The organism is Nocardia sp. NPDC058480, assembly GCF_042720495.1.
Lineage (GTDB): Bacteria > Actinomycetota > Actinomycetes > Mycobacteriales > Mycobacteriaceae > Nocardia.
Genome location: NZ_JBHXMN010000001.1, coordinates 711,286 through 768,956 on the forward strand (window position 1 = coordinate 711,286; position 57,671 = coordinate 768,956).

The following is a 57,671-nucleotide window of genomic DNA, read 5'->3' on the forward strand; positions in this document are numbered from 1 at the left end:
TGCCATCTACACCGGACGCTTCCCGGTCAGATCGCACCCTGGGTGCGGGCCGTCGCGACGGCGGAGGTTCGGGATTTCACGCCCAGTTTGGCGTAGATGTGGACGAGGTGGGACTTGACTGTTGTCTCGCTGAGGAACAGTTGTTTGGCGATGTCGCGGTTGGATAGGCCTGCGGCGACCAGGCGGAGGACTTCTACTTCGCGGGGGCTCAGGGTGGTGTCGGCTCGGCGGACTCGGGTCATCAGGCGGGAGGCGACAGTTGGGGAGAGGACGCTTTCGCCTGCGGCGGCGGCGCGGACGGCGGCGAGGAGTTCGGTGGGTGGGGTGTCCTTGAGGAGGTAGCCGACGGCGCCCGCTTCGATGGCGCCGAGGATGTCGGCGTCGGTGTCGTAGTTGGTGACGACGAGGACGTTCGGTGGGGTGGGGAGGGCGCGTAGGCCCGCGGTGGCGGAGGCGCCGGAGCGGCCGTCGCCGAAGCGCAGGTCCATCAGGACCAGGTCGACGGGGGTGGCGGCGCAAAAGGCTACTGCCGCATCGGCATCCGCTACGTCGCCGACCACTGTGATGTCGTCGGCCGCGTCGAGGAGCGCACGGAGGCCGGCGCGGACGATGGCGTGGTCGTCGGCGAGAAGTAGGCGGATCATGAGGCTGTTCCTTGCGGGAAAGCTGTGCCGAGTGGGAAGGACACTGTCACGGCTGTGTGGCCGGGTTCGGATTCGACGGTCATCACGCCACCCTGTTGTTCGACGCGGCTGCGCATGGCGGCAAGCCCGAACGCGCCGGAACGTGGGTGGCGCAATACATCTGGGTCGATGCCGATGCCGTCGTCGACGATATCGAGGTGCGCGTCGGTGTCGTCGTAGGTGAGGGTGACTCGCATGCGCGCGGCCCGCGCGTGCTGAACCACATTGGCCACCGCGCTCTGCGCGATCCGCACCAGCGCCGCCTCGACCGGCATCGGCAGCCGCTCCGGTTCACCCTCGACGAGCAGCTGCGTGGTCAGTGCCGGCGACTGCGCGCGAAGGCAAATACGTTCCAGCGCTTCGGCGAGCGACTGCCCGTCCAGCGCGGCGGGCGACAACTCGTCTATGAGCCTTCGGGTTTCGGCCAGATCCTCGGCGGCGGTCTCGCGAGCGAGCCGAATACGGTCCAGCGCAGGGTGATCCGGTGCCGCCTGCTCGGCGGCATGCAGGAGTAACTGGATACTGCTCAATCCCTGGGCGACGGTGTCGTGGATTTCCTTGGCCAGGCGTTCACGCTCGGCGAGCTTGCCCGCTGTGCGTTCCTGTTCCGCGAGAGTCGCTCTGGTGCCGATCAATTCGTCGATCAGCCGCTCCCGTTCGACCGCCTCGCGACGCAGCGCCTGATATCCGAGCCCGATCCCGATCGCTACCAACGCACCGAGCACCGGCCCGACCACCGCACCGGCCGACCAGCCGCGATGCGCCGCGAAACCCAGCACCCCGACCCCGGTCGCGAGCACCACCGCGATCAGATTCCACGGTCGAGGCAGCAGATGCAGATAGACGAAGAACAATCCGAACGCGAGATAGACGGCATCGGGCGTGAGCACGAGCAAGGCCAGCCACAGCACGGTGAGCGCAGCCATCCAGACCCACATCGCACCCGACCATCGAGGGGCACTGGGCTCGGCACGATCAACCGACGCCGCTCCGATACCGCGAGCCACTGCACGATCACCCGGCACGACTGAAGCGCCACCAGCGGCCGCGTCATCACCCGGCTTCGCCGACACACCACCGCCAACCGCGCCATCGCCCCGCCCTACTCCGGCACCACCGGATTCCGCACGCTCGGCCCGGCGGCGAGGGAGCTCGGCCCCAGCGAAGTAGACGAGCAACCACACCACCGTCAGCACGACCACCGCGGCACCGTGGCCGCCACCGCCGGGCAGCAACCCACGCACGACGACCACTGCCGCCAGTGCCGTCACCAGCACATGCAGGCCTAGCCGCAGCGTGGTGACCACCGGGGTCAACGGGGACGAGTGCACGCCGACCAGCTTATGTGCGGCAACCAGCCGGGCATCCATCGAAAGGTGTAAACGCCGACAGACCTTGGATGGACGGCGTTTCGTGCGCCGGTGCGATGGCGTCGACGGCCGGTGCGGACAGAGTGGAGTCATGTTCGTCGCACTCCGAGATCTGCGAGCCGCTCGCGGCCGCTTCCTGCTCATCACCACCGTCGTACTACTGGTCGCGGTGCTGGTGAGTTTCCTCAGCGGTCTCACCGCCGGGCTGGCGCACCAGAACATCTCCGCGGTCCAGAGTATCGACGCCGACCAGGTGGTTTTCGCCGAGACCGGTACCGATCCGTCCTTCGATTCCTCGGTGCTCACCGAGCAGCAGGTCGCGCAGTGGCAGTCGGCGGGCGGGATCGATGCCACGCCGATCGGCATCTCGCGGACTCGGGCCGAGCACGCGGGTGCGAGCCCGACGCAGGTCGCGTTGTTCGGCGGCGACCCGTCGGCGTTCAGCAATCGCCCTGCTACCGCGCCCGGCGCGGTGGTGCTGAGTGCGGCCGCGGCGCGTGAACTGTCCGCGGGCACCGGCGATATCGTGCTGCTGGCAGGACATGAGTTCACCGTCGCCGACGTCGCCGGTGACGAGTGGTACAGCCACACGCCCGTGATCTGGACGAGCATGCAGGACTGGCAAGCCGCCAGCCCTCGCGCGGGAGCAGCGACAGTGCTCGCGGTCACCGGCAGCGCCGACAACGGCAGTCTCGACGCCGAGGCGGGAACGCGACAGCTACCGGCGAAGGACGCCGTGCAAGCGATCGGTTCCTACCAGGCCGAGAACAGCTCACTCACCCTGATGACCCTGTTGCTGTTCGCCATCTCCGCCCTGGTGATCGGCGCCTTCTTCACCGTCTGGACCGTGCAGCGCCAACCCGACATCGCCACCTTGAAGGCCCTCGGCGCGACCACCGGATCACTGGTCCGCGATGCCCTCGCCCAGGCCGCGATCGTCCTCATCGCAGGCGTCACCGCAGGTCTGTCGATCACGGCCGTTACCTCGCTGTTCCTCGGCGACGCAATGCCTTTCGTGCTCAGCATCTCGACCACGCTGGTGCCCGCACTGGCTCTGATCGTGCTCGGCCTTGCCGGCGCCGCTGTCGCCCTGCGCTTCCTGTTCACCACCGACCCGCTGACCGCGCTCGGCGCGACTCGCTGAAGGACTTCCCCATGGCCCTCACCCTCACCGATGTGACCCTCACCTACCCCGACGGCGCGGGCCGTCTCACCGCCCTCGACCAGGTGAATCTGCACGTCCCCGGCGGCACCATCGCCGCTGTTACCGGCCCGTCCGGCTCGGGCAAATCGAGTCTGCTCGCCGTCGCCGCGACCCTGATCCGACCCGATTCGGGCACGGTCGTGCTCGAAACCGATTCGGGCACCACAGATCTCGCCACCCTGAGCCGACGGGCGGCCGCGACTGCTCGCCGGACCTCGATGGGCATCGTCTTCCAACAGGCGAATCTCATCCCCTCCCTCACCGCCATCGAGCAACTGGAAGTCACCGCCCACCTCGGCGGCCCGAAACGGGCATCACGGAGCGAAACCAGCACTCGCGCACAGGAACTCATCGAAGCTGTGGGCCTGACCGAACACGCCAACAAACGCCCGGCCCAACTCTCCGGTGGCCAGCGGCAACGCGTCAACATCGCCCGAGCCCTGATGAACAACCCAGCCCTACTCGTCGTCGACGAACCGACCAGCGCCCTCGACTCCGAACGCGGCGCCGCCATCATCGACCTCATCACCACCATCGCCCGCACCCACCAGGCGGCCACCATCCTCGTCACCCACGACCCCACCCACCTCCACCGCATGGACGCCGTCTACCGCATGACCGACGGCCACCTCACCAGCATCGGCGTCCCCACGCCTGCCTGACGTCCCACCCCGGTGAGTCGAATTGTCTCGGGCAACGTCGACCGCCGGGCGACGAGACCAGCGCCTGTTCGGCTCGGGATGCCGGGCAGACTGGACAGATGAGCGATCTGAGGCATCTCATCGTGGTGGATGCGGCCAATGTGATCGGCTCGCGCGCCAACGGATGGTGGAAGGACCGGGCGGGCGCTGCTCGCAGACTCCTCTCCGACGTGGCGAATCTGACCACCCACCTGCCCGAATCCACCGAGATCACCGTCGTCCTCGAAGGCGCGGCCAAAGCTGCCGTCGACGGCGCCGAACCTTCCGCACCGCGCATGCAGGTTGCCCTCGCCGAACGATCGGGTGACGACAAGATCGTCGATGTGGTCGCCGAGACCGACCGCGAACAAATCACCGTCGTCACCGCCGACCGCGAACTCCGCGCCCGCGTCGAAGCCCACGGCGCCGAAACTGTCGGACCGAACTGGCTCTGGCGCCAGATCGATTAGGAACTACCCGCCAACAGGGCGGCCAAGGCCATCTGCCTCAGCACGGGCCGCGCCCTCGAAGCGCTCGCCGCCGACGCGCTGTGGGGGGTGGAGTTGATCAGGCCGAAGGCGCCGTGAGCCTGGATGCGGGCGGCCTCCTCGGGGAGGGCGGGGTTCAGTTCGCGAAGGACGCCTACCCAGATTTCGACGTATTGACGCTGCGTGCGGCGCAGGATGCGGCGGTCGTTGGCGGGGACGTTGTCGAGGTCGCGGTCCTGGATGCGGATGAGTTCGGGGTTGCCGAAGGCGAAGTCGAGGTGGAAGTCGACCAGGGCGGGCAGTGCCGTCGCGGCCGACGGCGATTCGTCGACGACGGCGCGACCGCCCGAGAGCAGGCGCTCGCTGATGCCGACCAGGAGTTCGACCAGCAGCGCCTCTTTGTTCGCGAAGTGGCGGTAGACGGCGGGGCCACTGATGCCGACCGCCGCGCCGAGGTCGTCGAGGCGCACGCCGAAGAAGCCGCGATCGGCGATCAGGCGGGCGCCAGCGGCCAGCAATTGCTCGCGACGCTGGGCTTTGAGCTGCTCGCGGCGGGTCACCTGAACAGGCTCGGTAGTCGACATCTGGGGCCCCTCTGGACAACTTGGTTAGTCAAGATTAACCTGAATTTCAGTTATTGGCGATTAACCGAGTGAGAGAATGGCGCGATGACGGTTACGCACGAGACCGAAGACGGCACCCTGGCCGCGACGAGCAACCGGGACGCACACAGTGCCCTGGTCGCTGATCTGCGGCAGCGGCTGGCCACGGCCGCCCTCGGTGGTCCGCAGAAGTCCCGCGAACGGCACGTCGCCAGGGGCAAGCTGCTCCCCCGCGAGCGGGTCGAGCAGTTGCTCGACCCGGGCAGCCCGTTCCTCGAGCTGGCGCCGCTGGCGGGCAACGGCATGTACGACGACGAGTGCCCCGGCGCGGGCATGATCGCGGGCATCGGCCGCATCTCGGGCCGCGAGTGCCTGGTCCTGGCCAACGACGCGACGGTCAAGGGCGGCACGTACTACCCGATCTCGGTGAAGAAGCACCTGCGCGCGCAAGAAGTGGCCGCGCAGAACAACCTGCCGTGCGTGTATCTGGTGGACTCCGGCGGCGCCTTCCTACCGCGTCAGGACGAGGTGTTCCCCGACCGCGAGCACTTCGGCCGCATCTTCTACAACCAGGCGAACATGAGCGCCAAGGGCATCGCCCAGATCGCGGCGGTGATGGGCTCGTGCACCGCGGGCGGCGCGTATGTGCCCGCCATGGCCGACGAGGCCGTCATCGTGCGCGATCAGGGCACCATTTTCCTCGGCGGCCCGCCGCTGGTGAAGGCCGCGACCGGCGAGGTCGTCACCGCCGAGGAGCTCGGCGGCGGCCTGCTGCATTCGCGGACCTCCGGCGTCACCGACCACCTGGCCGACGACGATCGCGACGCGCTGCGCATCGTCCGCAAGATCGTCGGCACGCTCGGCCCGAAGCCCGAGGCGCCGTGGGAGGTGCTGGCGAGCACCCCGCCCGCCAAGAACGAGGGCGAGCTCTACGACGTGGTCCCGGTGGACCCGCGCACGCCGTATGACGTGCGCGAGGTGATCGACCGGATCGTCGACGGCGAGGCCGGATTCCACGAGTTCAAGGCCGAATACGGCAAGACCCTGGTCACCGGATTCGCCCGCGTCCACGGCCATCCGGTCGGCATCGTCGCCAACAATGGCGTGCTGTTCGCCGAGTCCGCCATGAAGGGCGCGCATTTCATCGAACTGTGCGACAAGCGCAAGATTCCGCTGCTGTTCCTGCAGAACATCACCGGCTTCATGGTCGGGCGCGACTATGAAGCGGGCGGCATCGCCAAGCACGGCGCGAAGATGGTCACCGCGGTGGCGTGCGCGCGGGTGCCGAAGCTGACCGTGGTGATCGGCGGCTCCTACGGCGCGGGCAACTATTCCATGTGCGGGCGCGCGTATTCGCCGCGCTTCCTGTGGATGTGGCCGAACGCGCGCATCTCGGTGATGGGTGGCGAGCAGGCCGCCTCGGTGCTGTCGACGGTGCGCGGCGAACAGCTCGACAGCGCGGGCAAGCCGTGGTCGGAGGCGGACCAGGAGGCCTTCAAGGCGCCGATCCGGGACCAGTACGAGACCCAGGGCAACCCCTACTATTCGACGGCGCGGATCTGGGACGACGGCGTCATCGCGCCGTCCGACACCAGAACCGCGCTCGGCCTTGCCCTTTCGGTGTGCGCGCAAGCGCCGCTCGAACCCGTTTCCTACGGCGTCTTCCGGATGTGAGAGACATGCTGAACAAGAACCACCCCGTCGAATTCGACACCGTCCTGGTCGCCAACCGCGGCGAGATCGCGGTGCGTGTGATCAAGACCTTGCGCGCCATGGGTATTCGCTCGGTCGCGGTATACAGCGACGCTGACGCCGGCGCACGCCATGTGCGTGAGGCCGATATCGCGGTACGGCTCGGGCCCGCGCCCGCGCGCGAGAGCTACCTGTCGATCGAGAAGGTCGTCGACGCCGCTGTGCGTTCCGGCGCACAGGCGGTGCATCCGGGTTATGGCTTCCTGTCGGAGAATTCGGCCTTCGCGGCGGCACTCGCCGATGCGGGCATCGTGTTCCTCGGGCCGCCGGCGAAGGCCATCGAGGTGATGGGCGACAAGATCACCGCGAAGAAGACGGTGACGGCGTTCGGGGTGCCGGTGGTGCCCGGCATCGCCGAACCGGGCCTGACCGATGACCAATTGATCGCCGCCGCAGCAGAAGTCGGCTACCCGGTACTCGTGAAGCCCTCCGCCGGTGGTGGCGGCAAGGGCATGCGCCGGGTCGCCGACCCCGCCGATCTGCCTGCCGCGCTGGTGAGCGCCCGGCGCGAAGCCGGTGCGTCGTTCGGCGACGACACGCTGTTCCTGGAACGGTTCGTCAACCGGCCCCGCCACATCGAGGTGCAGATCCTGGCCGACAAATTCGGCAATGTGGTGCATCTGGGCGAGCGCGAATGCAGCTTGCAGCGCAGGCACCAGAAGGTGATCGAGGAGGCTCCCTCACCGCTGCTCGACCCGCAGACTCGGGCCCGGATCGGCACCGCCGCCTGTAATACCGCCCGCAGCGTGGACTACGTCGGCGCGGGCACCGTGGAGTTCATCGTCTCGGCCGACCAGCCGGACGAATTCTTCTTCATGGAGATGAACACCCGCCTGCAGGTGGAGCATCCGGTGACCGAGATGGTCACCGGTGTCGACCTGGTGGAATGTCAGGTGCGTGTTGCCGCTGGTCAGAAACTGGCACGCACCCAGGACGAGATCCACCTCGTCGGGCACGCCATCGAGGCGCGCGTCTACGCGGAAGACCCGAGCCGCGGGTTCCTGCCGACCGGCGGCACGGTGCTCGCCCTGGCGGAGCCGGAAGGCGCAGGCGTGCGCGTGGATTCGGGGATCTCGGTTGGCACCGTGGTCGGTAGCGACTACGACCCGATGCTGTCGAAGGTGATCGCGCGGGGCACGACCCGTGCCGAGGCACTCGCCGCGCTGGATCGCGCACTGGAACAGACGGTGCTGCTCGGCGTGACGAGCAATATCGAATTCCTGCGGTTCCTGCTCGCCGACGACGACGTGCAGGCGGGCCGCCTCGACACCGCACTGCTGGATCGGCGCGTCACCGACTTCGTGTCCGCCGAGGTCACCGACACCGAATTCATCGCCGCCGCAACACATCACTGGTTGCGACGCTGGCCTGCCACCGGTGGCGACCCGTGGTCGACCCCGTCCGGATGGCGCCTCGGCGCACCGGCCGCGACCCCGATCAGGCTGTCCGCGGGCGACCAGGTGCGCCACGTTTTCATCACTGGCACACCGGATTCGGCGACGGTATGGCTCGACGAGCCTGCCGCCGATGTTTCGGCATCGAGCGAGCTCGAGCCACACACGCTCACCGCCACCATCACGCCCGACGGTCTCGCATCGACACTCGACGGACTGCGCCGCACCTACCGCATCGCCGAGGCCGACGGTCAGTTGTGGGTGAGCCACGGCGGCGCCCTCGCCGTGCTGCGCGAGGTCGCCGAGGCGAGCGTGCGTGGCGATGTCGCCCACGTCGGTGACGCCGAGATCCGCAGCCCCATGCCCGGTTCGGTGATCGCGACCCCGGTCGCGAACGGCACGACCGTTGCCGTCGGCGATCCGGTGATCGTCATCGAGGCCATGAAGATGGAGCACGCGCTCACCGCGCCGGTGGCAGGCACGGTGGAGGTGCTCGTCGTCCCGGGCGCCCAGGTGAAGCTGGACCAAGTGCTGGCCCGCGTCGTCGCCCACCCCGCAGAACCCGCCGCAGCAGAAGCAGCCCCCGCCGTCGCCGCTACCGCCGCGGCAAAACCCGAGCGCGAAGGAACCCTCGCATGACCGACTACCTGTCCACCGGTTCGCTGCCCGACGAGTATCGCCAGCTAGCGCTGACCGTCCGCGACTTCGCACAACAGGTCGTTGCCCCGGTATCGGCGAAACACGATGCCGAACACAGCTTTCCGTACGAAGTCGTGGCAGGCATGGGCGAGATGGGACTGTTCGGCCTGCCGTTCCCCGAGGAGTTCGGCGGCATGGGCGGCGACTACTTCGCCCTGTGCCTGGCGCTCGAGGAGCTCGGCAAGGTCGACCAGAGCGTGGCGATCACCCTCGAGGCGGGTGTGTCGCTCGGCGCCATGCCGATCTACCGCTTCGGCAACGACAAGCAGCGCGACGAATGGCTGCCGCAGCTCACCAGCGGACAGACACTGGCGGGCTTCGGGCTCACCGAGCCCGACGCGGGCAGCGACGCGGGCGGTACCAGGACCACCGCCGTGCAGGACGGCGAGAGCTGGGTGATCAACGGCAGCAAGCAGTTCATCACCAACTCCGGCACCGACATCACCCGGCTGGTCACCGTCACCGCGGTCACCGGGCAGGCCGGTGGCAAGAAGGAGATCTCCACCATCCTGGTGCCGACCTCCACGCCGGGTTTCGTGGCCGAGCCCGCCTACAACAAGGTCGGCTGGAACGCCTCCGACACCCACCCGCTGAGCTTCACCGATGTGCGGGTGCCGCAGGAGAACCTGCTCGGCGAGCGCGGTCGCGGCTACGCCAACTTCCTGCGCATCCTCGACGAGGGCCGCATCGCCATCGCCGCGCTGGCCGTCGGCGCCGCGCAGGGCTGTGTCGACGAGAGCGTGCGGTACGCGGGCGAGCGCCAGGCATTCGGGCAGGCCATCGGCCGTAATCAGGCGATCGCGTTCAAGATCGCCCGAATGGAGGCGCGGGCCCATGTCGCGCGCACCGCCTACTACGACGCCGCCGCGTTGATGCTGGCGGGCAAGCCGTTCAAGAAGGCCGCGTCGATCGCGAAGATGGTCGCCAGCGAGGCCGCGATGGACAATGCCCGTGACGCCACCCAGATCTTCGGCGGCAACGGCTTCATGAACGAATACCCGGTGTCCAGGCACTACCGTGATAGCAAGATCCTGGAAATCGGCGAGGGCACCACGGAGGTACAGCTGATGCTGATCGCAAGGGAGCTCGGTCTGTGAGCGATACCCGCCGGATCGTGCAGCGTGGGCTGTGGTTCGAGGAGTTCGAGATCGGCACGATCTACGAGCACCGGCCCGGCCGCACCATCACCGAGGCCGACAATGTCCTGTTCACCACGCTGACCATGAACACCCAGGCCCTACACCTGGACGCGGCCTTCGCCGACGCGCAGCCGCCGTTCAACCAGCGCCTGGTGAACTCGATGTTCACGCTGTCGACGCTGGTCGGGCTCTCGGTCGCCCAGCTCACCCAGGGGACGCTGGTGGCCAACCTCGGCTTCTCCGAGATGACCGTGCCCGCGCCGTTGTTCCACGGTGACACCATGTACGCGGAAACCCTGGTCACCGACAAGCGGGAATCCAAGAGCCGTCCGGGTGAGGGCATCGTCAGCTTGGCCCACACCGCACGGAACCAGCATGGAGTGGTGGTGGCGACCGCCGTTCGTCAGACGCTCGTCCGAAAGGCACCCGCCGCGTGAGCGACCGGCGCCCCACCGAGGCTGCGGACGGCGTGAGCGGCCACGTCCGGCAGCACGGGGACGAGGCCACCAGCGCAACCCGCCGAATGGAGTCAGCATGAATACCTGGCAGCCGAGTGGTCCCGCGTGGCTGTTCTGCCCGGCGGATCGCCCCGAGCGTTTCGCCAAGGCCGCCGCGGTGGCCGATGTCGTGATTCTCGATCTCGAGGACGGGGTGGCGGCGGCCGATAAGGCGGCGGCCCGGCAGGCATTGATCGACACACCGCTCGACCCGCAGCACACCGTAATTCGGGTCAACGCGGCAGATACCGCCGACTACCCGGCCGACCTCGCGACGTTGGCGCGGACTTCCTATCGCCGGGTCATGCTGCCCAAATGCGAGTCGGCCGAACAGGTTCGGAGCCTCGCGGGCTATGAGGTGATCGTGCTGGTCGAATCGCCGCTCGGCGCGGTGCGGGTCACCGAGTCGGTGCAGGCCGACAATGCCATCGGCGTGATGTGGGGTGCCGAGGATCTGGTCGCCGGGCTCGGCGGCAACTCGAGCAGGCATGCCGACGGCGGCTACCGTGAGGTCGCCCGGCACGTGCGCTCGTCGAGCTTGCTGGCGGCCAAGGCATTCGGGCGCTTCGCCCTTGACTCGGTGTACTTGGACATCAAGGATCTCGATGGCCTCGCCGCGGAGACCAGCGATGCGGTCGCCGTCGGCTTCGACGTCAAGGTCGCCATCCACCCGAGCCAGGTCGCGGTGATCCGCGCCGGCTACGCGCCCGACCCCGCCGAGCTCGACTGGGCGCACCGGGTGCTGGCGGAGGTGCCCAACCATCGCGGCGTCTTCGCATTCGAGGGCCGGATGGTCGACGCTCCGGTGCTCCGGCACGCCGAACAAATCGTCCGGCGCGCGGGCGTGCCCGGCTGAACATCGGGTAACCATCTCCCGATATCCGAAGTAGTCCAGTTCGAGGAGGACATCGAAGTGCAACCGCAATGGGTGCCGACCGCACACGACATCGCGTCGGCCCGAATCACCGACTTCGCTGCCTTCGTCACCGCGCGAACCGGCGATGTATACCCCGACTACCAGGCACTGTGGCAATGGTCGGTGGATGACATCGCCGGCTTCTGGCAGGCCGTGTGGGACTACTTCGAACTCGGCGAGACCGCCGGTGCGGTCCTCGGCTCGCGCGAGATGCCGGGCGCGCAGTGGTTTGCCGGTACCCGGCTGAACTATGTCGACCAGATCATCCGGATGGCTCAGTTCGGCCGCCCGGCGGTCATCGCCCTGCACGAGGACGCCGAGCCCCAGGAGGTTTCCTGGGCCGAATTGATCGAGCAGGTCACGGTTTTCGCGCGCACCTTGCGTGAGCAGGGTGTCGAAGCGGGCGACCGGGTGATCGGCTACCTGCCCAATATCCCGGAGGCGATCGTCGCGTTCCTCGCCACCGCCAGTATCGGCGCGGTGTGGAGTGCCTGCGGTCAGGACTACTCCGCCAAGGCCGCGCTGGACCGGCTCGGCCAGCTCGACCCGACGGTGCTGGTCACCGCCGACGGCTACCGATTCGGCGGCAAGGAACACGACAAGCGAGCCGACATCGCGGCATTGCGGGATGGGCTGCCCGGCTTGCGCGCCACCGTCGTTGTCTCGCAGCTCGGACTCGAGGTGGCCGACGCGCTGCCGTGGACGGACGCGGTCGCCGATGCCGGACTCGGTGTGATCGACACTGCCCCTGTCGATTTCGATCACCCGTTGTGGATCGTGTTCTCCTCCGGCACTACCGGACTGCCCAAGGGCATCGTCCACGGCCACGGGGGTGTGCTGCTCGAGCATCTGAAAGCCGTAGCGCTGCAATCGAACATGGGCCCCGACGATACGTTCTTCTGGTACACCAGCCCGAGCTGGATGATGTGGAACTTCCAGGTGGCGGGGCTGCTGACCGGCGCCACCATCGTCACCTACGACGGCAGCCCGACCGCGGGCGGACCGGATGCCCTGTGGCGCATCGCCGCTCAGGTACGTGCCAGCGTTTTCGGGACCAGCCCCGGCTACGTTCTCGGCTGCATCAAAGCCGGTTCCGTGCCACGCGCCGATCACGACCTGTCAGCCCTGCGCTCGGTCGGCATCACCGGTTCGTCGCTGCCGGTGTCGAGCGCACAGTGGTTGAACGAGAATGCGGGCGAGCATGTTCAGGTGAATTCGATCAGCGGCGGTACCGACGTGGTGTCGGCGTTCGTCGGTGGCGTACCGACCGTGCCGGTATGGCCGGGTGAGCTGTCGGCGCCGTATCTCGGCGTCGCCCTCGCCGCCTTCGACGAGCAGGGCGAGCCCGTGCGTGGCGAGGTCGGTGAGCTGGTGGTCACCGCACCCATGCCGTCGATGCCGGTCAGCTTCTGGCGCGATGACGACGGAAAGCGCTACCACGCGGCCTATTTCGACACCTACCCCGGCGTGTGGCGCCACGGCGACTGGATCACCCTGACCGAACACGGCAGCATCGTCGTGCACGGCCGCTCTGATTCCACCCTCAACCGCCACGGCATCCGCATGGGCAGCGCCGACATCTACCAGGTCGTCGAACAGTTTCCCGAGATCGCCGAGGCGCTGGTGATCGGCGCCGAACAACCCGACGGCGGCTACTGGATGCCACTGTTCGTCGTGCTCGCCCCCGGCGCGGAACTCACCGAAGACCTGAAAACCCGCCTCGCCACGGCGATCCGCACCGAGGTCTCCCCCCGCCACGTCCCCGACGAGATCCGCGTAGCCCCCGGCATCCCGCACACCCGCACCGGCAAGAAGCTGGAAGTCCCCATCAAGAAGCTCTTCCAGGGCGCCGATCCCGCCCGAGTGGTCGAACGCAGCGCCGTCGACGACCCCGCACTGCTCGACTGGTATGCCCAGATCACCCCGCCCGACAAGGGATAATACACTTCCGGCATGAATGTCGGCGAGACTCGTGGGGCGCGTGGGGTAGCTGGGACTGAAATCCGGCGTAGGCCGAAGAATCGTCGGGCGCAGATCGCGGCGTCGTCGGCGGTGGCGTTCGGGGCGGCCGGGTATCACGGCGTGAGCATGGAGGACATCGCGTCCGGGCTGGGAATCAGCTCGGCCGCGCTGTATCGGCACTACCCCAGCAAGTACGCGTTATTCCGGGAGGAGTTACTTCGAGTCGGGCAGTCGTTCACCGCGTCGATCGTGGTGTCGGCCGAAGACGCGCTGCCCGCGGCACAACGGTTGCGGCACATGCTGACCGGGCTGATCGGCGCGACCGTGGAGAATCGCGCGACGGTGCGGCTGGTGCGCTGGGAGGGCCGCTACCTCGAACCGGCGGATCGGGTGGTGCTCGACGAGCAGCAGAGTTCGGTGCTGGTCGCACTCGACGAGCAGTTGGCCATCTTGCGCCCCGAATTGACCACGGCTGAGCTGCGAATGGTCTCCACAGCGATTCTCGGGGTGGTCACCAGCATCGCCGATCACCACGCCGCACTGCCCGTTCGCACGCTGAACAAGTTGCTCGGTTCGTCGTGTATGGCGCTGACCGACACCGAATTGCCTCCTGCCGCGACTGTTTCGGAGCAGGGCGCCCGTGCCGAGATCCCAGAATCGTTCAAACATGAACTACTGCTGCGCAAAGCGGTGGAGCTGTTCCACAAACGCGGCTATCCGAATGTGAGCGTGGAGGACATCGCCTCGGCTGCGGGGTTGTCGGCGGCGTCGGCGGTGTACCGGTTCTATCGCGGCAAGAGCGATATCCTCGCCGCCGCGTTCCGGCGGGCGGCGGATCGGGTGTCCGGGGCGATCGGACCCGCGGTCGCGAGCACGCCCGACAGTGCCGCGGCGCTGGGGGTGCTGGTCGAGCAGTTCGTCGCCGACACGTTCGACGAGCGGGCGCTGGCCGTCGTCTACTACGCCGAGTTCGGGCATGTGGCCGCCGAGGAACGCGCCGTGCTGCGCAATATCCAGCGGTTGAGCGTGCAGGAATGGGCGCGGCTGGTGCGCGATATGCGGCCGGAGCTCTCCGCGGCCGAGGCCCGGTTCCTGGTGCACGCGGCGTTCGCGATGGTCATCGACCTCGGCCAGCGGTTCGGCGACAACCCGATCGCGAGCCGGGCCAGGGTGGGATTCCTGATGCGCCGGGTGCTGCTCGGCTGATCACTTCACCCGTTGTGGATGAGGCGGGCCGCTCTCGGCGCGGCCTACGCTCGGCGGTCAGGCCATCGAACGGAGCGTGCATGGATCCTCGCGCGAGTGCGCTGACCAGGCGTTCATTGCTCGGTCTCGGGGCCGCGGTCGCGGTGGGGGCGGTGTTGCCCGGGTGCGGTGACGAACCGACGTTCGGGCCGATACACACCACCACCGGGCCCCCGGACGTGCTGGCCTTGGCGACTGACGCCTACATCTTCGGCTATCCGATGATCATGCTGGACATAATGCGCGCGGCCAGCGCGCCGACCAACACCCTCGACCACAGCGTCCTGCCCGATCCGACTGACCGTGGAGTGGCGCGGCTCAGCCACGACATGGTGTATTCGCAAGCCTGGCTCGACCTCGACGACGACCCGCTGGTGCTGCAGATTCCGGGGATGGAACCCGACCGGTTCTGGCTGTTCCAGCTGGTCGACGCGTGGGCCGATACCGTGCACGACCTCACCAGCAAAGATCCACGAACTACCGTGGACGCCGGTGGTCCGCCGTACACCTACGTCATCACCGGACCCAAGTGGACGGGTCAGCTGCCCGCGCAGATGACCCGCCTCCACATGCCGTCCGCCCTGAGCTCGATCGTCGCGCGAATCCAGATCAACGGCGCCGCGGACGCACCGAATGTCAACCGTTGGCAGCACGAACTGAAGCTCATCCCCTTGAGCGCCTGGAACCGCGGTGAGTACGACAGCACGATCAGCCGGGTCCACGCGATCGACCGTGGACCGGAACCGCCGGTGAAACGGATCGCCGCCATGGACGGCCGCACCTACTTGAATCGCCTGTGCCGACTGATGCTCAGCGGTCCGCCCGCCGCCGCCGACGCGCCGCTGATGGACCAACTGGCCGCGATCGGCATACAGCCCGGTGGGGTGGTCGACGACCAACCCACCGACGTTCTCGACGAAGCGGTCCGCCAGGCCCAGCGCCGCATCGCCGACTGGACCGACCCGACCGCCCGCCACCCCAACGGCTGGGAGATCCCCATCGACCTGGGCACCTTCGGCACCGACTACCTCCGCCGCGCGGCCACCACCAAGCGCTCCCCCGCCCTCGCCCCCATCCGCGACGTCATCTACGCGAACCGCGACGCCCCCACCACCGACGACGGAGGCAACCCCCTCCGCTACCGAATCCGCTTCGAACCAGGCCAATGGCCCCCCGTCAAAGCCTTCGCCTCGCTCACCGCCTACGACACCCAAGGCTTCCTGGTCCCCAACCCCGACGAGATCTACTCGGTGGGCCACTTCCCCGCGGTGGTCCCCGCCCCCGACGGCTCCGTGGAACTAGCCATCCAACAACAAGACCCACGCCCATCGACCCCCGCAGGCAACTGGCTCCCGATCCCTTCGACCGGAGATTTCTCCCTCACAATGCGCCTCTACGCGCCACGCGGGGACGCCCTCGACGGGAAATGGGAGCCGCCACCGATGACCAGACTCGACTGAGCGGTCCACGTCAGGCTGTTCGACATGCTGCAACGACACACCGCCACCATTTTCTCGCGTAGCAACTCGCGCGCAATCATCTGCCTATGTCACCGGACAAGCGTTCGCGAAGGAGCAACTCTTCCCCGAAATCACCTCAGCCAGTCCAAGTCCGGCCTTCTCCAGACGACGCCCACGACATCGTGTTCTTCCGGCGCCCTAACGGCGAGATGCCCGGCCGTACGTTCATCCGGTCTCTACCAACGGCGCTGCGGGCGAAGGTCACTAACGTGCTGATAGCAGTCGCCAAGGCCCCTCCGAAGCGGTTTGCGGGTGGTGGCTATTGGGAGGCCATGCACGGCGACATGGTCGGTTGGTTCGAAGTTCGGTGCGATCGCGGCGGGGTTCACTATCGGGTCTTTTGTCGTCTCGACTACGACGCGGAGGCATGTGGTCGCCCACTGCTCGTCGTCATTACGGGGCTGAGCAAACCACTGCGAACCGTGCTGTCCAAGCAGGACTACGCGCAGGTGCGAGAGCTCGGCGAGGAGTACCTTGCCACGAACCCGCGATCAGTCGGTTAGCCGGCAACTTTGTCGAACTGATCAACGCCGGCTTCCAACTCGGCCAGGTCGACGGCAGACCCATTGATCAGGGCTCCGGATATCGCTTCACGCCCTGGCCCCGCCAACGGCTCGAGCGTCAGCCGGTATCCGAGACTGGCCGCAAGCTCGGAAACAGTGTGCAGCGTCGGGTTTTTCGGGTTGGAGAACAGGCGGCGTACAGAAGCAGGCTCAGCCGATACGGCACGGGCGAGGGTTGCCTTGGTCAAGTCCGACTGCCGCCGGGCCTGGTCCAGAGCATTCACAATGGAGTCCACGGTCTTGATGCGCACCGCTTCGAGGATGAACTCACGGAGGAACTCGGGATCCCGCAGGTCCTCCGCAAGGTCTTCCCAGAAAACACTCTGCTCAGTCATCGACTCTCAGACCCTTCCAATATGGCGTACCATATATGTTACGCCGAAAGTCGGGGCGCGTCCAGATTCTGAGGCATTTCGGCCGGTCGTAGGGCAGCCCGACGTCAGCCTCAGCATGGCGACGGGGTCGGGCGTCGGCAAGCGCGACGACTGTCTGACCGTCGACTCGTCGTAGGTCTCCGTTAACCTCATCCCCACGATCACAGGGGACCTGCGGAGCAAGATCGACCGGCTCTGGGACGCGTTCTGGTCGGGCGGCATCTCGAATCCACTCGAGGTGATCGAGCAGATCACCTACCTGATGTTCCTCAAGCGTCTCGACGAACTACAGACCGGCAAAGAGAACAAGGCCAACCGCACCGGCAAGCCGATCGAGAACCCGATCTACGAGCCCGCCACCGAGACTCTGCGCTGGAAGGAATTCAGCGACCTCGGCCCCGACCAGATGCTGCGCACCGTCCGCGACGACGTGTTCCCCTGGTTGCGCCTGCTCGGTGGCGAGGAGTCCACCTACGGCGAGCACATGAAGGACGCCCGGTTCACCATCCCACCGCGAGCCTGCTCACCAAGGCTGTCGACATGCTCGGCGAACTCCCGCTCGGCGACGGCGACGTCAAGGGCGACCTGTACGAGTACATGCTGTCCAAGATCGCCTCCGCCGGCCAAAACGGCCAGTTCCGCACTCCCCGCCACATCATCGACCTGATGGTGGCGATGATGGCGCCCGGCCCCAACGACGAAATCTGCGACCCCGCCTGCGGCACAGCGGGTTTCCTCGTCGGCGCTGCCGAATACATCCAACGCACCCACCGCGAAGCCCTCCTCGGCTCCACCCAGCAAAACCACTTCCACAACAGCATGTTCCACGGATTCGACTTCGACTCCACCATGCTCCGCATCGCCAGCATGAACATGCTCATGCACCAGATCGAACACCCCGACATCCGCTACCGCGATTCCCTCGCCGAATCGGTGTCGGGTGAAGAGGGCAAATACTCGATGATCCTGGCCAACCCGCCGTTCGCGGGCAGCCTCGACTACGAGACCACCGCCAAAGACCTTCTCCAAGTAGTGAAGACGAAGAAGACCGAACTGCTGTTCCTCGCCCTGTTCCTCCGCCTGCTGAAAACCGGCGGCCGGGCCGCGGTGATCGTTCCCGACGGCGTGATGTTCGGATCCACCAAGGCTCACAAGGAACTTCGCAAGATCCTGGTCGAAGAGCATGGTCTCGACGCGGTCGTGAAGCTGCCGTCCGGCGTGTTCAAGCCTTACGCCGGGGTATCAACAGCCATCCTGTTCTTCACCAAGGACAACGAGACCGACCACGTGTGGTTCTACGACGTGACCGCCGACGGTTTCAGCCTTGATGACAAGCGCACGCCTCTGCTCGAACATGAAAAGCTGGGGGTCCGTGCAACTCTCGGTGTAGACGAGCTCACCAAGAACAACCTTCCCGACGTTCTCGCCCGCTGGTCACGACGCGACAGCAGCGAACGAGAACGGGCCCGCACCGAATTCAGCTTCTGCGTTTCCAAGACGGACATCGCCGCACAGGACTACGACCTCAGCCTCAATCGGTACAAGGAGATCGTTCACGAGGATGTCGAGCATCGGCCACCGCTCGAGATCATCGAAGAACTCGAGCTAATCGAAGCGAAAATCCAACAGGGTATGTCAGCATTGAAGGAGATGCTGGTATGAGCGTGACCAACGCCAGACTTGGTGATATAGCTTCGTTCGTACGGGGCATAACCTTCAAGCCCGATGACGTCGTGCCAGAATCACCAGAAACCGTCTGGTGCATGAGAACCAAGAATGTTCAATCGGATTTGGAGTTGTCCGACACATGGTCAATTGACGCGAACCATGTCAAACGTCCTGACCAGTACTTGCAAACTGGCGACATACTCGTATCGAGCGCGAACAGCTGGAATCTAATTGGCAAATGCTGCTGGGTGCCAGAACTCACACGAAAAGCGACACTCGGTGGATTCATTGTCGCTCTCCGCACGGAGGATACCGCCATCGACCGGCGATACCTATACCACTGGTTCAATTCACCGAGAGTTCAAGCGATTGTCCGCAGCTTCGGGCGCCAGACAACCAATATATCCAATCTCGATATCAAGCGATGCCTGGATCTCCGAGTCCCACTGCCGTCAAACATGGAGCAGCGGCGGATTGCAGACCTCTTGGACTGGGTGGACGCACTGCGCGAGAAGCGCCGAAAGTCCATCAGCCTCCTCGACGACCTAACCCAATCCATCTTCCTGGACATGTTCGGGGATGCCGAGTCTAATCCAAATAGCCTGCCGATCCTGCCATTCTGCGAACTACTAATCGAGTCACCTCGCAATGGCCTCTCCCCGTCAAAGAGCGGAAAGGTGAACGCCTCGGTATTGACCTTGTCAGCGGTGACTGGGACAAGGTTCAACCCACACGCTGCGAAAATTTCTACGTTCGCCACCATTCGCCCGCCCGTCAGGCCGTCTGCACTGACGACTTCCTGGTTTGCCGCGGAAACGGGAACGTCAACCTCGTGGGTCGAGGATATTTCCCCACCGAATCAATGAGCGACGCAACATTTCCAGATACCATAATTGCAGCAAAACCTGATCCACGGGTTCTTGACCGAAACTACCTCGAACATGTCTGGAAACAGCCTGCCATCCGCCAACAAATTGAGTCGATGGCCAGGACAACAAACGGCACCTACAAGATAAACCAAACGGCGCTGGAGTCGATCCGAATCCCGGTCCCGTCACCCAAGAAACAGGCGATGTTCGGTAGCACTGTAGGCAACCTGAAGACAGCAGCTACCAGCTGTTCATATCACCTCGCGAAGCTCGATGAGTTATTCGCTTCAATCCAGTCCCGAGCATTCCGCGGCGAACTCTGGCAAGACGACGTCGAGTCGTTGGAGCCATGCCTCTGAGCTTGCGGTTCACGGGGTGTACCTGCGGGAACCCGTGAACTCAGTCGAGCTTGTTGGCCTGCTGCTTGATGGCGATCTGCGTGGCTTCGTCGCAGTTCTTGTATGCGGCACCAGCTTTGCGGTACATGTCAGCCATCTGGGTGAGGATCTCGATGTGCTGTCGAGCCGCATCGATGTACGAACCGGTGCCCGGGCCGCCCTCAGCAAGGTCGGCGAACTTCTTCCCGAGCGCCTTGGCCGAGTCCAGGTTTCCGAACGAATCGATCGTGACCATTCGCTGTGTTCGGCGAGCAAGGTTATTGAGGTCGTCGATATAATCTTCGCACCATTTAGCGCAGCGTTCGGCCGAATCGAATTCAATGATGAGGCATCCCGCAGCAGCTTCGCCAGCAAGCGTCTGGAAACGCTGCGCGATTTCGTTTGTATCCGCCATCGAAATAGTCCTTTGAAAAGAGTGGTGCCGCTATTTCGGGAGGAAGTCCACAAAATGTGGCGCGGCAGCGTTTGCCCACTGGCAAGGGTCGGTCGTCGACTTGCTGCTCAAGAACCTCATGGCCGATACCGAAACCCGCCCCTTCGAGGTATCGAAGGTGATCTGACATTCGTTCGGTGGTGACTGTGAACCAACGTAGTGCTGTACCGCGCTTCGGCCACCGACCGTGACGTCACGGAAGTCACTGAATCGATCGTTCGCACGAAACTCATCGAGGGTGTGAGTGGTGGAGATAATCCCAATAAAGTAGTCGTCCGCATCCCAATCGCACCCATTCCAATCCTCGCGCCCCACCGAGAACGGGTTGTCGTCCCTCGACGCAGGATCAGCCCCCGCCGCGACCAGTGCACTCTCCGGCACCGTGCACGGATCGAACAACTGCTCCTTGGTCAACGGAGCCACACTAGCCTCCGCCTGCCCATCCACCCCCTTCGAGCACCCAGCGAGCGCCAACACAGCGCACCCCCCAACCACAATGGCGGCCAGTCGCATCATCTCTCTCCTCTTCCGCAAACATCACTCGATGTCTTAGACGCACGGCCACCGGGTTAGGTTCCATCGAGATGCCCTCCCGAGCTGACCTGTGCCTCCGTACTCTAATTGAGCAGTGAAAGACCGACCGTCCCTGTCCCGAAATCCTGACACCGCCAACAACGCCGTACGTACAAGTGGGCTCGAAAGCCACGCTACCCGTCACCGCAGGTATAACTGAAGCGGTAGGCCTCCAACGTACCGCTGCCTACTTCCAGAACCTGGCGGTCGGTTGCCCAGCTACGGATCTGAGCCCCGTCAAGTACCTTCCGGACCGATATATGACAATTTCCAGGAAGTTCGCCATAAGCTACCGGCTTGAGCGGACCGATTGACTTTCCTTCTTCAGCAGCATGATCCACTAATTTCGAAGGTACCCAAGTCAAGCCGTCTATATGTACAGACTCGCGGATATCGGCGACAGGAGGTCCGATAAAGAATGCAACCGTCGCAGGTCCTGCGCCTCCTGATTCATCCCCATCATGCAGTAGAGAATACCCATCAACGATGGTATTCGACATTAGTCGACCGGTTTCGGAGGGCCTAAGAAGTGCCCACCAGAATAACGATCCGAGTGCCGTGAGAACGATGACCGTGAATGCAATAGAACGTCGATTCAGCTGCACGAGTAGGTACCGCCAAGCAACTGCTGTGCTACCGGATAGCGTTCGTCTGTCATGCCGATGTACTTACGCCCAGCGTCCCCGACCTTGCCAGCTTGGACGTAATCGTCGAGATACGATTCAGCGTTGTATCCGAGTGCCATGAACTGACTGTGCGTCATCTGCCCCCTCAGTTCATCCGTCATACCCGAGGCATAGTTCGCATCAACACGTTTCAAACTATAGGCAGCGGCCTTGATCGCAAGCTCGTTGTCACCAGCGAGCTCGCCCCAGTTTCTATTTCCGAACTCCGCCGGGTACTCGCTCTTCAATTTCTCAAATGTTTCCTTCTTCATGTTAGTCAGGCCGATCGAATTGCTTCGCAGATCATTGGTCCCGGCTCGTGCCGCATCATACCGATCACTTGCCCACTTCTCAATAGGCGTATCGGACCGATAGCCGCCTTCATTCAGAACAATTGTCATGACGAGCTGTGGATCGATTCCCGCCTCGTTGCCGTACTTCACCGATGCGTCGACCCACTGTTGAACAAGAGGATCTAGCGCCTTTTGATTCTGATCCTTCCGTACACAACGCTTCGGCTCCTCTTTCCAGCTCGCAACCTTAATAGCCGAGTCATCACTGAGTGCAGCAATCGATTCAAGCCGCGACTTTATCGACATACCTTCCATGCCATCAAATTTTGCAGCAGCGAGCAAAGACATGAGCGAGTGGCTAGTGATAATACCAACGAATGCAGTCGATGCGGCCTCTTGCTGTTGAGCATCTGGAGCCGTCGTAGGCATTACCGAAACTCCGCAGTTCCCAGACTTAGCAGTGGCACCTCCGGCATCAGCAAATACCGTCGGCGCCGTCTCGACTATTAATGTCCGAAGACTAATCAATTCATCATGGTGACCCCGGGTCGCGTTTCCCATGCCCGCGCTTGCCGCTATTACAGCCGAAGCACCGGCCTTCATCACGTTGATGAGATCCACAATGTATGCCACATCACCGGCATCGATATCGGAAAAATTGTCTGCAATCGTTTGCAACTTCGTAGGGCCATCAGCAACGGCGCCGTACTCGGAGAATTTCACCCACCCCGAGGCTGCCTTGTTCAAGGTCGAAGTATCGCCGTAGGGTGGCGTGGCTCCAGATGCGACTAGCAATTCTCGTATTTTATCTCCCGCAGTACTGGGCCACACAGAGAGGCCGGATGAACTCGCTGCGGTGCTCGATGGCCTTGGCGCCTCGGCTATACCATTGGGTCCGAACGGCGATCCAGCAGTCAATTTCGGCTTCTCCGGCTGAGTGCCCTTCTTCGGTCCTGGATTGGCGTTATAGTTCGCCACTTCCCAGTTATAACCGGCCATATTTACCATGTCGCCCAATTGCTGCACAGCACCGACGTACGCGACAGCTGTTGCCGCCAGCTCATCCGCATGCGTTGCATACTTCGCATTCCACCCGGAAACTGCCGGATAACCTCCACCCATTCCGAACGTGCCCGAGATTCCCGGTACCAGCACTTGATTTACCGCGAAACTCATATCGGTGACGATACCGAACAGCGCCGATGCCGCTCCATAGTATTTTTCAGGATCAACGCGAACCATGGCTCAAGCCCCTCGGAACATGTCAATATTCACCGTAGCTGCATCTTCGTACTGTTGTCGAGCATATTTGACCCGGTCGGCCAAGCCTGAGATGCTCGTCGAAAATTCGCGCGCCGACTTACCAAGGTCACGCTGCGCGTCCGCATAGGCGCCGGCGGCTACTCCGACCCAGCTGCCGGCGGATACTTTGGCCAGACCAGCATCCAAAGCATTCACCTGATCGCTTAAGAATCCAGAGAGCGCGCTCAGTCTCGTGACAATCTGATCCAACTCATCGAGGTCGACGGAAAACTCTTCGCTCACGGAAGGTCCAGCGAAGATATAGTTGCCGCGCGTTGCACATCTTGAGTTTCAAGGCTGTCTATTGATATTCCTAATTTTGCAGCTAGCTGGGCTATCGATGTTGCTATGGACTGCCCTTGATCGCTCAGCCCTTCCCATACTTCGAAAAAGCCCTGGGCCGCCGTGCCACTCCATCCACCGCTTGTCAACGTTTCGACATCACCAGTAGCCGTCTGCAATGCGGCACGAACAGCCGCCGCGACACTGACAGCATTTTCAGCAAAAACACGCACTTCGTCGGCCACGAGCACGAATTCGCCCGACGAATTGGCGCTATCCCCCTGCGAGCTCATGTCTTGCACTATAGCCTACGTCCGCAGCCTTGTTGCGACGTAAAGGATGGACCACGATCGGCCTGACAGGCCCCAGAATGATGGGACAAGGTGCGGATTTGTGTCGATCTGTAGCAGTGAGTCGCGACACGCGAACGTGATTGCGGCAAGGTGTTCGCCGGTTGGGTACGTCATGCAGAAGTGACTGGCCAGAGCGAGAACTCGCTAGTTGCTAGCGCCTCGAGTCGCAAGATCAGCGATACTTTGGAGCAATTCGAAGCCAACGCCCTGGCGACGGGCTACCCGTGTCGTGTCCTGGGCTGGCCGCTCCTGTCGGTCGTTACCGGAGAGCCCGACCGAGGGACAGACAACCCTGTCAACCCAGCCTCCTGCGAGCACCTTCGTCGTACGTGCACTCCCGAACCGACCAGGTGCGTACGTGCGACCTTCGACTGGGTCCAAGATCGCCACACGCATCCTCGGTGGGCTGATCCCTCAGGGTTTGTTGGACATGGCCGCGATGAGGGAGTTGGGGCGCATGTCGAGCCAGTGGGATTCGACGTAGTGCAGGCAGGAGGTTCGGGGGGCGGCGCCGAAGGCCACTGTCCAGCCGCCGGGGACGGCGGCGAAGGTGGGCCAGAGGGAGTGTTCGCCTTCGGTGTTGACCAGGACGTAGAACTGGGCGTTGTCGTCGTCGAACGGGTTGGTCATGGGGTGGCCTTTCTGATGAGAGTGCCGAGGTGGGTGAATGCTGCTGGGGTGCCTTCGATTTCGTGGAGGGCCAGCTCGCTGGTGCGGAACAGGCGGTCGCCGTGGGTGCGGCGGGCTGGCGTGAAGTGGGGGGTGAAGTCGGTGGTGGTGATGCCGTAGGCGGTGATGAGGGCGGCTAGCCGGGCCGGGTCGGGTGGTTCGGCGAGAACCACGGTCGCGCCGACGCGCAGGGGTAGCAGGTAGCCGTGCCAGGCGGTGGCGTCGCCGGTGTGGGCTTGGTACAGGTAGACGTCGCGGGTGGTGAGGTTGTGGCGCGCCTGCATGGCGGTTACCCGGTGGACGACGGCGGCGTGGCTGATGGTGACGCTGTGCGTTTTCCCGGGGGGAAACAGCACGAAGGCGGGGTGCTGCGGCAGGATCGGGGCGCGATGTTCGCTGCGGGCGATCGGTTCGCTGGAGTAGCCCGACAGGGCGACCCGGTCGATCGTGACCGTCGGGATGTCGTATGTCCCGAGATGTTCGCGGGCGGCGATGGTCAGGGTCAGTGCCGGATTGACAACCGGTGGGAGCAGCGGGTTCGCGGTGTCTATCGGCACCACCGCGCCACCGGCTTTGAGGACCGCGTAGGCAGCGACCACGAACTCGATGGAACGTGGCACATCCACGAGCACCACCGATTCCGGTCCGATTCCGAGTGCGATCAGGTACCTGGCCAGTTGGTTGGTGCGCCGGTCGAGGTCACCGTAGGTGATGATCGAGGTCGGGCCGTCGCTGGGCGCGTGGACGACGGCCGGGTCGAAAGGGGTTGTGGTGGCTTGCGCTTCGAACTCGTCGAGCAGGAGCTCACCGGGGAGGCCGACCGAACGGGAATAGGGCCCGTCGTCGATGCGGCCGACGAATTCGATTTCGGCGGTCCAGGCGTCGCCCGGCGGCCTGCGGCGCACCAGGTCGCCGGTGGCGAACATCCGGTCGTCCACCGGGCCGATGGGGTTGGCGAGGAACGTCGCGGCGGTGGCCTGCCTGCCGACGTAGCCGCGCGCCAATTGCACACCGGAGACATAGAGTTCGCCGATCTCGCCGTCGGCGACAGGGCACAGGTGCTCGTCGAGGACAAGGAGTTCGACATCGTCGGCCGCTGATCCGAACGGGACCACCTCGAGGTCGGCGCCGGTCACCTCGTGCGCGACGAACTCGCCCGCGGTTTCGGGCCTGCCGTAGACGTGCCACAGGGTCGCTCCGCTCACCTCGCGCAGGGCGGCGGCGGTTTTCGCGAGCAGTGACCCGCCCGAGCCGAGCACCACACGCAGCGAGTCGAGACGTTCCTCGGCATCGGGCAGCGCCGCCAGTTCGGCAAGCTCGAAATGATCGAAACATGCTGTGGTGACGCCGGTTCGGACAATCGCGTCGGCGAGCACTTCCGAAGGCGAGACCACCAGCGTGGCGCCGGTCTGCAGCGCGAGCAGCATCTCCCCCACTGCGGCCTGTCCGGTCAGCGGTGCGTGCCAGAGCACGGAGTCGCCCGCACCGATACCGCAGAGCCGTTGGCGCCAATTCGAATTCGCCTGTGCCGCACGATGTCCGACGACTACGGCGGTCGACGCGACAACATCGACCACCAGGTAGGCCGGGTTGTCCGCACTCGGCCCCGGTAGCTCATCGGGGGTGATATCGACGGTGGCATCGGTGTACAGAACCGGGAACCCGGTGGGGTGCGGTGTTCCGGCGCTGGTGAGGATCAAGGCGGGCGCGGCCAGTGCGACGGCGCGTCGCTGCAGGTCGCCGGAGGTAGCCGGGTCGAGCAGGACGAAGGCACCACCCGCGGCGAGCACCGCGTGCACGGCGACGACGAGTTCGGCCGAGCGTGGCAGCGAGACCGCGACGGTGGTCTCGGGTTCGATGCCGTGCTCGACGAGAGCCGCGGCCAGCGCATCGACTCGCACGGCCAATTCGCCGTAGGTGAGCGCTATTTCGCCGTCGCGCACCGCGAGGGTATCGGGCTCGCGGTCGGCATAGGTGGAGAAGGCGGCGAGCAGGGTCGCCGGGTCACGTGGCCGGTCGCCGTCCAGGTCACGCAGGAGCGCGGCGAGGGTGGCGGCGGTCGTGACCGAATCCGTGTGCGACATCAGAGTTGTCCTTCCGAGTCGTCAACCGACCCTGCCCCGGCGATTACCGCGGCAGCATCGGTCACCAGTGTTTGCAGAGTGGAAGACAGACCTGCGGCGCCGAGTGCGGCGAGCACGCCGGGCACCAGCCCGGCCAGCGCGACGTTCACCAGCGCTTCAGGTTTCATCTTCGCTCCCATCGCCCTGCTCACCGCGGCGAGTTTGGCGTCGAGTGCTCCGTAGGAGATGGCGTGCTCGCCGTGGACGAATGCCACGGTCGCCGGCGCGAGCCGAGCTGCCGAGCCGACGAGGCCCGGCAGATCGGCGATGGTGTGGGTGCTCGGTAGTGGGGTCTTCTCGGTGTCGGTGCGCATGTCGATGGCGCGCACCGCGACAGTGGGATCGGCGGCGACGGCGGTGAGGACCTTGCGGAATCGTTCGGCCAGCGCTTCGACCGTCGACGCGTCGAAAAGGTCGGTGGCGTAACCGAAGTGGACGTCGAGTCCGTCCAGGGTGCCGTTGTCCGCATAACGCTGCAGGGCAGTGAGGTGCAGGTCGAACTTGGCTTCCGTCAGGCCGGGGTCAAGGGTTCGAACGTGTAGGCCCGGTAGGTCGACACCGCCCGGCGGCATGTTCTGGAAGGTCAACATCACCTGGAACAGCGGGGTGTAGGCACCGGTGCGGGTGCGGCCCATGGCATCGACTACCTGCTCGAACGGGACGTCGGCGTGCGAGAGGGCGGCCAGGTCACGGCGCTTGGCCTGGGCCAGAAGGTCGGTGAACGGTGCGCGTGAGTCGATCTCGGTGCGCAGGGCCACGGTGTTGACGAACATGCCGACGAGGTCGTCGAGCTCGCGGGCGCCACGACCGGATACCGGGGCACCGATGATGATGTCCGCACTGCCGGATTGCTTGGCCAGCAGCACCGCCATGGCGCTGTGGACCAGCGTGAACAGGGTGGTTCCGTTGGTGCGGGCTACCTGATCGAGACTGTGAGTGAGCGTGGCATCGATCTCGAATTCGACGGTCGCACCCTGCATTTCACGCCGGGATGAGCGTGGACGGTCGGTCGGCAGGGTGAGCAGTTCGGGCGCGCCGGCGAGTTCGCGGGTCCAGTAGGTGAGCTGCTGGGTGAGCACGCTGTCCGGGTCGGCGTCGGAGCCGAGCAGGTCGCGTTGCCAGGTACTGAAGTCGCCGTACTGGATTTCCAGCGGGTTCCAGCCGGGCTCACGCCCTTCGCTGCGATCCACATAGGCGCGCACCAGGTCTCGGGTGAGCGGGTCGATCGAGTAGCCGTCGGCGCTGATGTGATGCACCACGACGACGAGGACGTGATCGTCGCCTCCCAGCCGGTAGAGCGCGACCCGGACCGGGGGTGCGGCGGTGATGTCGAACGGCTGCGCGACGAGGGCCGCGATCCGGGTGTCGACATCCGCGGCCGCGACCGGGATCGGGGTGAGATCGACGGCGGCGGACCAGGCGGGCATCACCTGCTGCACCGGGCCCGCAGCGGTATCCGGGTAGCGGGTGCGGAGGGTGTCGTGCCGAGCCAGGAGGTCGGCGATCGCCGCTTGCAGGGCGGGTAGGTCGAGGTCGCCGGTGAGGCGGATCGCGGCCGGGATGTGATAGGCCGAGGACTGGGGCGACAGCTGGTGCAGGACCCACATGCGTTGCTGCGCGGGTGAGAGGACCGCGGGGCCTTCGCTGGTGCGTGTGGTCAGTGGGGGGCGGGCGGTTGTGTGGTCGGCGGTGGCGAGGTGTTCGGCCAGTGCGGCGACCGTGGGGGCGTCGAATACCGCCGCTACCGGGACTTGGGCGCCGAGTGCGGCGCCGAGGCGGGCGGCCAGACGAGTTGCCATGAGCGAGTTGCCGCCGAGGGCGAAGAAGTCGTCGTCCAGGCCGACGGCCGGGGCGCCGATCACGTCGATAAAGGTCTGGGCGACAAGCATTTCGACCGCGCTGACCGGAGCACGGAAGGCTGCCTCGGCGAACTCGGGTGCCGGCAGGTTGGCGCGATCGACCTTGCCGTTGGCGTTGAGGGGCAACGCATCGAGCACCACCAGGGCGGCGGGCACCATGTAAGCGGGCAGGTCGGCGGCGAGCTCGCCACGCAGTCGGGCCGCGATGGCTTGTTCGTCGCCCGGAGTCAGGTCGGCGACCGCCGCGTAGGCGATCAGGCGGGCGCCCGCACGCTCGTCGGTCTTGGCCACGGCGACCGCGGCGCGCACCTCGGCACAGCGCAGCAGGGCTGTTTCGACCTCGCCGAGTTCGATGCGGAAGCCACCGATCTTGACTTGGAAGTCGGCGCGTTCGAGGTATTCGAGGGTGCCGTCGGCTCGCCATCGCACGATGTCACCGGTGCGGTACATCCGCGATCCGACGCCGCGGTGTCCTGCCCCGGCGGAAAGGGTCGTGAAGGGGTTGGCGACGAAGTGGTCGGCGGTCAACGACCGGCGACCCCGGTAGCCGCGGGCCAGCTGGTCACCGGACAGGTAGAGCTCGCCTGCTACGCCGATCGGGACCGGGCGAAGTCGAGCGTCGAGGACGTACACGGCGCTGTTCCAGGCGGGTGTGCCGATCGGGACCACGTGCGTCGGGTCGTGGGCCACTTCGTATTCGGTGATCGAGACCGCGGCCTCGGTCGGGCCGTACAGGTTGTGCAAGACAGCTTCCGTACCGCCCGCACGGAACTGGGCGGCCGTGGCAGCGGGCAGTGCTTCGCCGATGGCGAGAACGGCGCGTAGCGAATCAGGCAGTGCCGGTGCGGTTTCGGTCGCCAGCAGCATGCCGACGAGTGACGGCACCGCGTGCAGGACTGTGACGCCGTGTCGGGTCATGGTGGCGCGCAGACGATCTGGATCGCGTTCGTCGCCGGGACGAGTAACGATCAGAGCGCCGCCGGAGGTGAGCGGGGACCAGAACTCCCAGACCGAGAGGTCGAAGGTGGCGGGGGTTTTCAGGAGAACGCGGTCGGCGGTGGTCATGGTGAAGCGGTCGTGCAGCCAGGCGATCTGGTTGACGATCGCGGCGTGCGGGACGGTGACACCCTTGGGACGACCGGTGGAACCGGACGTGAAGATGATGTAGGCGGGGTGCTCGGGGCGCAGTGGGGCGATGCGCTCGGCATCGGTCACCGGGGCCGTCGAGAGATCTCGCAGAGCCCGGTGATCCAGTTCGAAGACAGGTACGTCCACGGAGACCGGCAGGCCGTCGGCGGCGGTGGTGAGTACGCACAGCGGTGCCGCGGTGGTGACGATGTAGGCGATGCGGTCGACAGGGTGGTCGGGGTCGATCGGCACGTACGCGCCACCCGCCCGGACGACGGCGTGCATGGCGATCACGAGGTCGATGCCGCGCCGCATGGCCAGCACGACCGTGCGCTCCGGGCCGACACCCTCGGCGATCAGGAGCCGAGCGACACGGTTGACCTGGGCATCGAAGGTGGCGTAGTCCAGGGATTCGCCGGTCTCGTCGTCTACCAGCGCGAGCGCGTCCGGGGTGCGGTTCGCCTGGCGGGCGACCAGATCAGCGAGGGTGGCCTGCTCGACCGGATGAGCGGTGTTGTTCCACGTCCCGAGGAGCAGGGTGCGGTCGTCGCCGAGCAGGTCGAGGTCGCCGACGACGACATCCGGTGTGGCGGTGACGGATTCGAGAATGCGGCGCAGCTGATCGGCGAATCGTTCGGCAGTTCCGGCGTCGAACAGATCGGTGGCGTAGCCGAGAGCCATCTCGATGCCCGCTGGGGCGCCCTCGGCGGTGTAGTTGTCGAGGGCGAACAGGTGCAGGTCGAACTGCGCTACGCCGGAGTCGAATTCGATGCTGGAGACGGTGAGGCCGGGGAGTTCCAGGTGGCCGCGCTCGTGGTTCTGGAACGAATAGCCGACCTGGAACAGTGGGTGCCGCGCGGTGGAACGGGCCGGGTTGAGCACCTCGACCAACCGCTCGAACGGCACATCGGCGTGTGAGAACGCGGCGATGTCGGCGGTGCGGGCCGCGGCGAGCAGGTCGGTGAACGGGGCGTCACCCGTGACCGGGGTGCGCAGCACGATGGTGTTGACGAACATGCCGATGACCTCGTCGAGTTCGGCTTCGCCACGGCCCGCGTTCGGGGTGCCGACAGCGATATCGGCGGTGCCGGAGACCCGGGCCAGCAGGGCCGCGAAGGCCGCGTGGACCACCATGAACAGCGTGGCGCCGTTGCCACGGCCGAGTGCGATCAGCGCGGCGTGCAGCTCGGCGTCGACGGTGAAGCTCACCTTGTCGCCGCGCAGGCTTTGCCGGGCCGGTCGCGGCCGGTCGGTCGGCAGGGCCAGCTGATCGGGCAGTCCGGCGAGCTGGGTGTGCCAGTAGCCGACCTGCTGGGCGGCAAGGGATTCCGGGTCGGCTTCATCGCCGAGCAGGTCGCGCTGCCACAGCGCGTAGTCGGCGAACTGCACGGCCGGCGGTGCCCAGCCGGGGGCGGTATCGGCGAGCCGGGCGGTGTATGCCCGCATCAGGTCGGCGACGAAGGGTGCGATGGAGGAACCGTCGGCCGCGATGTGGTGTATCACGGCGGCCAGCACGAATTCGGTATCGGCCACCTGGAACAGGCGCATGCGCACCGGAATCTCGGCGGTGACGTCGAAGGTGGTCTCGGCCAGTTCGCGAATCGCCGCGGGGAGATCTGCGTCGGTCATCGCGATCGGTTCCAGCGACGCGACGGCATCGGCGGCTGCCACGATCGACTGCATCGGGGTGCCGTCGACGTCGGTTCCCGCGGCTCGCGATACCGGGTACATCGTGCGCAGTGACTCGTGCCGGGCGACCACATCGGCCATCGCGGCCCGCAAGGCACCGGTATCGAGCGCACCACTCAGGCGCAGCGCGAACGGGATGTTGTAGGCCACCGACGCGCGGTCGAAGCGGTTGAGGAACCACATCCGCTGCTGGGCCGGGGACAGCGGAAGGACCTCGGGGCGGGCCCGGCCGACGAGCGCGGGCCGATCGACGGTGGACTGGGCAGCGACCGCGGCGGCCAACTCGACGACCCGCGGCGCCTCGAACAGGGTCCGCACACCGACGCGCCGTTCCAGGGCGGCACCGACACGGGCCACAGCCTTGGCCGCCAGCAGCGAGCTGCCGCCGAGGGCGAAGAAGTCGTCGTCGGCGCCGACCGGCTGGTCGCCGGCACGGCCGAGGACCTCGGCGTAGACGTCGGCGATGATCTGCTCGGTGATCGTGGCGGGCTTGCGGTAGGCGGTGGCCTCGAAGACGGGCGCGGGGAGTGCGGCACGGTCGAGCTTGCCGTTGACCGTGAGCGGAATGCGGTCGACCGGCACGACGGCTGCCGGGAGCATGTGCTCGGGCAGGGTCCGGGCCAGCTCCTTGCGCAGCGCGGCGATGTCGAGGTGGTCGGATGCCGCGACCAGGTAGGCCACGATTCGTGGCTCGTCGACGAGGTCGGTACGGACCAGCACCGCGACTTCGCGCGGGGCTACCGAACTGTCCAGCAGCGCCGCCTCGATCTCGCCGAGTTCGACGCGGAACCCACGCAGGTTCACCTGCTGGTCCGCGCGGCCGAGGTATTCGAGGTCGATCCGCGTGGGGCGTGACGACGCGAGCACTTCGATGGCGTCGTCGGGCACGATCGTCCAGCGGGCCAGGTCACCGGAACGGTAGGCGACGGATCCAGGAGGACCGTAGGGGTCGGCGACGAAGCGGCTCGCGGTCAGATCAGGGCGGCCGAGGTAACCACGGGCCAGTTGTGGGCCAGAGACATAGATCTCGCCGGGAACGCCGAGCGGGACAGGACGCAAACGCGAATCCAGCACGCGCACTGCCAGTCCCGCGATGGCGCCGCCGATCACGCTGGCGGAGCCGGTGTTCGCGGTGATCTCGCGGTAGGAGGCGTGGACGGTTGTTTCGGTGATGCCGTACATGTTCACCATGCGGGGCGAGTCCGGGTGGCGGGCGAACCAGCCGGCCAGGCGTTGGGGATCGAGTGCCTCGCCGCCGAAGATCACTGTGCGCAAGGCGTATTCGGTGGGTGTCGGCGTGGCCAGGTCCGCGGCGATGAGCTGGTAGAACGCTGACGGCGTCTGATTGAGGACGGTGACACGTTCAGTGCGGAGCAGCTCGCGGAACTGCTCGGGCGAGCGGGAGGTGAAGTAGTCGACCAGCACGATCGAGCCGCCGTGGAGCAAGGCGCCCCACAGCTCCCACACCGAGAAGTCGAAGGCATAGGAGTGGAACATCGTCCACACATCCGAGGGGCCGAACTCGAAGCGCTGCGCGGTGTTATCCAGCAGTGCGACAACATTCGAGTGCGGCACAACGACGCCCTTGGGGCGGCCGGTCGAGCCGGAGGTGTAGATGACGTAGGCGGCGTTGGCGGCGGCAAGTGGCATCCGCCGGTCCGCGTCGGTCAGGGGTTCGGCGGCGAAGTCGGACAGGTCGGCCGCGGTGAGGTCGATGACCGGGCCACCGAACCAGTCGCGTGCCAGGCCGGTGTCGTCGTTGGTGATGGCGCAGTGCGGGCGGGCGTCGTCGAGGACGTATTCGATGCGATCGGCGGGGTAGTTGGGGTCGATCGGCAGGTAACCGCCGCCGGCCTTCAGTACGGCGAGCAGGGCGACGGGCAGCTCCACCGAGCGCGGAAGTGCCACCGCTACCAGCGATTCCGGGCCGACGCCCGCGGCGACGAGACGCCGGGCCAGCCGGTTGGACCAGGCGTCGAGCTCGCCGTAGGTCAGGGCGAGCTCGCCCGTCTTGACGGCGATGGCGTTCGGATCGAGGGTGGCGACGCGGGCGAACCGGTCCACCATGGTGTCGGTGGCGGCCACCGAAGCGCCGGTGGCCGACCACTCGTGCAGGGTGCGCTGTTGTTCTTCGGCGCTGAGCAGTTGGATGTCACCGACAACGACAGTCGGGTCGGCGACGACGGCGGCCAGCACCTGGGTGAAGCGGCGGGCCAGCACGGCAACGCTGCCTTCATCGAAAAGGTCGGTCGCGTAGGCAATTTCGATCGACATGCCGTTCGCGCGGCCGTCGATGTCGTCGGATTCTCCGATAGTGAACTGCAGGTCGAACTTCGCCACGGCGGCATCGAAATCGACCGGCTCGACGCGCAGTCCCGCGGCTTCCAGCGCGGGGACGGTGAAGTTCTGCAGGGCCAGCGCCACCTGGAACAGCGGGTGGCGGTTGCGGGCTCGCGCCGGATCGACGGCATCCACGACCTGCTCGAACGGGATGTCGGCGTGCGAGAGGGCGTCGAGGTCGCCGGCCCGGACGGCGTCGAGGGCGGTTTCGAATTCGGCGCGCGGGTCGATCTGGGTGCGCAGGACCAGGGTGTTGACGAACATGCCGATCAGGCCGTCGAGGGCGGCCTCGCCACGGCCCGCGACCGGAGTACCGATGGCGATGTCGCTGCCGCCGGACAGGCGGGCCAGCAGAACGGCGAGTGCCGCGTGCACGGTGCTGAACAGGGTGGCCTCGTGCTTGCGGGCCAGTTCGCGCAGTTCGCTGTGCAGATCGGAGTCGATCTGGAAGCGGTGCACGGCGCCACGGTAGGTGGATTCGACGGGGCGGGGACGGTCGGTCGGCAGCTCGAGCTGTTCGGGAACACCGGCGAGGCCGCGACGCCAGAAGGCCAGTTGCGTGTGCGCGAGTGAGCCGGGATCTGTGGGGTCACCCAGGTTTTCGTGCTGCCAGAGCGCGTAGTCGGCGTACTGGATCGGCAGCGGCGCCCAGGTGGGGGTGACGCCGTCGCGGCGGGCGGCGTAGGCGGCCATCAGGTCGGCGGCCAGTGGGCCGAGCGAGAAGCCGTCCGCGGCGATGTGGTGGACCACCAGGACGAGCACGTGGTCACCGTTCACCGCGAACAAGGCCGCGCGCAGCGGGATTTCGGTGGTGAGGTCGAATCGAACGGCGGCACAGGCCAGCAGGCGTTCGGGTAGTTCCGCCTCGGTGATCGTCTCGGGCCGCAGGGCGAGTTCGGTGGTGTCCGAGATCAGCTGTTCGGCGCCCGCAGGCCCGTCGGGGTAGCTGGTTCGCAGGGATTCGTGCCGGGCGACCAGGTCGGCGAGGGCGGCTTCGATGGCAGCGATATCGAGGTCGCCGGTGAGCCGGAGCGCGACGGGGATGTTGTCGACAGCGTCGCCGATGCCGTCGACGTCGGCGAGGTAGCGGTTGAGGAACCACATCCGGCGCTGCGCCGCCGACAGCGGAATCCGCTGGGGTCGTTCGCGAGCGGTGAGTTCGAGGCGGCCGCCGGTCCCGCGCAGGGCGGTGCACCGGTGGGCCAGGTCGACCACGGTCGGTGCGTCGAACAGCAGCCGGACCGGGATCTGGGTGTCGAGGGCGGCGCCGAGGCGGGCCGCGACCTGGGTGGCATTGAGGGAGTTGCCGCCGAGGGCGAAGAAGTCGTCGTCGAGGCCGACTTCGCGATCGGCAGGGAAGCCGAGCACCGTGGCGAAGGTGGCTGCGACGATGCGCGCGACTTCGGTGGACGGCGCCCGGAAGACCGTGGTCTCGAAACTCGGTGCGGGCAGCGACTTCCGGTCGAGCTTGCCGGAGGTGTTGAGCGGAAATTCGTCGAGGACGACGAATGCCGCGGGAACCATGTAGGCGGGCAGGGTGCGGATCAGCGTGGACTTCACCGCGTCCACGTCGGCGTGTTGTGCCGCGACGAGATACCCGACCAGGGTCTCGTCGCGGACGACAACCGCTGCCTGGGTGACTTCGGGAAGTCCGGACAGTACGGCTTCGATCTCGCCGAGCTCGATCCGCAGACCACGCAGCTTCACCTGGAAGTCGGTGCGGCCCAGGTACTCCAGTTCACCGTCCTTCGTCCATGTGACGAGGTCGCCGGTGCGGTACATGCGTTCGCCAGGGGTGAAGGGGTTGGCGACGAAACGGTCCGCTGTCAGATCGACGCGACCCGCATAGCCTCGTGCGAGTTGCGTGCCTGCCAGATACAGCTCGCCGGGAACACCGACGGGGACCGGGTGTAGTCGACCGTCGAGGACGAACACCTGGGTGTTGTGCACAGGTGCGCCGATCGGGACGGAGACGGTGTCGGCGTCGATCACCTCATGGAAGGTGACGTCGACGGCGGCCTCGGTGGGGCCGTACAAGTTGTGCACAGCCGCACCGGTGCGCTGACGCAGTAGTTGGGCAGGCGCGGGCGGCAGTGCCTCGCCCGAGGCGAATACCAGGCGCAGCGATGCGCAGGTCCCGGCGGACGTTTCGGTGGTCACGGCCCGCACGATCGCATCGCTCGCCGCGTCGCCGCGGGCATCGGCTCGGTCGAGCGCGGCGACGAAGACCGCGAGCATCGACGGGACGAAGTGGGCGACGGTGATCTGTTCGATGTCGATCAACTGGGCCAGGTAGGCCGGGTCGCGGTGACCGTCGGAGCGGGCCAGGACGAGGCGGGCCCCGATCTGCAAGGGCCAGAGGAACTCCCACACCGACACATCGAAGGTAGCGGGGGTCTTCTGCAATACGGCGTCGTCGGGGGTGAGGCGGTAGGCGTCCTGCATCCACACCAGGCGGTTGACGATGGCGGCGTGGGAAACGACGACGCCCTTGGGCTGACCGGTGGAGCCGGAGGTGAAGATCAGGTAGGCGGCGTTCGCTGGGGTCAGGGTGGCGAGGCGGTCGGCGTCGGTGATCGGTTCGGACGGGTAGTCGGTGGTGTCGAGTTGCTCGAGATCGAGAATCGCGGGCCGAACGGCGGACGCGGCTTCGGAGTTCACCGCGGAGAGATCGATGTCGTCGATCGCGCGGGTCAGGACACAGATCGGGTCGGCGGCGGCGATCACCTGGGCGATGCGCTCGGCCGGATGGTCGGGGTCGAGCGGCACATAGGCGCCACCCGCGGCGAGGACCGCGTACATCGCGACGACCAGGTCGGTCGAGCGGCGCATGCCGAGAGCCACGGTGCGATCGGGGCGGACGCCGATCGAGATCAACAGACGAGCAAGCCGATTCACCTCAGCGGCGAACTCGGCGTAGCCGAGCGATTCGCCCTCGAAGGTCACCGCGATCGCATCCGGGGTGCGCTGGGCCTGCGCGGTGAACAGCGAGGCCAGTGTCATCCGCTCGTCGACCGGGTACGCGGTGGCGTTCCAGGTGTCGAGCAGCTGGGTGCGCTGCGCGGTGTCGAGCAGGTCGATGTCGCCGATCACGACGTTGGGATCGGCGGTCACCGTATCCAGCATCCGCAGCAAGCGGGTGCCGAAATCTGTGATGGTCTGCGCGTCGAAGAGATCGGTGGCGTACTCGAAGCGGCCGTGCAGGCGGTCGGTGGTCTCGCGCAGGGTCAGTTGCAGATCGAATTTGGCGGTGTGGGTGTCGATCTCGATTTCCGAGGCGGTCAGGCCCGCGAGTTCGAGTTCGGTTCGGGAGTTGTTCTGGAAGTCGAGCATCACCTGGAACAGCGGGTGCCTGGCGGTCGAACGCTCGGGGTTGAGCACCTCGACGAGTCGGTCGAAGGTGACGTCGGTGTTGGCGAGGGCCCGCAGGTCGCCGTCGCGGACCGTGCCGAGGAGTTCGGCGAAGGTGGCTTCGGGCCGGAGCTGGGTGCGCAGCACGAGCGTGTTGACGAACATGCCGACCAGGTCGTCGAGCGCCTGATCGCCGCGACCGGCGACCGGAGTGCCGATCGAGATGTCCTGCTGGCCGGAAAGTTTGGCGAGTGTGACGGCGAATGCGGTGTGCAACACCATGAACAGCGAGGCGTTGGCTCGCGCGCCGATGCCGCGCAGTCGTTCGGTGATCGCGGCGGGGACCGTGAAGGTCTGGCGCGCACCGCGACCCGAGGCCACGGCCGGGCGGGGGCGGTCGCTCGGCAGGGAAAGCAGGTCTGGGAGGTCGGCCAGTTCCGTTGTCCAGAAATCGATCTGCCGCGACATGACGGAATCGGCGTCGTCCTCGTCGCCGAGCGCATCGCGCTGCCAGCACGCGAAGTCGGCGTACTGCACCGGCAGTGGTGTCCACTGGGGTGCGGCGCCTGCCCGGTGGGCGGCGTAGGCGACCATCACGTCGCGAGTCAGCGGCGCGACGGACCAGCCGTCGGCGGCGATGTGGTGCAGCACGAGCACGAGGACGTGCTCATCGGTGGCGGTGTGCAGCAGGTGCAGGCGGACCGGGGGTTCCTGGTCGACCGAGAACGGGATGGCGGCCAGTGCGCGGATCCGGTTGTCGAGGTCGACCGGGGCGATCGAGTGCGGTTCGAGGGTGATGGTCAGCCGGCCTGCGTCGAGCACCTGCTGGAACGGGACGCCGTCGACGGCGGGGTAGCGGGTCCGCAGGGCCTCGTGCCTGGCGAAGACCGCGGCAACGGCCGCATTCATCGCGACGTAGTCGATGGCGCCGGTCAGACGGATCGCGGCGGCGATATTGTCGGCGACCGATTCGGCGTCGAACTGATTGAGGAACCACATGCGCTGCTGGGCGTAGGACAGCGGAATCCGGTGCGGCCGTTCACCTGCCACCAGCGCGAGCCTGGGCGCGACCACATCCGCGGAGCCGAGCAGGGCGGCGAGAGCAGTGACGGTCGGCGCCTCGAACAGCACCTTCAGCGACACCGCGCGGCCGAGCGCGGTGCCGAGGCGGGACACCACCTGGGTAGCGACGAGGGAGTTACCACCGAGCGCGAAGAAGTCATCGTCGGCACCGACCCGCTCGACCCCGAGCACCTCGCCGAACACCTGAGCCACCACGGACTCGGTACCCACAGCGGGTGCACGGAAGGCATGCGCGGTGAACACCGGCTCCGGCAGCGCCCTGCGGTCGAGCTTGCCGTTGGGGGTGAGCGGCAGCGCGTCGATCACGACGAACGCGGACGGCACCATGTGCGGGGCGAGGGTGCCACGCAGGGCAGCGGTGATCGCGTCGACATCGGTACCGACTGTCTCCGCCGCAGGCGCTGCTCCGCCCGCAGCGGGCACGAGGTAGGCGATGAGCTGGTCGCCTCGGTGCGCGTCGGCGCGGACGAGCACGACGGCCTGGCGGATCGACGGCAGCGCGAGCAGGGCGGTTTCGATCTCGCCGAGTTCGATCCGGAAACCCCGGATTTTGACCTGGTCATCGTTGCGGCCCAGGTATTCGATGGTGCCTTCGGTGGTCCAGCGAACCAGGTCGCCGGTGCGGTACATGCGCTCGGACGGTGCCCACGGGCAGGCGACGAAGCGCGCCGCGGTGAGGGCCGCGCGGGAGCGATAGCCACGGGCGACCTGGGCGCCCGCGACGTACAGCTCGCCTGCGACGCCGGTGGGGACCGGTCGCAGGCGCGCGTCGAGCACCCACTGGGTGATGCCGCGCAGTGGCGTGCCGAGGGTCAGCGGGGAATCAGCGGTGAGTGGGGCGCTGATGTTGGTGGCGACGGTGGTCTCGGAGGGTCCGTAGGCATTCACGAACGCGCGCGGGACAGGTCCGGTTGTCCAGCGGGCGATCAGGTCGGGCGGGCAGGCTTCGCCGCCGACCATCACCATCCGAAGGGCGTCGAGCCGGGTGGGGTCGAGCACGGCCAGACCGGACGGCGTCATCAGGGCGTGGGTGACGCGCTGCTCCGAAAGGAGCTGGGCCAGTTCATCTCCCACGTGGCGACCCAGGGGCGCGATCACCAGCGTCGCGGCGGAGTTCACGGCGAGCAGGAATTCCATCACCGAGATGTCGAAGGACGGGGAACCGACCTGCAGCACGCGAGCGTCGGCGGTGCCGAACATGCGGGCGGTTTCCTCGGCGGCGAAACCGGCGATGCCCGCCTGGGTGACCAGCACGCCCTTGGGCAGGCCGGTGGAGCCGGAGGTGTAGATGACGTAGGCGAGGTGCTGGGTGCACAGCGGTCGGGCACGGTCGGCGTCGGTGACGGGATCACTGGAACGCCAGGCGCATTCGGCCATCAGCTTCAGTTCGTCGAGGACCAACCAGTCGATCGGACCGGGCAGCGCGGGCTGCGACTCGTGCACGGTAAGACCCAGTCGCGCACCGGAATCGGTCACCATATGGGTGATCCGATCGAGCGGATAGCTCGGGTCGACCGGCAGCCAAGCGGCACCGGATTTGGCGACAGCCCATACCGCGAGAACCGATTCGATGGAGCGAGGGATGGCGACGGCGACCACGTCGTCGGGACCGACGCCACTGTCGATGAGGACCCTGGCCAGGCGTGAGGACGCCCGGTCGAGTTCGCGGTAGGTGAGGGTGCGGTCGCCGTCGGTCACGGCATCGCGATCCGGGCCGGCCGCGACGGCCGTGGCCAGCAGATCGGGAAGCAGACCGGTGGCGGTTACCGGTGCTCCGCGCATACCGGTGAGCTGGGAATATTCGGGCGCCGACAGCAGCGATAGGTCGCCGACCGCGGTGTTCGGGGCGGTGACCGCCGCGGACAGTAGTCGTACGAAGCGCGCACCGAGAGTGTGCATCTCGAGTTCGCCGAACAGGTCGGTGGCATACAGAACGACGGCGTCGATGCCGTCGGGTTCACCTGCGGCACCGCGTCGTTCGGCGAGAGTGAGCTGTAGGTCGAACTTGGTGATGTCGAGTTCGATCTCATGCACCGTGACCGGCGCGCCCGCCAGTTCGACAGTGGTGTCGAGCACGGCCTGGAAGTTGAGCGCCACCTGGAACAGCGGGTGACGAGACTGCGAGCGAGCCGGGTTGACGACGTCGACCAGGCGATCGAAGGGAACGGTGGCGTGCGCGAAGGCGGCCAGGTCGGTCTCGCGGGTGTGCTCGAGCGCGGCGGTGAAGCTCGCGGCCGGGTCGACCTCGGTGCGCAGCACCAGGGTGTTGACGAACATGCCGATCAGCTCGTCGATGGCGCGGTCGCCGCGGCCCGCGACACCGGTACCGATGGCGATGTCGGTGGTCCCGGACAGGCGCGCGAGGAGCACGGCCAGTGCGGTGTGCAGGACCATGAACAGCGAGGCGCCTGCCTGCTGCGCCAGGTCGGCGAGCTGACGGTGCAGGTCGGCATCGATGGTGAAGGCGGTGCGCGCGCCGCGCATGCTCGGCTCGATCGGCCGCTGACGGGCCGACGGCAGCTCGAGCTGGTCGGGCAGACCCGCGAGAGTCCGTTCCCAGAACGCGATTTCGCGCGCGGCCAGCGACTGCAGATCGGCTTCGGCGCCGAGGAGTTCGCGCTGCCAGAGGGCATAGTCGGCGTAGTGCACACTCAGCGGCGACCAACCGGGGTCGACGCCGTCGGTGGCGGCGCGGTAGGCGGTGAGCACGTCACGCACCAGCACCTGCAGCGAAACACCGTCTGCCGCGATGTGATGCAGCACGACAGCGAGGACGCACTCCCGCGCGTCCGCGACAAACGCCACACCGTCGCTGCCGATGGGCGCAGCGACGACGTCCGATCGGCGTGGTGCGGAGTTATCCACAGCCGTGTCGGCGGTCTCGGTAACGACGAAGATGCCCGCCCGGAAAGGCGCTTCGCGTTCGAGATCGAACCCGGCGCGCGCGAATCGCGTCAGCTCGGCGTCGAGGTCGGCGGCAGGCACTTCGGTGGGATCGCCGATGCGGACCAGTCCCGCGTCGCCGATGACCTGCTGGGCAACCTCACCACCAGGGGCTTCGACCGCGGGGAACACGGTGCGCAGGGCTTCGTGGCGGTCGACAACCGCGTGCAAGGCGGCGACCAGGGCGGGGAGATCGGCGGTGCCACGCATACGGATGACGAACGGCATGTTGTAGCCGGGGGCCGAGGGATCGAAGCGGTTGAGGAACCATATTCGTTGCTGCGCGGGCGAAAGCGGAATCAACGCCGGGCGCGGGCGCGCGGTGAGCACCGGGAGCTGGGCCGAGACACCGGTGTCGTCGCGTTCGGCGATCGCAGCGGCAAGGCGGGTCACGGTGGTCGCGCCGAACAGATCGCGCACGCCGAGGCGGCAGCCGAGGTCGGCGCCGAGGCGGGCCGCGACCTGGGTGGCGACCAGGCTGTTGCCGCCGAGGGCGAAGAAGTCGTCGTCGCGGCCGACCCAGTCGAGGCCGAGTACCTCGCCGAACACCCTGGCCACCGCCTGTTCCACCGGGCCGACGGGTTCGGCGTAGGTGACGACGGTGCGGACCGGAGCGGGCAGGGCCTTGCGATCCAGCTTGCCCGACGCGTTCACCGGGAGGGCATCGAGCAGCACGAACGCGGCGGGCACCATGTAGGCCGGCAGCGCGCGCAGCGCGGTCTCGCGCAGATCAGCCATCGCGACCGAGCCCGGCTCGGCTTCCACCACATAGGCGACCAATTGCTCACCGACACCCGCGTCGTCACGGACCACCACAACGGCGCGCGCCGCGGAGTCGACGCTCTCCAACACGGCCTCGATCTCGCCGAGCTCGATCCGCAGACCACGCAGCTTCACCTGAAAGTCGGTGCGCCCCAGGTATTCCAGCTCGCCATTGGTGGTCCAGCGGACCAGGTCACCGGTGCGGTACATCCGTTCACCCGGCAGCGGGTGCGCGACAGCGACACCGGACCCGGCGTCGGTGACGACAACCGCGGGCGCTGCGACGAAACGTCCGGCGGTGAGCTCGGGACGTCCTACATAACCCCGGGCGAGCTGTACCCCCGACAGATACAGCTCACCCGGAGCCCCGACCGGAACTGGCCGCAGCCGTGAGTCGAGAACATGGAGCCGGGTGTTGAACACCGGCGCGCCGATCGGCACCGTGACCCGGTCGCTGTCGTTCACCTCATGGAAGGTGACATCGACGGCGGCCTCGGTCGGGCCGTAGAGATTGTGCAGCCGGGCACCGGTCAGCAGCCGCAGCCGCTGGGCCGGCGCGGCGGGCAGTGCCTCGCCGGACGCGAAGACCAGCCGCAGCGAGGTGCGCTCGGCGATTTCCTGCTGGGCCAGAAAGACTTCCAGCATCGATGGCACGAAATGTGCGACGGTGACGCCGTATTCCGCGATCACCCGGCGCAGATACCCGGAATCCCGGTGGCCGTCCGGCTCGGCCAGCAGCAAGGTGGCACCGATCTGCAAGGGCCAGAAGAACTCCCACACCGACACATCGAAGGTCATCGGGGTCTTCTGCAGCACCACGTCGACGCCGTGCAGCCGGTAGGTCTGCTGCATCCACACCAACCGGTTCACGATCGCGGCGTGCTCGACCGCGACACCCTTGGGCAGACCGGTGGAGCCGGAGGTGAAGATGACATAGGCGGGGTGACCGGGGCGCAGCGGCGCGGTGCGGTCGGCGTCGGTCAGCGGGGCGTCGTCGTAGTCGCTCAGGTCCAGCGCATCCACGGCCAGCACCGGCAGCCCGTCGACGGGCGCGCGGTCGCGGGTGGTCGTGAGCACCGCGGCCGGGGCTGCGGTGGCGAGGATGTGCGCGATGCGCTCGGCCGGATGGTCCGGATCGATCGGCACGTAGGCCGCGCCCGCGGTGAGCACCGCGTACATCGCCACCACCAGCTCGGGCGAACGCCGAATACTCAGTGCCACCAGCGATTCCGGACCGATGCCGTCCGCCCGCAGACGCCGGGCCAGCCGATTGACCCGCTGGGCCAGCTCGCGGTAGGTCAGCGTCGCGTCATCGGAATGCGCGTGGTCGGCGTCGGTGTGCGAGGACGTCGCCATGCGCACGGCCACGTCGTCGGGAGTGCGCGCGACCTGGGCTTCGAACAGGGCGGGCAGGGTGGCCACTGGCACCGAACGCTCGACCAGCGCGGCGTCGACGTCGAACCGGGTGGAATTCCAGATTCGCGTGCTGACCTGGAGTTCCAGCTCGGTCGCCACCTCGATCGCGCTCAGCGCGGTGTCCAGGTCGGCAGCGGCCAGGCGCTCGAGGAAGCCGAGGAAGCGGGCGTGGTGCCTGGCCAGGGTGTCGGCGTCGTAGAGGTGCGGGTTGGCCTCGAAGTCGACGTGCACGCGGTCGCGGTCGCCGTAGTAGACATTGAGGCTCAAGTCCTCGATCGGGCCGGTGGACAGCACCCGGTAGCGGCCGGTGGTGGTACCGAGCGTGAGGTCACTGCGGAAGAGCATGAAGTTGGCGAGCGGTCCGAACAGCGCGCGCCGGGCGGGGCGGCCGTCGTCTTCGGCGTCGCGGCGGATGTCCTCGGCACGGTAGCGCTGATGCCGCAGCGCACCCGCCACCTCGACCCGCGCCGCGCGCAGCAGTTCACCCCAGGTGGCGGCCGAACCCGCCGCGCCCGTGGGCAGTCGCAGCGGCACGATATTGGACAGCATCCCCGCCGAGCGGCGCATGACCGCGGTGGTGCGGGCGGTGACGGGCAGGCTCAGCACCGCGTCCGGACGGTCGGTGAGGCGGCCCAGATAGGCGGCGAAGGCGGCGAGCAATACCGCCGAGATCGTCGAATCATCGCTGGCGGCAATGGTTTCCAGCCGGTCCACCAGCTTTTCCGACAGGCGCCCGCCGGTCACCAGGTTGATCGCCGAACGCGGCGCGGTACGGCCGTCGAGCGCGGTGGGGCTGTCGAGGCCGGCGATGCGCTGGGCCCAGTGCTCACGATCGCCGACGAAACGGGTGCTCTCACGGTAGCGCTGTTCGCCCTCGACCAGCACGGACAGCTCACCCGGCACCAGCTCGCCGGCCGGGGTGTCGCGCATCCGCGCGGTGTAGAGCTCGGCGATGCGCTGGGAGTTGGCGAACGCGCCGTACCCGTCGAGCACGATGTGATGGCCGCGCAGATACCAGAACCAGCGCGCGTCACCGACCCGCAATACCGCACCCGCCACCAGCCGGTCGGTGAGCAGGTCGATCGGGGCGCCGAACTCCGCGCGCATCCACTCCTGCGCGGCGGCCACGGGGTCGTCGTGGTGGCGCAGATCGATCAGCGGCAGCTCCTGCTCGATCGCGATGGTGTGGTCGACGTACTGGTGCGGGACGCCGTCGAACTCGCCGATGCGTACCAGCGGTGAACCGTAAGCGTGCGCGGCCTCAGCCGTAACCTGTTGCAGCACATCGGCATCGAGCTCGCCGACGATATCGACGTACTGGGCGATGGTGATCGGGACATCGGGGTCGAGCAGCTGCGCGTACCAGACACCCAGCTGGGCCGGGGTCAGCGGAAACGGCAGACCGACGACCCGCGCTTCCTGTGGTCGCGCACTGAACCCACCCAACTCCGTACCGTGCACCAGAGCCTCCTCGTATCGCGAAAGAACAGCAGATCGAATGTTTTCGGGCAGCACGAATACACCTCGTGAACCGAAAGATTCGATATGAACGCGGTGGGCGTGACGCCACACTCGCGCAAGATCCCCGACAGATCATGTGGACGAGATCGACGACCGAGGGTCGCCGAGGCAACGGACGAGGTGTCCGTCGCGGGTGCCTAGCTGTTGATCATTCCTCCAACGGCTTTTGTCAGTTACATCACATGGGCGCCTGTCCATGCAGTGCCGACAGTAAGCCCTCGTTTAATAAAAAGGTACTTTTTCCGCTAAAAAAATCGGTCGATCGTCCAGTCCGCACAGGGGGTTGGTCACGACCAGGGCACGAATGTGGGCTCCAACACATCGGCTACAGATATGTGAGCCATCACACCTTCAGACCGGGACCCTATGAGCCGAAACGTTGCATCTGCGTTGCATCTGCGCCGATGCGCCGGTCGAGCACCCGGATCTTGGCTTCTATCTGCGCATACAGTGGCGAATCACGATCGACAGTTGACCGGTAGGCGGCCCAGGCCGCAGCGTCGTCACGCCCTTCCGGGCACGACGTCCAGCGGCGCAGCACTCCGGCGTCGGGGGCGGCGAGCACGGCGGTCCGCAAGCGGACCCGCAGCTCGTCGCGGATGTCGCAGATACCCGGAGCCGAGGAGCGCGGGAGCACCGGGCCCGCGTACAAGCGCAATGCGGATTCGATATCACCGGAGTCGAGAGCGGCCCGCAAGGCCTCCACATCGGTTGCGACATGCACGCGCAGACGGTATGGGCGCGAACCGACCACCGAGGCGCCGACCACCGACCGCAGCCGCGACATCGCCGCGCGGATCGTGCCGTTGTCCAGATCGGTGTCGTCGAGCAGCAGTGCCAAGTGGTCGGCGCCTAGGCCTTCGGGATATTCGGTGAGCAAGAGCAGGATCTCGGCATGGCGCTGCGAGAGCGGCACCCGCTCCCCCGCGATGCTCAACTGAGGTTGTCCCAAACCCAACACATCGAGGCCGAGCTTGGCCTGTCCGGTGTCGTCGCGGTTCACCGGCACCGGTGCCGCGATGCCGTGGCTCGCGCGCATCGCTCGCAGCACCAGGTCCATTTCGGCGGCCGTCGCGGCGGCTTTGACCAAAGCGAGGATTTCCGGCTTGGCCACCCGCATCCCGCCGGCAATCATCAATACGCCGATCAGGCGGCCATCCGGCTCGTGAACGGGAGCCGCGGCGCCGGTGATCTGGTGCATGCGATGCAGGAAATGTTCGGGTCCGTGGATCCAGGTGGCGCGGCCGGTGCGCACCACGAGGCCGACGGCGTTGGTGCCGATTCGGCGCTCGCTGAGATCGTCGCCCTCGCGCACGCCGATCTCGGCGGCGGCGGCGACCTGCTCCGGATGGCCGTGCACCGACAGCACGCGACCGAACTGGTCGGCCACTGTCACGATCAATCCGGCCTGCGACGCGTCCTGGACCAGCAGTTTGTCGATCAAGGGCATGAGCGCGGCGATGGGATGAGCATCGCGATAGCGCTCCAGATCGGCGCCGCGCAGCCCGCGACTGTCGATGACGTCCGTCGGGTCGACACCACCGCGCGCACTGCGCAGCCATGATTCGAGAACGAGCGGACGTAGTAGACCGGCCAGCTGGGTAAGCTGTTCACCACCGGCACTGAGATATCCATGGGCCTGTGCGGCATAGGCTTCCAGAGCACCGAGCTGTGCGCCCGACTCCGATGCCTGCCGTGGGGGCCTCCCACCTGCAAGATTGCTGACCATTTGCCTTTCTTTCCCGCTACAAACTGTACCGGGCAGTTATCGGGCAAAACGACAGAAGTCTGGGTTTGTCGTGCAGGTCTCATCGTGGTATCAACTGTCACTTCGTCACACACCCGTGTGGTCCGCGATGGCTGCGGCGAGCATCACTGTGGTGGCCTGTGGACCGCGGCCGAGCGGGACCGGGACGACCGATAGATCGGCGACCGTCAGGGCCTCGATGCCGTGGACGCGGCCCAGTTCGTCGACCACCGCTCGCTCGTCGTGCGCCGGGCCCATCCGGCAGGTACCGGAAAGATGTTGAGAGGTGCCCAGGTTGGCGTGCAGCCAGGCGTCGTCGACGGGGCCGATTCGTCGACCGAGCAGATCCGCGGTGAGCGCCACGCCATCGCGAAGGCGGGCACGGTCTCGTTCACTGCGGAGATAGCGCTGGTCGACGCGGGCGGGGACGGCCGGATCTGCCGAAACCAGGGTCAGCTCGCCGGTCGAATCGGGACGCATCAGGGCGACGCCGATTCTGCGAAGACCCGGCGTGAACATCGTGGTGTACGGCCGTAGTTCCAGGTCGTCGATGTCGAGGACATATTCGAGTGGGACGGCGGGCTCAGCGGGCTCGTCGTCGGGGAATTCGACGCCGATCTCGGGGTGATCGGTGCACCACGCGCCGACCGGAGCGGGCCGCACGATCGGAACACCGAGCGAGCGCAGCAGCGGTTCGGGGCCGATCCCCGATCTGATCAGCAGTGCGGCCGACTCCACCGCACCCGCGCACAACACCGTCTGATCGGCATAGGTTCGCCCGCGCTCGCGACCACGCGCCCATTCCACGCCGATTACCCGCGTACCACGCAGCAGTAGCCTGGTCACCATGGTGTCGCTGGTGACCGTCAGGTTTCGTCGCCCCATCGCCGGATATAGATGAGTGAAGGCGGGCCCCGCTCGACGACCTCGCGACACCGCCAACGGCACTCGCCCGAATCCATCCGAGTGGTTCACACCGGGCCGGGCGAAGACGTCGGCGAATCTCGCCGGGTCGACGTCGGGCACTCCTGGAGATCCGAGGATCGTGGGGCGTTTCTGCCGTATGCAGCCGCGGCTATTGCTCGGCGTGGATCGCGGCTGTTCAAACCCCGTCGGTGTGTTGAGGTCGGGGATTTCGTTAAATCCCGCTGCCGCGCAGCGTTCCGCGAATTCGGCACTGAACGCGGTGAAGTCGCTGGTTCGTGAGATCGGGATCGGGCCTGCGACCCCGTGGCCCGGGGCGTTGCCGAAATCTACGTCGTGTTCGAGGTCGCAGAACACGGGCAGGACCGATTCGAACGCCCAGCGCGGGCCCGCCACCGCACTCCACGCCGCGAAATCGGTGGCCGGCGGCCGGATGAAGTAGCTGCCGTTGATCGAACCGGATCCACCGATCAGCTTGCCGCGCACGAGGTTTCCCGGATATCGCCATACCACCCGAGACTCGGGACCGACCGGCAGGTGACCCGGGTCGAGCAGTTCGAAGGGCAGCTCCCCCATGGTCCGGTAGACCGGTCCGGCTTCGAACACCCGCACCGAACGCGCCGGATCAGCGCTGAGCCGGGCGGCGAGCACACACCCCGCCGACCCGGCTCCGACGATGAGAGTGCTCGTCACGCAGTCGTATTCAGCGGGGTGGCACGCTCGGCTTGAGCGCTTCGAAACTGCGCGCCCGGATGACGCCCAGCCACAGGCCCGTGCCGTAGGCCACGTCGTCGAGGCGCTTGTAGGCCACATAGCGCAGCGGGTCGAGGCCGCCTGCGTCGCGATGGGTGAACCAGTCGGCCAGACCGTCGGCGAGTGCCATGGTGATGGCGATCTTGCGGATCCGGCTCGACGCGATGACGGCGAGTAGCGTCACCGGCCAATAGTCGCGGCACATCGCCGAAGCCAGTCGCCACATGCCGGCGAAGTAGCCGCGTGCCAGGTAGACCGCGGCGATCCTGGTCGGGTTGTCGAGTTCGGTGAAGACGCGGCGCAGGCGAACCAATGCCGTGGCGAGAGTGACGAGCCCGCCGAGCAGGCCCCACTTCGACAGCGTCGCGAACAGCAGACTCGCCAGCACGGTCCAGGTCGGCACCGACAGCGGCGAGACCAGACCCGAGTGCCGTTTACCGAGCGGTGCGGCACCGGTGCCGTAGAACAGCTTTCGCCCGAACCAGGCGCGGAAGGCGACCCGGTGATCGTGGGCGACGTGCGCGGCAGGCTCATAGCGCAACCGCCAGCCCGCGCGTTCGAGCCGCCAGCACAGGTCGACGTCCTCGGCCACCTGCATCGATTCGTCGAATCCACCCTCGCCGAGCAGCGCGGCGCTCCTGGCCAGCAGTGCCGCGCTCGGCACATACGACACGATGCCGCGCGCGTGCACCGCCGACTCGCGGCGGCCGAGGTCGAGCGAGGAGCGGGTGTGTTCGTAGCGGGCGAGTGCGTTGGATTCGGAGTCCAAAGCGACGATCCGCGGCGCGACCAGCGCGACCTGCGGATCGCTGAAATGTCCGAGCATGACCTCGAGCCATCCGCTGCGGGGCACCACATCGGAGTCGAGGAACGCGACGAAGCCCGTTGTCGCCGCCTGTAATCCGGCATTCCGGGCAGCCGCGGGGCCGAGCGGACTCTCGTGACGCAGCACCGTCACCTGACCACGGCCCGGTCGCGGCGGAATGCGGACCGGCTCGTCGGAACCGTCGTCGACGACGATCACATTGTGCCCGCGCAGCACCGCCAGCAGACGTAACAGCCCGTCGGCATTGTTGTAGAGCGGGATGACCACGGTGACATCGTCTAGTGACGGTTCGAGCCGCGGACGTGGGTTGGCCACGCCGGAATCGAGCAGTCGGCGCGCGACGATCGCGGACTTGGTGTCGGTCACCTCCAGGTATCCGTCGCCGATCAACTCGGCGGCCTCCGGGGCCAAGCGCAGCATCCGTGCGGGCGATCCTCCGATCAGGATCCGACCCCCGGAAAATGCGCGTACCCGTGGATCGATCCGTACCCCGAAGCCGTCGGGCAGACGATCATGGCGCATTCCTCGCATGCTATGCGCAATTGGGCTCTCAGACATCATCACCCCACAAAAAAGGAGGAAAGTCTGCCTGAAATGCCGCCTTGACCGGTTGCCGGACGCGTCAACAAGATCGGCAGCGCATTTCCGGCAACCGGCCTCGGGTCAGCCGAGCGGACTCTCGTTGCACGCCTTGGCAGGTGGACGCTTCACGGTCAGCGGCAGCGACACCCTGGCACGGCTGCGAACCGGACGTGAGTGGTCGACAGCGGGACGCGGAATGGTGCGCCCTGGTGCCGTCAATGCCGCTTCGCCGTAGCCCTGCACGCACTCCGGGTCGGGTCCGTTGGCGGGGAGACCGGTGAAGAATTTCGCCGCCATGCAGCCGCCACGGCACGAGTCGTAGTGCGAGCACTTCGTGCACGCGCCACCGTCGACCGGTTCGCGCAGCTCGGCGAAAAGCTGCGAATTGGTCCAGACCGCGTCGAAACCGCCGTCGGCGACGATGTTTCCGGCCTTGAAGCGGTCGTGGATGGCGAACGGGCAGGCATAGACGTCGCCGACCGGATCGACCAGGCAGACCACGCGGCCCGCACCACACATGTTCAAACCCGGTAGGGCCGAGCCGAATGCGGACAGGTGGAAGAACGAGTCGCCGGTGAGCACGCCCTCACCGTTGAGTACGAGCCAGTCGTAGAGCTCGCGTTGCTGTTCGGGAAGCGGGTGCAGTTCGTCCCACACGTCGGCACCACGGCCGGAGGGGCGCAGGCGGGTGAGTCGCAAAGTGGCGCCGTACTTGTCGGCGATGGCCTTGAACTCATCGAGCTGGGAGATGTTGTGGCGGGTGGCGACCACCGAGAGCTTCGCGTCCTTGAAGCCCGCCGCGGCGAGATTCGACAATGCCTTGATCGCGGTGTCGTAGGAGCCGGGGCCGCGCACGGCATCGTTGACCGCGGCGTCGGCACCGTCGAGGGAGATCTGCACGTCGACGTAATCGCTGGCCGCCAAGCGGGCGGCGACCTCTTCGTTGATGCGAACGCCATTGGTGGAGAACTTGACCCCCACATTGTGCGCGGTGGCGTAGTCGACCAGTTCCCAGAAGTCCGGGCGCACGGTCGGTTCACCGCCGCCGATATTGACGTAGAAGATCTGCATGCGCTCGAACTCGTCGATCAGCGCCTTGCACTGTTCGGTGCTGAGTTCGTTCGGGTCGCGGCGGCCCGAGGACGACAGGCAGTGCACGCACGACAGGTTGCAGGCGTAGGTGAGTTCCCAGGTGAGGCAGATCGGTGCGGCCAGGCCCGATTCGAAACGGTCGATCAGCCTGCCGCCCTGCGTCGCGGGACCCGCCTGCGGTGCGGCGGCGGCGTGAATCGGGGCGGGTGCGGCGGTGACCGGACCTGGGGTCGGCACGATCATGTCGGTGTCGGCCAGCTGCCCGAGCGCGGCGAGGTGCGCGTCGGAGGCGTCGATGCCCTTGGCACGCAGTGCCGCGCGCACGGAAGAGTGCGCGGGCAGCGACTGGACCACATCGACGAGATCGCGGCTCTTGAGGAACGAGAGCTTGCGGGTCCCGAAGTGGTACAGCAGCGCGCCGAAGGATTCCGGGCGCAACGAGACCCGCGGGTGCAGCGTCCAACGGGTGTCGAGATCGAGCATGGTCAGTACACGCCGCACATGCCGTCGATGCTGACCTCTTCGATCAGCGTCTCGGTGACCAGGTCCGCGTCGGATTCGACGGTCGCAGGCGTGGTGTTCTCAGGCATGACTACCTCCATTGTGTTGCCGGTCACCTCCGACCTTAACGTCAGTGACTGCCATAAAGCACGGAATCGGGAAAAATTCCTCTGCGCACACCCCACCCCCATCGGGTGCGAACCCCTCTAGACTTCCGGGGGCAGGACGGGAAAAGGGCTGATGGCCCGGAGGAGGAAGCTTGCGTAACCACGGAGGGGCGGGGAGTGGCGCAAATTCGACTCTGTCCGAGGCTGAGATCGTCGACGCGGCGCTCAAGGTGGTGCGCGAGGACGGGGTCGAGAAACTGTCGATGCGCAGACTCTCGCGCGAGCTCGGGGTATCGCCGATGGCGCCGTACTACTACGTGGCCGACAAGCGCGAGCTACTCGACCTGGTCGCCAGCGCCGCACTGCTCGGGGTGCGCAAGCCGCCGCGCGAGTCCGGTCCGTGGCAGCAGCGCCTGCGCGATCTGATCGATCAGATAGACGATAAACTGCGCACGCATCCCGGCCTGGGCGACATCTTGCTCGAGCAGATGCTCGGCAAGCAGCTCGACCTGATCGACGCCGTGATGGAGATCCTGTTCGACGCGGGCTTCAACGACCGCAACGTGCTGGCCGCCTACGCGACCATCCACACCTACCTGTTCGGCCGCAGCAGAGTGAACCCGCGCGATCGTTCCGCGCCGGCGGACGTGCTGCTGCCAGAGGCAGTGGCCCGAGCCACGAAGTACATGTCCGACCTGCGCGGCAAGTACTCCTACGACTTCGGGATGGAGGTGCTGGTCGCCGGTCTCGAGGCGCAGCTTGCCCTGCAGGCGCGTCCCGGATTAGCATGAAACTGAAACACGTTCTAGTTTTGCCCGAGAGGACGACATGACCACAGTCGAGGTTCCGCACGGCTCGCGCTCGGTGGTGCTGCGGGTAGCCGCGGTGATCGCCGAAACAGCCGACACCCACTCCGTGGTCTTCGAGGTGCCCGCCGAACTGCGCGAGCGCTTCACCTACTCCCCCGGCCAGTTCCTGACCCTGCGTATCCCGAGCGAGCAGACCGGATCGGTCGCCCGCTGCTATTCGCTGGCCAGTTCGCCGTTCACCGATGATCTGCCGAAGGTGACCGTCAAGCGCACCGTGGACGGGTACGGCTCGAACTGGCTGTGCGACAACATCGCCGCCGGCGACGAGATCGAGGTGCTGCCGCCGTCGGGTGTGTTCACACCCAAGAATCTCGACGAGGACCTGCTGCTGTTCGGGGCGGGCAGCGGGATCACGCCGGTGATGTCGATTCTGAAGTCGGCGCTGTCGCAGGGTTCGGGCAAGATCGTGCTGGTCTACGCCAACCGCGACGCGAACTCGGTGATCTTCGCCGACGAACTCCGCGATCTCGTCGGCAAACATCCCCAGCGACTCACCGTTATCCACTGGCTCGAACCGCTGCTCGGACTGCCGACCGCCGACATGCTGGCCACCCTGGTCGCGCCCTACACCGCCTATGAGGCGTTCATGTGCGGGCCGAAGCCGTTCATGGACCTGGTGCACGACTCACTGGCCGCGCTCGAGGTGCCGCGGAACCGGACCCATGCCGAGGTGTTCAATTCCCTCGCCGGCGATCCGTTCGCCGACCACGCACCCGCCGAGGTGTCCGAGGCCGAGGCCGCTGACGCGGCGACGGTCGAGGTGGAGCTCGACGGTCAGGTGCACGAGATGTCGTGGCCGCGCAAGCAGACGCTGGTCGACATCATGCTCGACAAGGGCCTCGACGTGCCCTACTCCTGCCAGGAGGGCGAGTGCGGGTCGTGCGCCTGCACGGTGCTGGAAGGCAAAGTGGAGATGGCCAATTCGGAGATCCTCGATCCCGAGGACATCGCGAACGGGTACATCCTCGGCTGCCAGGCGCGCCCGGTGACCGATCGGTTGCGGATCCAGTTCTAGCGCATGGCGCGGTAGGCGGCGCGTTGCGCGGGGTCGAGGTGTTCGGTCGCGTAGCTCAAAGCGGTGCGGCCCAATTCGGGTGCGTTCTTGTCGAGGAAGTCGGTGAGCGCGGCCTGGTCGACGCGTTTGCCTATTTCGCGCAGCATCCAGCCGAGTGCTTTCTGGATGAGGTCCCGGCGGTCCGCCTGGAGGATTTCGGCGAGTTCCAGGGTCGTGCTCGGGTCGCCCGCCTTGATGAAGGCGAAGGTGGACAGCAGGGCTACTCGGCGCTCCCAGAGTGAATCCTGCTCGGCCAGTTCGAAAAGCAGGGTGCGGTCTCTGTCCAGCAGCCACGGGCCGATGATGTTCTCGGCGGAGGCGTCGACCAGGTCCCAGTTGTTGACTCGGCCCCTTCGGACGGCCGCCAGGTAGAGGTCGACCATCTCCGCGCGGGCCTTGTCGTCGAAGACGCGCGGTTTCGATGCCGCGGCGAAGCGGGCGTTGAGGATGAACAGGGCGGCCAGGCGTTCCTCGTGCAAGGGGCTGTCGAGGAGTTCGTCGATCTGCGACAGGGGAAGTGTGGCGAACTGTTTCGCCACTTTTCTGGTGACGGGGACTCGGATGCCGAGGAAGATGTCGCCCTCGCCGTATTCACCGGGGCCGGTCTTGAAGAAGCGTTGCAGGTGATGCGCGTCAGTGGGGTTCGCCAGGTCGGCGAGGGCCTTGCGCACCTGTGCAGCGGTGGGGAGCTCGGACACACGCACCTCCGGGTCGAGGGATTCTCTGGCGCATTCAACACGGGTGCGGTGACATGTTCGCGCAGGCGCTCGCGAGGCCGATCAAGCAGGCAGCGCACCGAGCAGGCGGCCCGACTCGAATGTCGCAGCACCGGAGGGCAATTCGCCCGGCCGCCCGCTCGTGCGGACGGTGACGACGCCGGTGCCGGTAGTCGGGCGACCGAGCTCGTCCATCTTGCGGACGGTTTGGGCGGCGACGGCCTGGGCGCTGTCGAACAGGCGCACGCCGTCGGGCAGGGCGGCGACGATGGCGTCGATGACCAGCGGGTAGTGCGTGCAGCCGAGGACCACGCCCTCGACATCGGCCGGAGTGCGCGCGGCGGAGTCGGCGATCGACTCGCGGATGGCGGTGACATCGCCGCGGTCGATCGCGTCGGCCAGACCATGGCAGGCGACCCCGACAACCTTCGCGTCACCGCCGAACCGGGCGATCAGGTCGGCTTGGTAACGGCTGGCCGTGGTGGCCGCCGTTGCCCATACCGCCACCGAATTACATTGCGCGGCAGCCGGTTTGATGGCGGGCACGGTGCCGATCACCGGCACCGAATCGCCCACCTCGGCCCGCACATGAGCCAACGCGGTGACACTGGCGGTATTGCACGGCAGCACGATCACCTCGGCCCCCGACTCGACCGCCTGCCGCGCCGCGCCGACGACCCGCTCGATCACCCACGGCTCGGGCTTGGGCCCCCACGGCGCGCCGTCGGGGTCGAGCAGTAGCAGCAGATCGACATCGGGCCGCAGCTTGCGCAACCACGAAGCCGTAGGCAAGAGGCCGAGGCCGGAATCGATGAGCGCGACGATCACCGCTACACCGTATTACAGCGGCGAGATCGGACCTGCGCGACCGTGTGTGCACCGCCCGAGTGCCCGTGTCGAGGCCGAATACGGTCAGGTGGCCCGATGCCGAGTCAAGGCAGGGGTCAGGGGTTCGATTCCCCTGGGGCCTGCCAGCGAATCCGGCCGTATAACGCTGGCTCGACGGCAGGCTCAGGGGTTCGAATCCGCTGACCTTCAGCCGGCTGCGGCGAGGAGGTCGGCTACCGGGGTGGGGGTCGCCAGCTTCGCTCGGAGTTTCATCACCTGGCCGGTCAGGCCTGCCCCGAGGACAGCGGTGAGGATGCCGTCACGGGAGTAGTAGGCGAGGAACTTGCGGCCGTCGTCGGTGACGATGGTGACGTCGTCGTTGGGCGATGGAGTGCCCAATGCCTGGATTTTGATGTCGTACTGGTCGCTCCAGAAGTACGGAACGCGGGCCATGGTGGGGGGCGCGCCGCCGAGGAGGGCGGTGACCAGGAGTTTGGCCTGTTCGCCCGCGCTGGTCCAGTGCTCCACGCGCTTGCGGACGCCACTGTCGTGCTGCCAGGCGGCGACATCGCCGACGGCCCAGACGGCGTCGGCGGAGGTGCGGCCGACCTCGTCGGCGAGCACGCCACCGCCCGCGGACCGCTCGGCCAGTTCGATGCCGGAGTCGGCCAGCCAATCGGTGACGGGGACGGAGCCGACGCCGACCACGACCAGGTCGGCGGCGATCTCGGTGCCGTCGGTGCAGACCGCGCCGCGCACCCGGCCCGCGTCGTCGGCGCGCAGGGTGTCGACGCCGATGCCGCAGCGCAGGTCGACGCCTTCGGCACGGTGCATGCGCGCCACCAGGCCACCGACCTGCTCGCCGAGGACCGACGCGAGCGGGGTCGGCTGCGGTTCGACGAGGGTGACCTCGACGCCGGCCGCCCGGAAACTGGCGGCGAGTTCACAGCCGATGAAACCGGCGCCGATGATCAGCGCGCGGTTCGCACCGTCGAGTTCGGCCCGCAGAGTTTCGGCGTCCTCATGAGCGCGCAACACGTGCACGCCCGCGACCTCGGGCAAGCCGGGGAGCCTGCGGGGGCGCAGACCGGTCGCGATGATCAGCTGGTCGTAGGCGACGGTGCTGCCGTCGGCCAGGGCGATGGTGCGCGCGGCGGTGTCGACGCCGGTGACGGCGGTGCCGAGGCGCAGCTCGATGTTCTTGTCCGCGAAGAACTCCGGCGGGCGAAGAGTGGTGTCGTCGGTCTCGCCGCGGACGAACTGCTTCGACAGCGGCGGACGGTCATATGGCGGGCGCGTCTCGTCACCGAGCAGCAGCACCCCGCCCTCGTACCCGGCCCGACGCAGTTCCTCGGCCGTGCGCAGGCCTGCCAGACCCGCTCCGACGATCACGATGGGCGCGCTCATGTTGTGTCCTCTCGGCATGCTCGGTCACTGACCGCACCCATGCCATGTTCTGCTGTGTCGCGGACCACTACGGCCCCAGATGTTTGTACCAGTGCGCCAGGAACCTGTGACACCCACGTCGCAACCCAACCGTGCCGCTTCCGGTATCGACCGGGCGGTCAATCAGGAGTAGACCGAGGTCAGAAGTATTTTTCGTCTCATCGAGGAGGCATTTGCCCATGTTCACCAACAGTCGCGCACAGGATTTTCTCGCCGTCGTGCTCGGCGCATTCACCGCACTGTCACCCCTGTGGCTCGCTACCAACGACAACGCCCGCTGGACCCTCGTAGTGCTCGGCGTACTCATCGCCGCGACCGGCCTGATCCAGATGGCCAGGGACGACCTGATCATCGCGGACTACGCGATGGGCGTGTTCGGCGTGCTGCTGTTCATCTCGCCGTGGGCCATGGACTTCACCGCCTTCAGCGGCGCATCCTGGACCGCATGGGTGGTCGGAGTGGTGACGGCGGTGGTGGCGGTCGCCGCACTGCCCGCGATGAACCAGCGCCTGCACAACATGGCTCCACATCACTGATGCCGGGCCGACGAGTCGGGCGCCGCAACGCCAAACGCGATGGCGACGCCCGGCAACTCATCCTGGATGCCGCCGAAAACCTGTTCGCCACACAGGGATTCGATGCCACCGCGACCGCAGCCGTCGCCGCGGCGGCCGACGTGCCGAAAGGACTGGTCTTCTACTACTTCCCCACCAAGAACGCGATCCTGTCCGCGCTCATGCGCGAACGCGTCCCGGCACACCCGATCGACGACCTCGCCGCCGTGGTCACCCCCGGCGATCCGGCCGCCAGCCTGATCAACCTCGACACCGCGATCAACCTGCGCGATCACCATTCCTCGGTCCTGCGCGTGATCATGTGGCGCGAGGCCGACACCCACCCCGACGTCCGCCGCACACTGCGCACCCTGCGCGACCAACTCCTCGACGTCACCACCCGTGTCCTGCAAGCCAGCACCCCCGCACCCATTCGCCCAGCCACCCTGCATGCCTGCGCCGCCGCCTGGGTCTCCGCCATGTTCGCCATCGCCAGCACCGACCGCCTCCACGCCCTCGACGGTCTCCCAGTCCCCACGACCGACGAGCTGATGAATGTCGCCCGGGTGGTTGCGGCGGGCATGACCCAGCTCGGCTGAGGGCGGCCTCGATCCGTCAGCTTCGGATGTTCGCCGGGCGCCGTCGACTAGATGCCGACCCGGTCGGCACCGAATCCGATGTCCCCGCGGCGGGCGCCCCGCTACGGAGAACGCGGATGGCCACCGAGCCGAGGATGCCGTGCAGGGTGGCCGCAGTGGCGGCGACGACGTGCAATCCGCTGACGAAGGCGCTGCGGGCATCGTCGAGTTCGGCGGCGGCGAGACCGGGCAGGTCCAGGGTCTCACCGAGAGTGGGAGCGAGGTC

The 57,671-nt window shown here is 66.7% G+C and carries 40 protein-coding genes and 1 pseudogene (1 of these 41 running past the window's edge); 20 read left to right on the top strand and 21 right to left on the bottom strand.

Annotated elements, in window-relative coordinates; all coding sequences use genetic code 11:
• Positions 1 to 26: 26 nt before the first annotated feature.
• Positions 27 to 644, bottom strand: coding sequence for a LuxR C-terminal-related transcriptional regulator (locus ACFWO8_RS03225; RefSeq protein WP_378940953.1), 618 nt, complete (start codon positions 642 to 644; stop codon positions 27 to 29).
• Positions 641 to 2,014 (bottom strand): sensor histidine kinase, encoded by a 1,374-nt coding sequence (locus ACFWO8_RS03230; protein ID WP_378940955.1) that lies wholly within the window; start codon positions 2,012 to 2,014, stop codon positions 641 to 643. Before ACFWO8_RS03230 ends, ACFWO8_RS03225 begins: the two co-directional genes overlap by 4 nt.
• A 130-nt stretch (positions 2,015 to 2,144) precedes the next feature.
• On the opposite strand from ACFWO8_RS03230, the gene ACFWO8_RS03235 reads away from it, so the two are divergent.
• The 3 genes from ACFWO8_RS03235 (at position 2,145) to ACFWO8_RS03245 (ending at position 4,407) form a co-directional block, all read left to right on the top strand.
• Positions 2,145 to 3,197 carry an ABC transporter permease gene (locus ACFWO8_RS03235; RefSeq protein WP_378940957.1) on the top strand — a complete coding sequence of 351 codons (1,053 nt, stop codon included), beginning with the start codon at positions 2,145 to 2,147 and terminating at the stop codon, positions 3,195 to 3,197.
• A gap of 11 nt (positions 3,198 to 3,208) precedes the next feature.
• Positions 3,209 to 3,919 carry an ABC transporter ATP-binding protein gene (locus ACFWO8_RS03240; RefSeq protein ID WP_378940959.1) on the top strand — a complete coding sequence of 237 codons (711 nt, stop codon included), beginning with the start codon at positions 3,209 to 3,211 and terminating at the stop codon, positions 3,917 to 3,919.
• Between the two features lie 98 nt (positions 3,920 to 4,017).
• Complete coding sequence (locus tag ACFWO8_RS03245; protein WP_378940961.1) at positions 4,018 to 4,407, top strand: NYN domain-containing protein; 390 nt, start codon at positions 4,018 to 4,020, stop codon at positions 4,405 to 4,407.
• Here ACFWO8_RS03245 and ACFWO8_RS03250 read toward each other — a convergent pair.
• Complete coding sequence (locus ACFWO8_RS03250; RefSeq protein WP_378940963.1) at positions 4,404 to 5,009, bottom strand: TetR/AcrR family transcriptional regulator; 606 nt, start codon at positions 5,007 to 5,009, stop codon at positions 4,404 to 4,406. The genes ACFWO8_RS03245 and ACFWO8_RS03250 overlap by 4 nt on opposite strands.
• 84 nt (positions 5,010 to 5,093) lie before the next feature.
• Here ACFWO8_RS03250 and ACFWO8_RS03255 point away from each other — a divergent pair, with 84 nt between their 5' ends.
• The 9 genes from ACFWO8_RS03255 to ACFWO8_RS03295 all read left to right on the top strand — a co-directional run bounded on the left by ACFWO8_RS03255 (position 5,094) and on the right by ACFWO8_RS03295 (position 16,654).
• Entirely contained in the window at positions 5,094 to 6,701 is a 1,608-nt protein-coding gene (locus ACFWO8_RS03255; protein WP_378940965.1) for a carboxyl transferase domain-containing protein, read from the top strand.
• Positions 6,702 to 6,706: 5 nt separating this feature from the next.
• A complete protein-coding gene (locus ACFWO8_RS03260; protein ID WP_378940967.1) occupies positions 6,707 to 8,812 on the top strand; it encodes an acetyl/propionyl/methylcrotonyl-CoA carboxylase subunit alpha in 2,106 nt (701 codons plus the stop codon).
• Positions 8,809 to 9,969, top strand: a complete 1,161-nt coding sequence (locus ACFWO8_RS03265) for an acyl-CoA dehydrogenase family protein (protein ID WP_378940969.1) — start codon at positions 8,809 to 8,811, stop codon at positions 9,967 to 9,969. The genes ACFWO8_RS03260 and ACFWO8_RS03265 overlap by 4 nt, the downstream gene beginning before the upstream one ends.
• A complete protein-coding gene (locus ACFWO8_RS03270) occupies positions 9,966 to 10,448 on the top strand; it encodes a MaoC family dehydratase (RefSeq protein ID WP_378940971.1) in 483 nt (160 codons plus the stop codon). The genes ACFWO8_RS03265 and ACFWO8_RS03270 overlap by 4 nt, the downstream gene beginning before the upstream one ends.
• Positions 10,449 to 10,545: 97 nt before the next feature.
• Complete coding sequence (locus tag ACFWO8_RS03275; RefSeq protein WP_378940973.1) at positions 10,546 to 11,364, top strand: HpcH/HpaI aldolase/citrate lyase family protein; 819 nt, start codon at positions 10,546 to 10,548, stop codon at positions 11,362 to 11,364.
• Between the two features lie 57 nt (positions 11,365 to 11,421).
• Positions 11,422 to 13,365: an acetoacetate--CoA ligase gene (locus ACFWO8_RS03280; RefSeq protein WP_378940975.1), complete on the top strand. Its 1,944-nt coding sequence runs from the start codon at positions 11,422 to 11,424 to the stop codon at positions 13,363 to 13,365.
• Between the two features lie 12 nt (positions 13,366 to 13,377).
• Positions 13,378 to 14,592, top strand: coding sequence for a TetR/AcrR family transcriptional regulator (locus ACFWO8_RS03285; RefSeq protein ID WP_378940977.1), 1,215 nt, complete (start codon positions 13,378 to 13,380; stop codon positions 14,590 to 14,592).
• Between the two features lie 80 nt (positions 14,593 to 14,672).
• The gene (locus tag ACFWO8_RS03290; RefSeq protein WP_378940979.1) at positions 14,673 to 16,091 is read left to right on the top strand and encodes a DUF1254 domain-containing protein; all 1,419 of its coding nucleotides are present in this window, start codon (positions 14,673 to 14,675) and stop codon (positions 16,089 to 16,091) included.
• Positions 16,092 to 16,360: 269 nt separating this feature from the next.
• Positions 16,361 to 16,654 carry a hypothetical protein gene (locus tag ACFWO8_RS03295; protein WP_378940981.1) on the top strand — a complete coding sequence of 98 codons (294 nt, stop codon included), beginning with the start codon at positions 16,361 to 16,363 and terminating at the stop codon, positions 16,652 to 16,654.
• On the opposite strand, the gene ACFWO8_RS03300 is transcribed toward ACFWO8_RS03295, so the two are convergent.
• A complete protein-coding gene (locus tag ACFWO8_RS03300) occupies positions 16,651 to 17,049 on the bottom strand; it encodes an XRE family transcriptional regulator (protein WP_378940983.1) in 399 nt (132 codons plus the stop codon). The two genes, ACFWO8_RS03295 and ACFWO8_RS03300, sit on opposite strands and share 4 nt — an antisense overlap.
• A 259-nt stretch (positions 17,050 to 17,308) precedes the next feature.
• Between ACFWO8_RS03300 and ACFWO8_RS03305 the strand changes: the two are divergent.
• From ACFWO8_RS03305 to ACFWO8_RS03320, 4 genes and pseudogenes are all read left to right on the top strand, one after another.
• A pseudogene (locus ACFWO8_RS03305) lies at positions 17,309 to 17,521 on the top strand (type I restriction-modification system subunit M N-terminal domain-containing protein); the annotation flags it as partial.
• 107 nt (positions 17,522 to 17,628) lie between these two features.
• Positions 17,629 to 18,750: a class I SAM-dependent DNA methyltransferase gene (locus ACFWO8_RS03310; RefSeq protein ID WP_378940985.1), complete on the top strand. Its 1,122-nt coding sequence runs from the start codon at positions 17,629 to 17,631 to the stop codon at positions 18,748 to 18,750.
• Positions 18,747 to 19,622, top strand: coding sequence for a restriction endonuclease subunit S (locus tag ACFWO8_RS03315; protein WP_378940987.1), 876 nt, complete (start codon positions 18,747 to 18,749; stop codon positions 19,620 to 19,622). Before ACFWO8_RS03310 ends, ACFWO8_RS03315 begins: the two co-directional genes overlap by 4 nt.
• Complete coding sequence (locus ACFWO8_RS03320) at positions 19,619 to 19,984, top strand: hypothetical protein (RefSeq protein WP_378940989.1); 366 nt, start codon at positions 19,619 to 19,621, stop codon at positions 19,982 to 19,984. The genes ACFWO8_RS03315 and ACFWO8_RS03320 overlap by 4 nt, the downstream gene beginning before the upstream one ends.
• Before the next feature lie 40 nt (positions 19,985 to 20,024).
• Here the strand turns inward: ACFWO8_RS03320 and ACFWO8_RS03325 are convergent, their stop codons facing one another.
• The 13 genes from ACFWO8_RS03325 to mftA all read right to left on the bottom strand — a co-directional run bounded on the left by ACFWO8_RS03325 (position 20,025) and on the right by mftA (position 51,322).
• Positions 20,025 to 20,417, bottom strand: a complete 393-nt coding sequence (locus tag ACFWO8_RS03325) for a hypothetical protein (RefSeq protein ID WP_378940991.1) — start codon at positions 20,415 to 20,417, stop codon at positions 20,025 to 20,027.
• A gap of 30 nt (positions 20,418 to 20,447) precedes the next feature.
• A complete protein-coding gene (locus tag ACFWO8_RS03330) occupies positions 20,448 to 20,972 on the bottom strand; it encodes a DUF3558 domain-containing protein (protein ID WP_378940993.1) in 525 nt (174 codons plus the stop codon).
• Between the two features lie 652 nt (positions 20,973 to 21,624).
• A complete protein-coding gene (locus ACFWO8_RS03335; RefSeq protein ID WP_378940995.1) occupies positions 21,625 to 23,229 on the bottom strand; it encodes a hypothetical protein in 1,605 nt (534 codons plus the stop codon).
• Positions 23,230 to 23,232: 3 nt separating this feature from the next.
• Positions 23,233 to 23,532 carry a WXG100 family type VII secretion target gene (locus tag ACFWO8_RS03340; protein ID WP_378940997.1) on the bottom strand — a complete coding sequence of 100 codons (300 nt, stop codon included), beginning with the start codon at positions 23,530 to 23,532 and terminating at the stop codon, positions 23,233 to 23,235.
• Complete coding sequence (locus ACFWO8_RS03345) at positions 23,529 to 23,864, bottom strand: WXG100 family type VII secretion target (RefSeq protein ID WP_378940999.1); 336 nt, start codon at positions 23,862 to 23,864, stop codon at positions 23,529 to 23,531. The genes ACFWO8_RS03340 and ACFWO8_RS03345 overlap by 4 nt, the downstream gene beginning before the upstream one ends.
• A 474-nt stretch (positions 23,865 to 24,338) precedes the next feature.
• Positions 24,339 to 24,554 carry an MbtH family protein gene (locus tag ACFWO8_RS03350; RefSeq protein WP_266293539.1) on the bottom strand — a complete coding sequence of 72 codons (216 nt, stop codon included), beginning with the start codon at positions 24,552 to 24,554 and terminating at the stop codon, positions 24,339 to 24,341.
• Positions 24,551 to 26,677 (bottom strand): AMP-binding protein, encoded by a 2,127-nt coding sequence (locus tag ACFWO8_RS03355; RefSeq protein WP_378941001.1) that lies wholly within the window; start codon positions 26,675 to 26,677, stop codon positions 24,551 to 24,553. The genes ACFWO8_RS03350 and ACFWO8_RS03355 overlap by 4 nt, the downstream gene beginning before the upstream one ends.
• Complete coding sequence (locus ACFWO8_RS03360) at positions 26,677 to 44,748, bottom strand: non-ribosomal peptide synthase/polyketide synthase (RefSeq protein ID WP_378941003.1); 18,072 nt, start codon at positions 44,746 to 44,748, stop codon at positions 26,677 to 26,679. The genes ACFWO8_RS03355 and ACFWO8_RS03360 overlap by 1 nt, the downstream gene beginning before the upstream one ends.
• 424 nt (positions 44,749 to 45,172) lie before the next feature.
• Positions 45,173 to 46,537, bottom strand: a complete 1,365-nt coding sequence (locus ACFWO8_RS03365; RefSeq protein ID WP_378941005.1) for a GAF domain-containing protein — start codon at positions 46,535 to 46,537, stop codon at positions 45,173 to 45,175.
• 105 nt (positions 46,538 to 46,642) lie between these two features.
• Positions 46,643 to 48,172, bottom strand: coding sequence for a GMC family oxidoreductase N-terminal domain-containing protein (locus tag ACFWO8_RS03370; protein ID WP_378941007.1), 1,530 nt, complete (start codon positions 48,170 to 48,172; stop codon positions 46,643 to 46,645).
• Positions 48,173 to 48,182: 10 nt separating this feature from the next.
• Positions 48,183 to 49,580: a mycofactocin biosynthesis glycosyltransferase MftF gene (gene mftF, locus ACFWO8_RS03375; protein WP_378913302.1), complete on the bottom strand. Its 1,398-nt coding sequence runs from the start codon at positions 49,578 to 49,580 to the stop codon at positions 48,183 to 48,185.
• A gap of 141 nt (positions 49,581 to 49,721) precedes the next feature.
• Complete coding sequence (gene mftC, locus ACFWO8_RS03380) at positions 49,722 to 51,215, bottom strand: mycofactocin radical SAM maturase (protein WP_378943131.1); 1,494 nt, start codon at positions 51,213 to 51,215, stop codon at positions 49,722 to 49,724.
• Positions 51,216 to 51,217: 2 nt separating this feature from the next.
• Positions 51,218 to 51,322: a mycofactocin precursor MftA gene (mftA, locus tag ACFWO8_RS03385; protein WP_378941010.1), complete on the bottom strand. Its 105-nt coding sequence runs from the start codon at positions 51,320 to 51,322 to the stop codon at positions 51,218 to 51,220.
• Positions 51,323 to 51,492: 170 nt separating this feature from the next.
• On the opposite strand from mftA, the gene mftR2 reads away from it, so the two are divergent.
• Together mftR2 and ACFWO8_RS03395 are read left to right on the top strand one after the other, a co-directional pair.
• Positions 51,493 to 52,131 (top strand): mycofactocin system transcriptional regulator MftR2, encoded by a 639-nt coding sequence (gene mftR2, locus ACFWO8_RS03390; RefSeq protein WP_378941012.1) that lies wholly within the window; start codon positions 51,493 to 51,495, stop codon positions 52,129 to 52,131.
• Between the two features lie 37 nt (positions 52,132 to 52,168).
• Complete coding sequence (locus tag ACFWO8_RS03395; RefSeq protein WP_378941014.1) at positions 52,169 to 53,224, top strand: 2Fe-2S iron-sulfur cluster-binding protein; 1,056 nt, start codon at positions 52,169 to 52,171, stop codon at positions 53,222 to 53,224.
• Here ACFWO8_RS03395 and ACFWO8_RS03400 read toward each other — a convergent pair.
• The 3 genes from ACFWO8_RS03400 to ACFWO8_RS03410 all read right to left on the bottom strand — a co-directional run bounded on the left by ACFWO8_RS03400 (position 53,221) and on the right by ACFWO8_RS03410 (position 56,214).
• A complete protein-coding gene (locus ACFWO8_RS03400; RefSeq protein WP_378941016.1) occupies positions 53,221 to 53,961 on the bottom strand; it encodes a DNA alkylation repair protein in 741 nt (246 codons plus the stop codon). The genes ACFWO8_RS03395 and ACFWO8_RS03400 overlap by 4 nt on opposite strands.
• An 81-nt stretch (positions 53,962 to 54,042) precedes the next feature.
• The gene (locus ACFWO8_RS03405; protein WP_378941018.1) at positions 54,043 to 54,807 is read right to left on the bottom strand and encodes a glutamate racemase; all 765 of its coding nucleotides are present in this window, start codon (positions 54,805 to 54,807) and stop codon (positions 54,043 to 54,045) included.
• Positions 54,808 to 55,014: 207 nt separating this feature from the next.
• A complete protein-coding gene (locus ACFWO8_RS03410) occupies positions 55,015 to 56,214 on the bottom strand; it encodes an NAD(P)/FAD-dependent oxidoreductase (protein ID WP_378941020.1) in 1,200 nt (399 codons plus the stop codon).
• Between the two features lie 218 nt (positions 56,215 to 56,432).
• On the opposite strand from ACFWO8_RS03410, the gene ACFWO8_RS03415 reads away from it, so the two are divergent.
• Both ACFWO8_RS03415 and ACFWO8_RS03420 read left to right on the top strand, forming a co-directional pair.
• Positions 56,433 to 56,789: an SPW repeat protein gene (locus ACFWO8_RS03415; protein ID WP_378941022.1), complete on the top strand. Its 357-nt coding sequence runs from the start codon at positions 56,433 to 56,435 to the stop codon at positions 56,787 to 56,789.
• On the top strand, positions 56,789 to 57,406 hold the full coding sequence (locus tag ACFWO8_RS03420; protein ID WP_378941024.1) for a TetR/AcrR family transcriptional regulator: 618 nt from the start codon (positions 56,789 to 56,791) through the stop codon (positions 57,404 to 57,406). The genes ACFWO8_RS03415 and ACFWO8_RS03420 overlap by 1 nt, the downstream gene beginning before the upstream one ends.
• A gap of 16 nt (positions 57,407 to 57,422) precedes the next feature.
• Here the strand turns inward: ACFWO8_RS03420 and ACFWO8_RS03425 are convergent, their stop codons facing one another.
• Positions 57,423 to 57,671: the 3' end of an MFS transporter gene (locus ACFWO8_RS03425; RefSeq protein WP_378941026.1), read on the bottom strand. 1,278 nt of this gene lie beyond the right edge of the window; 249 of the gene's 1,527 nt are visible here — the last part of the coding sequence; the start codon falls outside the window, past its right edge; the stop codon is at positions 57,423 to 57,425.

Coding starts and splice junctions, on each gene's coding strand:
- ACFWO8_RS03225 (WP_378940953.1), bottom strand. CDS start 644: ATGATCCGCCTACTTCTCGCCGACGACCACGCCATCGTCCGCGCCGGC.
- ACFWO8_RS03235 (WP_378940957.1), top strand. CDS start 2,145: ATGTTCGTCGCACTCCGAGATCTGCGAGCCGCTCGCGGCCGCTTCCTG.
- ACFWO8_RS03240 (WP_378940959.1), top strand. CDS start 3,209: ATGGCCCTCACCCTCACCGATGTGACCCTCACCTACCCCGACGGCGCG.
- ACFWO8_RS03245 (WP_378940961.1), top strand. CDS start 4,018: ATGAGCGATCTGAGGCATCTCATCGTGGTGGATGCGGCCAATGTGATC.
- ACFWO8_RS03250 (WP_378940963.1), bottom strand. CDS start 5,009: ATGTCGACTACCGAGCCTGTTCAGGTGACCCGCCGCGAGCAGCTCAAA.
- ACFWO8_RS03255 (WP_378940965.1), top strand. CDS start 5,094: ATGACGGTTACGCACGAGACCGAAGACGGCACCCTGGCCGCGACGAGC.
- ACFWO8_RS03260 (WP_378940967.1), top strand. CDS start 6,707: ATGCTGAACAAGAACCACCCCGTCGAATTCGACACCGTCCTGGTCGCC.
- ACFWO8_RS03265 (WP_378940969.1), top strand. CDS start 8,809: ATGACCGACTACCTGTCCACCGGTTCGCTGCCCGACGAGTATCGCCAG.
- ACFWO8_RS03275 (WP_378940973.1), top strand. CDS start 10,546: ATGAATACCTGGCAGCCGAGTGGTCCCGCGTGGCTGTTCTGCCCGGCG.
- ACFWO8_RS03285 (WP_378940977.1), top strand. CDS start 13,378: ATGAATGTCGGCGAGACTCGTGGGGCGCGTGGGGTAGCTGGGACTGAA.
- ACFWO8_RS03290 (WP_378940979.1), top strand. CDS start 14,673: ATGGATCCTCGCGCGAGTGCGCTGACCAGGCGTTCATTGCTCGGTCTC.
- ACFWO8_RS03300 (WP_378940983.1), bottom strand. CDS start 17,049: ATGACTGAGCAGAGTGTTTTCTGGGAAGACCTTGCGGAGGACCTGCGG.
- ACFWO8_RS03310 (WP_378940985.1), top strand. CDS start 17,629: ATGCTCGGCGAACTCCCGCTCGGCGACGGCGACGTCAAGGGCGACCTG.
- ACFWO8_RS03315 (WP_378940987.1), top strand. CDS start 18,747: ATGAGCGTGACCAACGCCAGACTTGGTGATATAGCTTCGTTCGTACGG.
- ACFWO8_RS03320 (WP_378940989.1), top strand. CDS start 19,619: ATGAGCGACGCAACATTTCCAGATACCATAATTGCAGCAAAACCTGAT.
- ACFWO8_RS03325 (WP_378940991.1), bottom strand. CDS start 20,417: ATGGCGGATACAAACGAAATCGCGCAGCGTTTCCAGACGCTTGCTGGC.
- ACFWO8_RS03330 (WP_378940993.1), bottom strand. CDS start 20,972: ATGATGCGACTGGCCGCCATTGTGGTTGGGGGGTGCGCTGTGTTGGCG.
- ACFWO8_RS03335 (WP_378940995.1), bottom strand. CDS start 23,229: ATGGTTCGCGTTGATCCTGAAAAATACTATGGAGCGGCATCGGCGCTG.
- ACFWO8_RS03345 (WP_378940999.1), bottom strand. CDS start 23,864: ATGAGCTCGCAGGGGGATAGCGCCAATTCGTCGGGCGAATTCGTGCTC.
- ACFWO8_RS03350 (WP_266293539.1), bottom strand. CDS start 24,554: ATGACCAACCCGTTCGACGACGACAACGCCCAGTTCTACGTCCTGGTC.
- ACFWO8_RS03355 (WP_378941001.1), bottom strand. CDS start 26,677: ATGTCGCACACGGATTCGGTCACGACCGCCGCCACCCTCGCCGCGCTC.
- ACFWO8_RS03365 (WP_378941005.1), bottom strand. CDS start 46,537: ATGGTCAGCAATCTTGCAGGTGGGAGGCCCCCACGGCAGGCATCGGAG.
- mftF (WP_378913302.1), bottom strand. CDS start 49,580: ATGCGCCATGATCGTCTGCCCGACGGCTTCGGGGTACGGATCGATCCA.
- mftC (WP_378943131.1), bottom strand. CDS start 51,215: ATGCTCGATCTCGACACCCGTTGGACGCTGCACCCGCGGGTCTCGTTG.
- mftA (WP_378941010.1), bottom strand. CDS start 51,322: ATGCCTGAGAACACCACGCCTGCGACCGTCGAATCCGACGCGGACCTG.
- ACFWO8_RS03395 (WP_378941014.1), top strand. CDS start 52,169: ATGACCACAGTCGAGGTTCCGCACGGCTCGCGCTCGGTGGTGCTGCGG.
- ACFWO8_RS03410 (WP_378941020.1), bottom strand. CDS start 56,214: ATGAGCGCGCCCATCGTGATCGTCGGAGCGGGTCTGGCAGGCCTGCGC.
- ACFWO8_RS03415 (WP_378941022.1), top strand. CDS start 56,433: ATGTTCACCAACAGTCGCGCACAGGATTTTCTCGCCGTCGTGCTCGGC.
- ACFWO8_RS03420 (WP_378941024.1), top strand. CDS start 56,789: ATGCCGGGCCGACGAGTCGGGCGCCGCAACGCCAAACGCGATGGCGAC.